This window comes from Bartonella sp. 220B (assembly GCF_026930205.1).
GTDB lineage: Bacteria > Pseudomonadota > Alphaproteobacteria > Rhizobiales > Rhizobiaceae > Bartonella.
On the sequence record NZ_JANHOI010000001.1, the window covers coordinates 57,672 to 115,342 of the forward strand.

General features: G+C 39.1%; 45 protein-coding genes, 1 tRNA gene and 1 pseudogene (2 of these 47 cut by a window edge). 22 read left to right on the top strand and 25 right to left on the bottom strand.

Going from position 1 to position 57,671, the window contains the following annotated elements; genetic code table 11:
• The 4 genes in view from ccmB to NPX99_RS00190 are tightly spaced (at most 46 nt apart) and all read left to right on the top strand, a layout consistent with a single transcriptional unit that may run on beyond the window.
• Window positions 1-130 carry the final stretch of a heme exporter protein CcmB gene (ccmB, locus tag NPX99_RS00175; protein WP_269029753.1) on the top strand. It extends 536 nt beyond the left edge of the window, so the window shows 130 of its 666 coding nt (coding positions 537-666); its start codon lies off the left edge, out of view; its stop codon occupies window positions 128-130.
• A 46-nt stretch (window positions 131-176) separates the two neighbouring features.
• Complete coding sequence (locus tag NPX99_RS00180; protein WP_269029754.1) at window positions 177-956, top strand: heme ABC transporter permease; 780 nt, start codon at window positions 177-179, stop codon at window positions 954-956.
• Complete coding sequence (locus NPX99_RS00185; protein ID WP_269029755.1) at window positions 944-1,195, top strand: hypothetical protein; 252 nt, start codon at window positions 944-946, stop codon at window positions 1,193-1,195. Before NPX99_RS00180 ends, NPX99_RS00185 begins: the two co-directional genes overlap by 13 nt.
• Entirely contained in the window at window positions 1,170-1,766 is a 597-nt protein-coding gene (locus NPX99_RS00190) for a DsbE family thiol:disulfide interchange protein (protein ID WP_269029756.1), read from the top strand. The genes NPX99_RS00185 and NPX99_RS00190 overlap by 26 nt, the downstream gene beginning before the upstream one ends.
• A gap of 354 nt (window positions 1,767-2,120) precedes the next feature.
• Here the strand turns inward: NPX99_RS00190 and NPX99_RS00195 are convergent, their stop codons facing one another.
• The gene (locus NPX99_RS00195) at window positions 2,121-2,654 is read right to left on the bottom strand and encodes a GcrA family cell cycle regulator (RefSeq protein ID WP_269029757.1); all 534 of its coding nucleotides are present in this window, start codon (window positions 2,652-2,654) and stop codon (window positions 2,121-2,123) included.
• 438 nt (window positions 2,655-3,092) lie between these two features.
• Here NPX99_RS00195 and NPX99_RS00200 point away from each other — a divergent pair, with 438 nt between their 5' ends.
• Genes NPX99_RS00200 through NPX99_RS00210 form a run of 3 tightly spaced genes read left to right on the top strand, consistent with a single transcriptional unit; the run spans window position 3,093 to window position 6,271 of the window.
• Window positions 3,093-4,274, top strand: coding sequence for an aspartate aminotransferase family protein (locus tag NPX99_RS00200; protein ID WP_269030018.1), 1,182 nt, complete (start codon window positions 3,093-3,095; stop codon window positions 4,272-4,274).
• A 29-nt stretch (window positions 4,275-4,303) separates the two neighbouring features.
• The gene (argF, locus tag NPX99_RS00205) at window positions 4,304-5,239 is read left to right on the top strand and encodes an ornithine carbamoyltransferase (RefSeq protein ID WP_442864041.1); all 936 of its coding nucleotides are present in this window, start codon (window positions 4,304-4,306) and stop codon (window positions 5,237-5,239) included.
• Window positions 5,240-5,275: 36 nt separating this feature from the next.
• Window positions 5,276-6,271, top strand: coding sequence for an Hsp33 family molecular chaperone (locus tag NPX99_RS00210; RefSeq protein ID WP_269029758.1), 996 nt, complete (start codon window positions 5,276-5,278; stop codon window positions 6,269-6,271).
• 1,562 nt (window positions 6,272-7,833) lie between these two features.
• On the opposite strand, the gene NPX99_RS00220 is transcribed toward NPX99_RS00210, so the two are convergent.
• Window positions 7,834-8,424, bottom strand: a complete 591-nt coding sequence (locus NPX99_RS00220; protein ID WP_269029759.1) for a Smr/MutS family protein — start codon at window positions 8,422-8,424, stop codon at window positions 7,834-7,836.
• Window positions 8,425-8,500: 76 nt separating this feature from the next.
• Complete coding sequence (locus NPX99_RS00225; RefSeq protein WP_269029760.1) at window positions 8,501-9,193, bottom strand: Tim44/TimA family putative adaptor protein; 693 nt, start codon at window positions 9,191-9,193, stop codon at window positions 8,501-8,503.
• Between the two features lie 182 nt (window positions 9,194-9,375).
• On the opposite strand from NPX99_RS00225, the gene NPX99_RS00230 reads away from it, so the two are divergent.
• Both NPX99_RS00230 and secB read left to right on the top strand, forming a co-directional pair.
• Complete coding sequence (locus NPX99_RS00230; protein ID WP_269029761.1) at window positions 9,376-9,882, top strand: FxsA family protein; 507 nt, start codon at window positions 9,376-9,378, stop codon at window positions 9,880-9,882.
• Window positions 9,883-10,023: 141 nt separating this feature from the next.
• Window positions 10,024-10,506, top strand: coding sequence for a protein-export chaperone SecB (secB, locus tag NPX99_RS00235; RefSeq protein ID WP_269029762.1), 483 nt, complete (start codon window positions 10,024-10,026; stop codon window positions 10,504-10,506).
• Between the two features lie 55 nt (window positions 10,507-10,561).
• Here the strand turns inward: secB and NPX99_RS00240 are convergent, their stop codons facing one another.
• Window positions 10,562-12,859 carry an NADP-dependent malic enzyme gene (locus tag NPX99_RS00240; protein ID WP_269029763.1) on the bottom strand — a complete coding sequence of 766 codons (2,298 nt, stop codon included), beginning with the start codon at window positions 12,857-12,859 and terminating at the stop codon, window positions 10,562-10,564.
• A gap of 209 nt (window positions 12,860-13,068) precedes the next feature.
• Between NPX99_RS00240 and mutS the strand changes: the two genes are divergently transcribed.
• Complete coding sequence (gene mutS / locus NPX99_RS00245) at window positions 13,069-15,813, top strand: DNA mismatch repair protein MutS (RefSeq protein ID WP_269029764.1); 2,745 nt, start codon at window positions 13,069-13,071, stop codon at window positions 15,811-15,813.
• 117 nt (window positions 15,814-15,930) lie between these two features.
• Here mutS and NPX99_RS00250 read toward each other — a convergent pair.
• The 4 genes and pseudogenes from NPX99_RS00250 to NPX99_RS00265 form a co-directional block, all read right to left on the bottom strand.
• A pseudogene (locus tag NPX99_RS00250) lies at window positions 15,931-16,014 on the bottom strand (DUF4102 domain-containing protein); the annotation flags it as partial.
• A gap of 344 nt (window positions 16,015-16,358) precedes the next feature.
• Complete coding sequence (gene ilvD, locus NPX99_RS00255) at window positions 16,359-18,197, bottom strand: dihydroxy-acid dehydratase (protein WP_269029765.1); 1,839 nt, start codon at window positions 18,195-18,197, stop codon at window positions 16,359-16,361.
• A gap of 461 nt (window positions 18,198-18,658) precedes the next feature.
• A tRNA-Ala gene (locus NPX99_RS00260) sits at window positions 18,659-18,734 on the bottom strand.
• Between the two features lie 135 nt (window positions 18,735-18,869).
• Window positions 18,870-19,250, bottom strand: coding sequence for a TIGR02300 family protein (locus tag NPX99_RS00265; protein WP_269029766.1), 381 nt, complete (start codon window positions 19,248-19,250; stop codon window positions 18,870-18,872).
• Window positions 19,251-19,436: 186 nt separating this feature from the next.
• Here NPX99_RS00265 and aroA point away from each other — a divergent pair, with 186 nt between their 5' ends.
• The 6 genes from aroA to NPX99_RS00295 all read left to right on the top strand — a co-directional run bounded on the left by aroA (window position 19,437) and on the right by NPX99_RS00295 (window position 34,161).
• Complete coding sequence (aroA, locus tag NPX99_RS00270; RefSeq protein WP_269029767.1) at window positions 19,437-20,765, top strand: 3-phosphoshikimate 1-carboxyvinyltransferase; 1,329 nt, start codon at window positions 19,437-19,439, stop codon at window positions 20,763-20,765.
• Window positions 20,762-21,409 (top strand): (d)CMP kinase, encoded by a 648-nt coding sequence (gene cmk / locus NPX99_RS00275; protein WP_269029768.1) that lies wholly within the window; start codon window positions 20,762-20,764, stop codon window positions 21,407-21,409. The genes aroA and cmk overlap by 4 nt, the downstream gene beginning before the upstream one ends.
• 133 nt (window positions 21,410-21,542) lie before the next feature.
• On the top strand, window positions 21,543-23,243 hold the full coding sequence (gene rpsA / locus NPX99_RS00280; RefSeq protein WP_269029769.1) for a 30S ribosomal protein S1: 1,701 nt from the start codon (window positions 21,543-21,545) through the stop codon (window positions 23,241-23,243).
• Between the two features lie 234 nt (window positions 23,244-23,477).
• Window positions 23,478-32,054 (top strand): GH36-type glycosyl hydrolase domain-containing protein, encoded by an 8,577-nt coding sequence (locus tag NPX99_RS00285; RefSeq protein ID WP_269029770.1) that lies wholly within the window; start codon window positions 23,478-23,480, stop codon window positions 32,052-32,054.
• A gap of 127 nt (window positions 32,055-32,181) precedes the next feature.
• Window positions 32,182-33,486: a nicotinate phosphoribosyltransferase gene (pncB, locus tag NPX99_RS00290; protein ID WP_269029771.1), complete on the top strand. Its 1,305-nt coding sequence runs from the start codon at window positions 32,182-32,184 to the stop codon at window positions 33,484-33,486.
• A 324-nt stretch (window positions 33,487-33,810) separates the two neighbouring features.
• Complete coding sequence (locus NPX99_RS00295; RefSeq protein ID WP_269029772.1) at window positions 33,811-34,161, top strand: hypothetical protein; 351 nt, start codon at window positions 33,811-33,813, stop codon at window positions 34,159-34,161.
• Window positions 34,162-34,523: 362 nt separating this feature from the next.
• Here the strand turns inward: NPX99_RS00295 and NPX99_RS00300 are convergent, their stop codons facing one another.
• The 10 genes from NPX99_RS00300 to nth all read right to left on the bottom strand — a co-directional run bounded on the left by NPX99_RS00300 (window position 34,524) and on the right by nth (window position 44,293).
• Window positions 34,524-34,910, bottom strand: coding sequence for a YbaN family protein (locus NPX99_RS00300; RefSeq protein WP_269029773.1), 387 nt, complete (start codon window positions 34,908-34,910; stop codon window positions 34,524-34,526).
• A 408-nt stretch (window positions 34,911-35,318) separates the two neighbouring features.
• Complete coding sequence (locus NPX99_RS00305) at window positions 35,319-36,224, bottom strand: metal ABC transporter permease (protein ID WP_269029774.1); 906 nt, start codon at window positions 36,222-36,224, stop codon at window positions 35,319-35,321.
• Window positions 36,221-37,087, bottom strand: coding sequence for a metal ABC transporter permease (locus NPX99_RS00310; protein ID WP_269029775.1), 867 nt, complete (start codon window positions 37,085-37,087; stop codon window positions 36,221-36,223). The genes NPX99_RS00305 and NPX99_RS00310 overlap by 4 nt, the downstream gene beginning before the upstream one ends.
• Entirely contained in the window at window positions 37,084-37,914 is an 831-nt protein-coding gene (locus NPX99_RS00315; RefSeq protein ID WP_269029776.1) for a manganese/iron ABC transporter ATP-binding protein, read from the bottom strand. The genes NPX99_RS00310 and NPX99_RS00315 overlap by 4 nt, the downstream gene beginning before the upstream one ends.
• Complete coding sequence (locus NPX99_RS00320; protein ID WP_269029777.1) at window positions 37,911-38,819, bottom strand: metal ABC transporter substrate-binding protein; 909 nt, start codon at window positions 38,817-38,819, stop codon at window positions 37,911-37,913. The genes NPX99_RS00315 and NPX99_RS00320 overlap by 4 nt, the downstream gene beginning before the upstream one ends.
• A gap of 282 nt (window positions 38,820-39,101) precedes the next feature.
• Window positions 39,102-41,516, bottom strand: coding sequence for a phenylalanine--tRNA ligase subunit beta (pheT, locus tag NPX99_RS00325; protein WP_269029778.1), 2,415 nt, complete (start codon window positions 41,514-41,516; stop codon window positions 39,102-39,104).
• 42 nt (window positions 41,517-41,558) lie between these two features.
• A complete protein-coding gene (gene pheS / locus NPX99_RS00330; protein ID WP_269029779.1) occupies window positions 41,559-42,632 on the bottom strand; it encodes a phenylalanine--tRNA ligase subunit alpha in 1,074 nt (357 codons plus the stop codon).
• A 96-nt stretch (window positions 42,633-42,728) separates the two neighbouring features.
• A complete protein-coding gene (gene rplT, locus NPX99_RS00335) occupies window positions 42,729-43,130 on the bottom strand; it encodes a 50S ribosomal protein L20 (protein WP_004862306.1) in 402 nt (133 codons plus the stop codon).
• Between the two features lie 33 nt (window positions 43,131-43,163).
• The gene (gene rpmI / locus NPX99_RS00340; protein WP_004862308.1) at window positions 43,164-43,367 is read right to left on the bottom strand and encodes a 50S ribosomal protein L35; all 204 of its coding nucleotides are present in this window, start codon (window positions 43,365-43,367) and stop codon (window positions 43,164-43,166) included.
• A 176-nt stretch (window positions 43,368-43,543) separates the two neighbouring features.
• Complete coding sequence (gene nth / locus NPX99_RS00345; protein WP_269029780.1) at window positions 43,544-44,293, bottom strand: endonuclease III; 750 nt, start codon at window positions 44,291-44,293, stop codon at window positions 43,544-43,546.
• A gap of 118 nt (window positions 44,294-44,411) precedes the next feature.
• Here nth and NPX99_RS00350 point away from each other — a divergent pair, with 118 nt between their 5' ends.
• Both NPX99_RS00350 and NPX99_RS00355 read left to right on the top strand, forming a co-directional pair.
• Complete coding sequence (locus tag NPX99_RS00350; protein ID WP_269029781.1) at window positions 44,412-44,843, top strand: Hsp20 family protein; 432 nt, start codon at window positions 44,412-44,414, stop codon at window positions 44,841-44,843.
• Between the two features lie 25 nt (window positions 44,844-44,868).
• Window positions 44,869-45,120: a DUF1150 family protein gene (locus NPX99_RS00355; protein WP_269029782.1), complete on the top strand. Its 252-nt coding sequence runs from the start codon at window positions 44,869-44,871 to the stop codon at window positions 45,118-45,120.
• 527 nt (window positions 45,121-45,647) lie between these two features.
• On the opposite strand, the gene NPX99_RS00360 is transcribed toward NPX99_RS00355, so the two are convergent.
• On the bottom strand, window positions 45,648-46,235 hold the full coding sequence (locus NPX99_RS00360) for a transglycosylase SLT domain-containing protein (RefSeq protein ID WP_269029783.1): 588 nt from the start codon (window positions 46,233-46,235) through the stop codon (window positions 45,648-45,650).
• 357 nt (window positions 46,236-46,592) lie between these two features.
• Window positions 46,593-47,777 (bottom strand): DNA recombination protein RmuC, encoded by a 1,185-nt coding sequence (locus NPX99_RS00365; protein WP_269029784.1) that lies wholly within the window; start codon window positions 47,775-47,777, stop codon window positions 46,593-46,595.
• Window positions 47,778-47,893: 116 nt separating this feature from the next.
• On the opposite strand from NPX99_RS00365, the gene def reads away from it, so the two are divergent.
• Genes def through truA form a run of 3 tightly spaced genes read left to right on the top strand, consistent with a single transcriptional unit; the run spans window position 47,894 to window position 50,098 of the window.
• Window positions 47,894-48,424 (top strand): peptide deformylase, encoded by a 531-nt coding sequence (gene def / locus NPX99_RS00370; protein ID WP_269029785.1) that lies wholly within the window; start codon window positions 47,894-47,896, stop codon window positions 48,422-48,424.
• The gene (gene fmt, locus NPX99_RS00375; RefSeq protein ID WP_269029786.1) at window positions 48,424-49,353 is read left to right on the top strand and encodes a methionyl-tRNA formyltransferase; all 930 of its coding nucleotides are present in this window, start codon (window positions 48,424-48,426) and stop codon (window positions 49,351-49,353) included. The genes def and fmt overlap by 1 nt, the downstream gene beginning before the upstream one ends.
• Window position 49,354: 1 nt before the next feature.
• Window positions 49,355-50,098: a tRNA pseudouridine(38-40) synthase TruA gene (truA, locus tag NPX99_RS00380; RefSeq protein ID WP_269029787.1), complete on the top strand. Its 744-nt coding sequence runs from the start codon at window positions 49,355-49,357 to the stop codon at window positions 50,096-50,098.
• A 31-nt stretch (window positions 50,099-50,129) separates the two neighbouring features.
• Here the strand turns inward: truA and NPX99_RS00385 are convergent, their stop codons facing one another.
• On the bottom strand, window positions 50,130-50,993 hold the full coding sequence (locus NPX99_RS00385) for an LOG family protein (RefSeq protein WP_269029788.1): 864 nt from the start codon (window positions 50,991-50,993) through the stop codon (window positions 50,130-50,132).
• Window positions 50,994-51,100: 107 nt separating this feature from the next.
• On the opposite strand from NPX99_RS00385, the gene dapD reads away from it, so the two are divergent.
• A complete protein-coding gene (gene dapD, locus NPX99_RS00390; RefSeq protein ID WP_269029789.1) occupies window positions 51,101-51,949 on the top strand; it encodes a 2,3,4,5-tetrahydropyridine-2,6-dicarboxylate N-succinyltransferase in 849 nt (282 codons plus the stop codon).
• Window positions 51,950-52,019: 70 nt separating this feature from the next.
• Here dapD and lepA read toward each other — a convergent pair whose 3' ends face one another.
• The 4 genes from lepA to dnaJ form a co-directional block, all read right to left on the bottom strand.
• Entirely contained in the window at window positions 52,020-53,825 is a 1,806-nt protein-coding gene (gene lepA / locus NPX99_RS00395) for a translation elongation factor 4 (RefSeq protein WP_269030020.1), read from the bottom strand.
• A gap of 550 nt (window positions 53,826-54,375) precedes the next feature.
• Complete coding sequence (locus tag NPX99_RS00400) at window positions 54,376-55,290, bottom strand: DMT family transporter (RefSeq protein WP_269029790.1); 915 nt, start codon at window positions 55,288-55,290, stop codon at window positions 54,376-54,378.
• 31 nt (window positions 55,291-55,321) lie between these two features.
• Complete coding sequence (gene argB, locus NPX99_RS00405) at window positions 55,322-56,227, bottom strand: acetylglutamate kinase (protein ID WP_269029791.1); 906 nt, start codon at window positions 56,225-56,227, stop codon at window positions 55,322-55,324.
• Window positions 56,228-56,946: 719 nt separating this feature from the next.
• Window positions 56,947-57,671, bottom strand: the 3' portion of a protein-coding gene (gene dnaJ / locus NPX99_RS00410) for a molecular chaperone DnaJ (protein ID WP_329957921.1). 421 nt of this gene lie beyond the right edge of the window; 725 of the gene's 1,146 nt are visible here — the last part of the coding sequence; its start codon lies off the right edge, out of view — the gene reads right to left on this strand; the stop codon is at window positions 56,947-56,949.

A 57,671-nucleotide genomic window follows, 5' to 3' on the forward strand; every position in this document is an offset into this window, starting at 1 on the left:
TGCTACAGCTCCAACAAACCACAATGTCTCTTTTCTCACTGCCTTGACTCTTCTTATTGCTTTTTCACTTCTGTTGAGTCTTTTTAGTTCTTTTGTTGCAGCGATAACACTCAAACTTTTATCAGAATAATAAAAGATGATTGCCGCATAGCAAAACTCTGCCTATTATAATTTTCATGAATGAAACAGTTCACACACATAAAATAAGAGGACTTCCTACAAGTTTAGTCCGTTTTATGAAAATAAGCAGTGCCGTTTTACCTTGGTTAACAGGTATGACATTGTGTCTCCTTATCTTAGGACTTATTCTGATTATGCATTCACCTGATGATTATCAGCAGGGGATTACAGTCAAGATTATGTATATTCATGTCCCATTCGCGTGGCTCTCTACATTTTGTTATCTCATAATAAGTGCTGCTGCTTTGGGAAGTCTGATTTGGAGACTTCATCTTGCTGATGTGGCACTCAAATGTGGGGCACCCATTGGAGCAATTTTTACAGCCCTATCCCTCATGACAGGTGCGCTTTGGGGGCGCCCCACATGGGGAACATGGTGGGTATGGGATGCACGGCTCACATCGGTTTTAATCCTGCTTTTTATTTACCTTGCCATCGTTATGCTTGCTCGCGCTTTTGATAATCAAGCAAAAGCTACACGTGCTACAGCAATTCTCACACTCGTTGGACTTGTGAATATTCCCATTATCAAATTTTCCGTTAATTGGTGGAATACACTCCATCAATCAGCATCGCTTTTGCGTTCAGGAGGACCAACAATCGAGCATGCTATGTTATGGCCCCTGATAACAATGATATTTTGTTTCGGCTTTATGTTTATTCTGCTCTATTTGATGGCTATGCGCAACGAAATCAATCGCCGTCATATCCAAATACTTCAGACCAAAAAAGCCCGTCGCGCACAATATCAGGACTCTTCATCATGCACGCCCTAAATAACACGCACAATGGATTTTTAGGAAATCTTTCTCAGAAAATTGATTTTTTCCTTGGTTCCCTTCACCACGAGCAAATTGTTATTCTCAGCTATATGTTCTCTGCAATCTCTCTTCTATGCCTTATTGCGCACATTCTTTACAAAGCTATAAACCAAAAAAAAATCCTACAGCAGCTGAGTAAAAAAGAGCTCTTTGAAAAGAAACAATATCATGAAAACCATTCCTCAAAAATCTAGAAAAAGCATATCATCATCCGTTTCATTTGGTCTTTTTGGACCATTCGTGTTTTTTTTTCTTCTTCTTATGCTTTTCTTCTACTTTATGAAATGCAACCGCCCCAATGGTGTTTTTCTTTTCCCAAATACACTAGCTGGAAAACCTGCACCCAAAATCAATCTTCCCCTCCTTGGAGACGAAAAATATCTTCTCAATTTAGAACAATTTAAAGGCCACGTAACATTGGTTCATTTTTGGGGATCATGGTGTTCATCCTGCCGCGGGGAGCATTCACTTCTTATGAAAATTGCACAAGATCAACGTTTTGATCTTATTGGCATTAGTTATAAGGATAATAAAGAGAACGCTCAACGTTTTTTGAGAAATTTGGGCAATCCTTTTAAAGTTATTGGCTTTGATGCCTCAGGACATACAGCTATTAATTGGGGGGTTTCTGGACCACCAGAGACCTTTCTTTTGAATAAAGAAAGCGTTATTATTGCTAAATATATTGGCCCTTTAACATGGCAAATTTATCAGAAAAAAATCCTGCCAAAAATCGAAAAGGCTATAATGATAGACAAATTATAAGACAGCAATGCGTTGATTCATAAAGATAATCTGTCTTTTTTATATTGAATGAGAACACTATTGGATTTTCTTATTTCAATTCCCTCTATGAGGAATCCTTAAAAAGGCTTATTTACATGTCACGACAAGGAGCAATGTGTAATAAAACTGTCTGAAAAAAAGATATCTCTTTAAAACAAGCACGTAAATAAACAAATGACACTGTCCTTTATAGAGGCAGAATTTCATTCAAGAACATAAAAAACAAAACACGAATATTTTTTGATGAAAAAATTCATTCATCAGAAGCCTCATCCTCTAAAATATCTTTCTTAGCAGATTATCTCTTAAAGATGAAACTTAATAGCGCAAATACTACACTCTTATCCGTCGTCTTTCAGAAACTGGCTGAAATGCTATCTTTGCATGAAAAGCACAATAAGGACCATTTTCACCAGAATCGGCCCCACAAAAATGAAAATCTGATGATAAAGGATCTCCAACTGGCCATCGACATGTATTTTCACTCAATTGTAAAAGATTAAGTTGACGTGATATCGGCACGACTACATTTGATTGTACAGACGGATCAATTTCTCTCACATCTTCTGCTACAAACTCCGCTTCTAAAGCGGTCTCTTCAATACTACAAGACGCAGCATTTGTTGGCAATACAGTCGATGGTGTGGGCGCGCGACGCATACGTGGAGATGGTGAGCTAGCAGGTGTCTTTTGGGCACGCGTTACACCTTGTGCTGTCTTACCACGCCCTGGTAACTTTAACCGGTGCACTTTACCGATCACTGCATTCCTGCTAACGCCCCCTAATTGGGCTGCAATCTGACTTGCACTTAATCCCTCACTCCAAAACTTCTTAAGAAGTTCAACGCGTTCATATGTCCAACCCATATCAGCACTCCATTCCGATCACCTCATTAAGATGCATTCCTTTGCATCTTTAAATGTTTGAATAACGTGTTCAATGGGCTGAATGAAAAAACTATACCTCACTTAAGCACAAATACCCATTCAACCTATGGAACTTAAAACTAAAACACCCGCTTATTTACGGATTCAAATTACAATATGCACTGACTCTCTGACAAGAGCTTTTGCCCTCTTGAAGAGCTTATTTCGCATGTTTTCCCCAACTTGCGAATCAAATATAGGACAAACTCTCATATTTTCTTAAGAATTTTTCCTAATAAATGTTTCTTGCAAAACCTTCATTGTTTTTTGCCAAAATGAAAAGCTGATTACACTCTATCCAAAACTGCGGTACTACTTTATTTGCTTATTTGTTTTGTTTACTGTATGGCACAAATTTAAAAGATAAAGGAAATCATGATGGGCACTACTGCTATACAACCGCTTTATACGTGCTTTGCTCGACGGAATTTGCATTTCAAAAAAGGTGAGGGTGTCTGGCTTATTTCCGATAAAGGTGAGCGTTATCTCGATTTGACGTCTGGCATTGCTGTCAATGTGTTAGGGTATACTCATCCAAAGTTGGTTGAGACCCTCAAAAGACAAGCTGAAAAACTTTGGCATATTTCCAATCTTTTTCAATCACCCGAACAAGAAGCCCTTGCTGCACGACTTTGTGCAAATAGCTTTGCTGATAAGGTTTTTTTCTGTAATTCTGGCGCCGAAGCACTTGAATGCGCATTCAAAACGGCTCGTCACATGCATTATGCCTCTGGTCATCCAACACGCGTTGAAATTATTACTTTTGAAGGAGCATTTCATGGGCGCACACTTGCAACGCTTGCTGCGACTGGACATGAAAAATATCTTGAAGGCTTTGGACCAAAAGCTGGGGGATTTATTCAAATTCCATTTTGTGATGAAAATGCTTTGCAGAATGCTATCAATAAAAATACCGCAGCTATCCTTATTGAACCTATCCAAGGTGAAGGAGGAATACGAGCTGTCTCTCGCGAAACTTTAAGATTTCTGCGCAAAATCTGCGATGATCATAATCTGTTACTCATTCTGGATGAAGTCCAAACAGGTATTGGACGAACAGGAAAGCTTTTTGCTTATGAATGGAGTGATATCACACCTGATATTCTTACTCTCGCAAAAGGACTGGGTGGTGGCTTTCCGTTGGGAGCTTGTCTTGCAACAAATGAAGCTGCAAAAAGTATGATACCAGGAACCCATGGTTCAACCTTTGGCGGAAATCTTCTTGGGATGGCTGTAGGCAACAGTGTTTTGAATATCATCTTAGAACCAGATTTTCTTCATCATGTTCAACAAATGGGCCATAAGCTAAAAAGTGGACTTTCAAAAATTCTCAACAACTATCCTGATATTATCTCTACGATTCAAGGTGTTGGCCTTATGCTAGGTATCCAGTGTGTCGTTCCTGCAAATGCCGTCGTCGACGCCTTGGAAAAGCAATATGTTCTAGGTGTTGTTGCTAATAATAACGTAGTGCGTTTATTACCCCCGCTTATCATAAAAGAAGAAGAAGTAGAGGAAAGTTTATTTCGTATTGAAAAAGCAATTGCTTCTCTTTCATAAACAAACAAAAAAAGGCAAGTATCATAAACATGACAAATACTCTCCGCCATTTCACCGATTTATCGGTGTTAACCCCGCAAACAGCACGTGCTTTGATCGATTATGCAAAAAGTCTTAAAACATCCTTTAAAGCAGGAAAAAGTTCAAAACCTTTTGTTGGGAAAACACTGGCAATGATTTTTGAAAAACCGTCCACACGAACCCGTATTTCATTCGATATCAGCATGCGCCAACTGGGTGGGGATACAATTATGCTAACAGGTTCAGAGATGCAGCTTGGACATAGTGAAACCATCGCTGATACAGCACGCGTTTTATCGCGTTTTGTGGATATCGTGACCTTACGAACAACACGCCATGACCGGATGCTCGAATTGGCACAATACGCACAAATTCCTGTTATTAATGCCCTTACCGATGATACACACCCTTGCCAAATTCTTGCAGATATCCTGACTTATGAAGAGCATCGTGGACCTATTACAAACAAAATATTTGCGTGGATGGGAGATGGCAACAATGTGCTGCATTCCTTGATTGAAGCTGCTGCTCTTTTTGGCTTCCATTTGCGAATCGCTACGCCCAAAGGCAATGAACCACAAGAAAAATTTGTCCATTGGGCTCGTGAACGAGGGGCACATATTACATTGACAAATGATCCACAAAAGGCAGCTAAAGATGCCGATTGTATTATGACTGATACATGGGTCTCCATGGGACAAGAGTTTCGTGCTCGCAGTCATTCTGTTTTTCAGCCTTATCAAGTAAATGAAGCTTTGATGAAATTAGCCAAACCCAACGCTCTTTTTATGCATTGCCTTCCTGCTCATCGTGGTGAAGAAGTTGTCGATGCTGTGATAGATGGAACGCATTCCGTTGTTTTTGACGAGGCAGAAAATCGTCTTCATGCCCAAAAAGCAATTCTTGCATGGTGTTTACAAGATGCACTTTTCCCTTCACAATAGCCTAGCAAAATAAATCATATAAAAGGCAAAGATACGATGCACGAACAATCCACAGAGGCATCTTCTCTCAGCAATATCCATTTGAGTGAAGATGATACTGTTCTTCCCTTTCAAGTCGAAGAACTAGATATTCGAGGGCGTGCTGTGCAACTTGGAGAAACTTTAAATTCTATTCTGACAAGGCATCAATATCCCGAACCGGTTTCTTATCTTCTTGCAGAAGCTTTAGTTTTAACCGTTCTGCTTGGAACCTCTCTAAAACTTAAGGAAAAATTTATTTTACAAACCCATTCCGATGGACCAGTTAATATGTTGGTGTGTGATTTCTCTCCTCCTTCCGGCCTCCGCGGTTATGCGCGTTTTGATAAAGAAAAATTTAAAAAAACAACCATCAATGAGCAAATATCTTCAGAAACACTGTTGGGAAAAGGTACCTTAGCTTTTACTATTGACCAAGGCACCCATACACAGCCTTATCAGGGAATAGTGGCATTAGATGGAGCAAATTTACAAGAAGCTTCCCGTACCTATTTTGATCAATCAGAACAAATTCCTACCGATATACGTTTGGCTGTTGCTATATTAATTAACCGAGATCAACAAGGAAAACCACAGAAAAACTGGAGAGCAGGAGGTCTCCTAACCCAACTCTTACCCAAAGCATCATCTCAGCATCAAATATATGAACAAGATAAAAAAACAGAAGAAACGAAAACGCAACTTGAAAACCAGTGGCAAGAGGCCAAGGCATTGACAGCAACCATTGAAAGCGCAGAATTAACAGATCCCCAAGTTGGCAGTAAGCGGTTATTATTCCGTCTCTTCCATGAACAAGGTGTTAGAGTTTTTACTCCTTCTTCTCTCATCGATCAATGCTCTTGTTCACGTGAAAAAATTAAAGAAATGTTGGAAGGTTTTCCCGTTGAAGAACGCAATAAAATGGTTGAAAGTGAATATATTTCAGTCACATGTGAATTCTGTTCAACAACTTATCGTTTCAAACCACAAGAATTTTCTGAAAATGAAATGTAACAAATATTCCTCATAAAGAGGAGAATATCGGCCGCAGCTAAAATCAATTTTAGTTACGCATCTAGAACATAAAAAGGGTTAAAATAAACCAAAGAGTTAGAATGAACCTTTAGCAGTGTATTATATATCTTGTTTCCTTAGAGCTAACCGTTCTTTATTGTCTATACAATCATGCTCTTTGTTCAAGCCAACACAAATTCCATATGCTTTTAAAAAGTAACCCATTCCTTAAAATACGGTCCTTCCTCCCTGAAAAGACCTCTCTTTTATTCTTGGCATATTAGCAAGAATTGATTTCTTATCACAACCAAGTTTTTTAACGTTCTTTATAGTCGTATCAAGTTATTGATTTTAAAGATAAAAAATCTTTTAAAATCAAATGAAATTCATGAATAGAATCCTATTTTTTATTCGAACTCTCTTCATTTAGGGAGGATATCAAGTGGTAAAGGTAAAAACCATTTTCCATCTTTACCATCATATTTTAACTCAGCTTTACGACCTTCAAAAACATCCACAGAAATGTCTTTGAGGGAATGAAGATTCCGTATTGCCTCACGCTTTTGTTGGCCACATTCGTTAATATGATCATGACTCTTATGCAGAACAAAACGTTATTGTGTTGCACATTCACGGGCTTAAAAAACTTTCTTAAGGCACTCACGCCCATTTCACGACAACACTCGTGAAGGCCATACCGGTAAATTCACTGAGTATCATTATCTTTCCGCTTATGAAGGAGCAAGCCGGCACCATCATTGTATTTACCAGCCTCCAATGTAGCAATAGCCTTTGCATTAAGATGATTTATAACAGGCATTTTGCCCTTCTTCTCATGTTTTTATTCATACAATCATTTCACTTGCGAAATTCAAGGGGATAGAATGGTTTGATTTGTTTCAACAAAAGCAGGAGTGAAGTGAAGGAACTTAGAATATTCAGCTCTCTCATTCAACATGCAAAACAATTAATTAACATTATAAATCAATATCTTACCTATTTTAAGAATCAAAAAAGTGTACTTGAATATTAAAAGAGCAATTGTAATCGAGCTAAAATGAGAGTTTTATAAATCACCCTAATGCAAAAAAGCATAGTACGGAGATAGTCAATATAATAACACTCTTAGTCTGTTGCTTTATAAACAGAAGAAGAATAGCGAAAAAACTCCTTTAGCGTATATACTCTTAAGTAAAAAAACATTATGTGCTTTTTGGTAATACATATGTGCTTTTTGGTAATACAATTGTCGATAGCGTACACAAATTCAAACATCTTTCTAGAATAATTCCAATAATCAAAAATAAAGCGAGCAAATAAACATCTCATTGTTAAAAAAAATCTAAACCTCTTAAAACGTCTGTAATGTTTTGAATATTCTTTATAAAGATCACTTATTTAACAAATGTTTTTTCAGCAGAATTCTTGTTTGTAACAATTGGACGCAATCACGTGAATGTCACGATAAAATTTTGTATCCTCATAGCTTTATCGCAAAATATAACTTGTAAAATACTATAGCTAACAAAACCAAAGATAAACCTAGAAAGATCTAAACGATATTATAGCCCGTTGCTCGGCATAAAACGGCGCAGCCAAACATAAAGCGCGCCTCTACCGCCATGTTGACGAGCTGCGCGTTCAAATGCATGAACATAATACCGAAAAGCTGATGTCGATAACCAATGAGGAACAAATTTATACAAAGCACCATCACTTCCAGCTGATCGGCCTTTTCCTGTAATCACAAGCACATAACGTAATCCACTTTGCTGAGATGATTGTAGAAATTCTTTTAAGAAAAAGTAAGCTTCTTCCTGCCCATAGCCATGAAGATCAAGACACGCTTCAAGTGGATAATGACCTTTAGCAATTTTACGATGGACGACATGATCAAAGAAACGGGCCTTCTGTGTTTTGGTAATCGCCGTCGTTTCTTTTTTAACCACTGTTGGTCTTTGCTGTTCCCTCTGAGATAATGAAAAGATTGGTGATACAGGCTGTTTTTTATGATCGATCTTTATTGCATTTTTTTCGATAGAAAAATGGAATGTATTATGAAGGGGAACTATTGTATGACAAACCCTCTCCCATAAAAGACGATCCTTTGCAGTCAATAAATCCTTCTTCTCTCTCCATTTGCCCGTGGACATTGCAATCTTCAATCTCTTATAAAATTTATTTATGCGACTAAAACTTATTCATGCGACCTTATAGGCCAAAGAGAGCTTAATTTTCATCTTCCGTTGCAAAAAGTTTCCAATTTGGATCAGACGATAGGCTATTGCGAACAAAAGTCCATATATCTCTAATTTCTACAATAGCATCAGAATCACCATCGATACGCTCTCCCTGCTCATTATAGGTTACAGAAATCATTTCACTCACAATCCGTACAGTTAAAAATTGTTCCTTTTCTTGCATTTTTGCTGTGATAAACTCGATCTTATTAATTCCAACAAAAGTAAACTCAACTTTTTCATTGTTTTTTTCGCGTTGTTCAATGGCCGCACTAAAACTTTCAAAAACATCCTGAGAAAGCAACTTTTTAAGTTGATCACGATCCCCTTTAGCAAAAGCTGTTACAATCATCTCATAAGCAACTTGAGCACCTTTTATAAAAAATTGAGGAGAAAAATGAGGATCGCTCTGGCGAAGTGCCCGTAAACCTTTATTCAGTGCACTGCCCTCTGGTGAAATCGCATCAATTTCATCAAAATCACTCTTTTGTGAATTGCCCTGATGAGGGAACGAAACAGCATTATCAGCCGTTTCTGCTTCAATCTGTTTTTTAGAATGTCGAGAATAAGGATCAAAGGGAGGCTTTTCAAAACCAATCCGTTTTCCTAACACATTACGGAGTTGCACAAAAACGACAACCATAATAACAAGAGCTACGACAAGTATAATGTCAAATTCCATGGGCGTTGTTAATCTCCAAATCTAAGATGATCTGTAATAAACATTGCAGTCAATATCATTTATAAATAAATAAGTAAAATAAGGAATTTACTATTCAAATATTTTTGTAACCCTCATTCATTCATATTTTAAAAAATGTCCCCATATTTTTCTATCCTAAACATCGAGAAGGAAATTTTTGTGTGATACAGTTTTATTCTATCAATCCTCGCTTTTTTATCCTCCTTCTCATCAGCGCTTTCTTGATCGAAATCGCCGGTTTTATCTTTGTGGGAAAAGAAATTGGAATTTTAGCAACGTTAAGTTTGGTTATTCTTACAACAATAATAGGAATTACTTTGTTGCGAATACAAGGGTTTAACCTTTTTAAAAATATACAACGTGAATTTACCCAAGGACATATACTAAAAAATCATATAATGGATGATGCCTTCATCACTCTTGGTGCAATTTTGCTTATCCTTCCAGGTTTTGTAAGCGATCTTTTGGGAATTTTACTTCTTATGAAACCAGTCCGTTCCGGCATATGGTATTTCTTTTCACTCTTGAGCAACAAGATGAATCCCCATACTCAGAACAAGTCTAACATGCAAAATAAGTCTGAAAAAATTATTGATCTTAACGCAGAAGACTATCAGGTCCATAATCCTACAGAATCTCCATGGCGTAAAAATGATAATAATCATTGAAATGCTAAAAATCTGTAAGTGACTTTACAAAAATAATCAAGACAACAAGAGGATTCCTTGCAACCTTTTGCGAAGCATGATAACCAGCTTGATCTTTAGATCTAAAATAGAAATACACACAATGATGATGAGAGGTTGGTTATGGCTGAAGGTGAAATGAACAATAACGGTGGAGAGCCAGTTTTTGCTGTATTAACGCAATATTTAAAAGATTTGTCATTCGAAAATCCAAGCGCTCCCCACTCACTGCGTTCACGTGAAAAGGCACCGCAAATCGATATCAACATTAATGTTAACGCCAACCCAATTGGTGATGATAATTACGATGTCATTTTGACCCTCTCTGTCAAAGCTGATGATGACACTGAAACATTATTTCATGTAGAACTCATTTATGGTGGCGTTTTTCATATTAAAAATATTCCACAAGAACATGTGATGCCTCTTGTTTTTATTGAATGCCCCCGTCTTCTCTTTCCATTTGCGCGGCAAATTATCTCTGATGCCACCCAAAATGGTGGTTTTCCGCCTTTGTGGATTGACCCAATTGATTTTGCTGCTCTCTTCCAAAAGAGACTTGCTGAAGAACAAAAAGACAGTCAAAGTCAGGGACAACCTTCTTAAAAAATTATTTTTTTGTTTTCAAAAAGGCCCTGAAATATCATGGGCCTTTATTTTTTTATAATTTCCTCGCATGGTAAGCAGCAAGCATTGCAATATTAACAACATCTGTATCACTTCCACTAAACGGTACAATCTGGACAGATTTTTCTAATCCAATCAAAATAGGACCAATGATTGTTGCTTCACCAAGCTCTTGTAGCATTTTGCTGGCAATAGAAGACGCGTGATATCCCGGCATCACTAAAATATTAGCAGGTTCTTTTAATCCTATAAAAGGATATTGCTGCATCAACTTCGAATTAAGCGCCACATCAGCACTCATTTCTCCATCAAATTCAAAGCTAACTTTGCGTTCATGTAAAATATGAACAGCATCTTGAATATGTTGTGCAACCTGTCCTTTCATATAGCCAAAAGTAGAAAATGCTACAAAAGCTACCCGCGGTTGATATCCCAATCCACAAACAAAAGAAGCTGTCTGTTCTGCTATATCAGCAAGTTCCTCAGCATTGGGGTGTTCGTAAATAGCTGTATCCGCAATAAATACAGTGCGCCCACGACAAATAGCCATTGAAATACCAATTAACCGTTCTTTTGGTTTCTCACCAATCACGCGGCGTATATCAATCAATGCTGTTTCGTAATTGCGTGTTACTCCAGTAACCATCGCATCAACGTCACCCAACGCCACCATGCAAGCAGCAAAATAATTGCGATCATTATTGATACGACGATGACAATCACGCAACAACCAGCCTTGGCGTTGCATTTTTTTATAAAGATAATTCGCATAAGCATCTGTGCTACAGGAGAGCTTGGCATTCGTAACAGAAATACCTTCACGTTCAAGATCAATGCCAGCAACAGAGGCTGTTTCCTTCACTTGCTCTTCACGACCAATTAAAATCGCTTTTCCTAGTTTTTGATGAACATAGGAAACAGCAGCCCGCATGACTTGTTCTTCTTCACCTTCTGCAAAGACAATCTGCTTTGGTGCTTGACGAACATGATTGTAAACACCACGCATCATAGAGGAAATGGGATCACGTCTTGCATTCAAATCACGTTCATAAGCCTCTAAGTCATCAATATGTTTTTGTGCAACACCGCTTTCCATTGCTGCTGTTGCCACCGCCATAGAAACAACAGTCAACAAACGCGGATCAAAAGGAACAGGAATGATATAATTTCGACCAAATTTTAACCGCTTTCCACGATAAGCTTCGGCAACACTGTCAGGCACTTCCTCATGAGCCAATCCCGCCAGAGCTCTCGCTGCAGCAATTTTCATATCCTCATTGATAACTGTCGCACGCACATCAAGCGCACCACGAAATATATAAGGAAAGCAAAGAACATTATTAATCTGATTTGGATAATCCGAACGACCTGTTGCTACAATGGCATCATCCCGCACTTGCATAACCTCTTCCGGTGTAATTTCTGGATCAGGATTGGCCATAGCAAAAATAATTGGTTGAGGTGCCATCGACTTTACCATTTCAGGAGTAAGTGCGCCTTTAGCAGAAACCCCGAAAAACATATCAGCACCTTCCATCGCTTCAGCAAGAGTGCGTTTATCCGTTCGCACAGCATGGGCAGATTTCCACTGATTCATCCCCTCCTCACGACCTTCATAGACAACGCCTTTCGTATCACATAATATGATATTCTCCGATCGAAAACCCATCGCTTTGATTAATTCAATACAAGCAATTCCTGCAGAACCAGCGCCATTACAGACCAGGCGCGTATTTTGCATATTGCGCCCTGTTAAAGTCAAAGCATTGAGAACACCCGCAGCGACAATGATCGCTGTACCGTGTTGATCATCATGAAAAACAGGAATATTCATGATCTCACGCAAGCGACTTTCAATTATAAAACACTCCGGTGCTTTAATGTCTTCAAGATTGATACCACCAAAAGAAGGCTCCAAATGACGCACCAGATTGATAAAACTTTCCGTGTCATTCGTATCAATTTCCAGATCGATTGAATCAATATCTGCAAAGCGCTTAAAAAGGACTGCTTTGCCTTCCATAACTGGCTTAGATGCAAGTGCACCTAAATTGCCCAAACCTAAAATAGCTGTTCCATTTGATATAACAGCAACAAGATTGCCCTTTGCTGTATAATCATAAGCTAACACTGGATTTTCAGCAATCGCTTTAACAGGAACAGCAACACCTGGTGAATACGCAAGTGCTAAATCATGCTGCGTTGCCATAGATTTCGTTGCAACAATCTCAAGCTTTCCAGGACGACCACGACTATGAAAATCAAGTGCTTCTCGTTCACTCGCACTATAAATTCTTTGAGGCGTTTTCTGATCCTGATTACTTTTTTTCATCTCATTTAGCTTTCTCAAAACAGTGAAAATTCTACTCTATAATGTGTGCATCATTACCCGATTTTAAAATTTGATCCATATGTTATAAACCGCTATGCTTGCTTTAACAGAGCTGATCATATGTTTCAATTTAGAGATAATGAAGATAAATATTGAAGTAAACAAAAAAGGGTATCAAAGCCTCATTTGAAAGAGACAGACGCACAAAAATGGATAAGAAAAGTGATCATAAAAATAATTTAATCCTACAGCCACCCTCCTCACCTGCTCTCCATCAACAACGCCCAACGCCCATGATGGAGCAATATATAGAGATCAAAGCAGTTAATAATGACTCCCTTCTCTTTTATCGAATGGGTGATTTTTATGAATTGTTTTTTAATGATGCAATTGAAGCCGCTCAAGCTTTAGGAATCACACTCACAACACGTGGAAAACATTTGGGTGAAGATATTCCTATGTGTGGTGTTCCCGTACATGCTGCGGATGATTATTTGCAAAAACTGATTGCCTGTGGTTATCGCGTTGCTGTTTGTGAACAAACAGAAGATCCTGCAGAAGCTAAAAAACGTGGAGCAAAATCGGTTGTTCGGCGCGATGTCGTTCGTCTTGTCACACCTGGAACCATAACAGAAGAAAAGCTCCTTGATCCAACGCGTGCAAATTATCTTATGACACTTGCCCGCATAAAAACCAGCGATGGAGAAGAATTTGCCCTTTCTTGGATTGATATCTCGACAGGCATCTTTCGTGTCATGGAAAGCCGCAATGAAAAGCTTTTAGCAGATATTATGCGTGTGGATCCTCAAGAAATCATTGTCGCTGATTCTTTTTTTCATGATAAATCTCACAAATCACTTTTTGATATTCTCGGCCGTATTATTTCACCTCAACCCATTAGCCTTTTTGAGGTAATCACTGCTGAACGCGATATTTGTAGTTATTTTAAACTCTCAACCCTTGAAGGTGTTGCTGATTATTCACGCCCCGAACTCTCCGCAATCGTTGCTGCCATTCGTTATATCGAAAAAACGCAAATCACACATCGCCCCCCTCTCATGCGTCCTGAACGTCAAAATGAAAGTGCTACCCTTTTCATTGATGCAGCAACCAGAATGAATCTTGAACTTATTCGAACAATATCCGGTCAACGCGATGGTAGTTTATTAAAAGCTATTGATCGTACCGTCACGGGAGGGGGATCACGCCTTCTCGTCGATCGCCTCATTGCTCCTCTCACCACACCTGCGGCTATTGACAGACGTCTAGATTCCATCGACTTTTTTCTACGCAACCCATCCCTTGCAGAAGCCATAAAGCTGACTTTAAAAGGGGGACCAGATATGCCGCGGGCAGTTTCTCGATTAGCTCTTGGTAGAGGAGGTCCCCGTGATATGGCAACAATCCAGCGCGGCTTTGAAATCGTTCGTGAACTTCATCAGCTTCTTAACAATGAATTGCTTCCTCAGGAAATAAGTGATGTACAACAGACTTTTTCACATTTACCTACGGCTTTGCATTTACATCTAGAACAAGCGTTAGCCGATGACCTTCCCCTCCTTAAACGTGATGGTGGTTTCATTCGTCCTCAATACCATAAAGAGCTCGATGAAATGCGCGCTTTACGCGATGAATCTCGCCGTGTTATTGCTGAACTTCAAGCACAATATGCTCAAGAAACAGATATTAAAACACTCAAAATCAAGCATAACAATATTCTAGGCTATTTTATTGAAGTAACCAATGGACAAGCGTCTGCTCTTACAAATAGCCCACAAGCTAAAGCTCGTTTTATCCATAGACAAACAATGGCAAATGCTATGCGCTTTACCACAACAGAGCTTGCCGATCTTGAAAGCCGTATTGCTCATGCCGCTAACCATGCACTCACACTCGAATTAGAAATTTTTGAAACTCTTGCTCATGAAATTACCGAACAGGTTGATTTTATCCGTAAAGCCTCTGAAGCACTCGCTGTTTTAGATGTCACTGTTGCTTTAGCACATCTTGCTGAAGAACAAGGATATTGTCGTCCTAAAGTTGATCAATCACTTACCTTTCATATCACAGCAGGGCGTCATCCTGTCGTAGAACAAGCACTACGAAAACAAGCAGCAGAACCATTTGTTGCCAATAACTGTGATCTCTCTGTACAAGAAAATCATCAATATGCAGCAATTTGGCTTTTGACAGGTCCCAATATGGGAGGAAAATCAACCTTTTTGCGGCAAAATGCTCTTATTGCTATTATGGCGCAAATGGGTTCTTTTGTTCCAGCTACTACAGCACATATTGGCGTTGTTGATCGTTTGTTTAGTCGTGTTGGTGCTTCTGATGATCTTGCACGTGGACGTTCAACTTTTATGATGGAAATGGTCGAAACAGCAACGATTCTTAATCATGCTAGCAGTCATTCCCTCGTTATTCTTGACGAAATTGGACGAGGCACATCGACCTTTGATGGACTTTCTATTGCTTGGGCTGCTGTTGAATATCTTCATGAAGTCAATCACTGTCGTGCTATTCTCGCTACACATTTTCATGAAATGACAGCACTCACGCAAAAACTTGATCGCCTCCATAATGTAACAATGAAAGTCAAAAATTGGGATGGCGATGTCGTGTTTCTTCATGAAGTTGCAAAAGGAGCTGCTGATCGATCCTACGGTGTACAAGTTGCTAAACTTGCTGGACTTCCTGAAGCCGTTATTACACGTGCTACGGATGTTCTCTACCAATTAGAACAAGGTGAAATGGCAGGAAAAGGGCATAAATTAATTGATGATCTCCCGCTCTTTTCCCTTCAAGCACCATCTTCTGTAAATGACAAAACAAATAAACATTCTATACTTCATGAAGCTTTAGAAAATATCCATCCTGATGAACTCTCTCCTAAACAAGCTTTAGAGGCACTCTATCACCTCAAACAACTTGAAAAAAATCATCCCTCATAGGAACACTATACAAAGTGCTATTTCATGACTATTATTAATGTATGATTATTTATTCATATTATTCTTGCTTTTTCTTGCAATGTATTGATCAGCATTAGAAGAAAAGCTAGCGTGTAAGAGTAACAAGCCAGCGCCATCATTGTATTTACTGCCCCCCAATATTCCGACACCCCTTGCATTAAGACGATTCATAACAGGCATTTTTACCCCTTTTTAAACGGATTTTTGCCCATACATCAACCACACTTATGATATGCAAGAAAGTAATTTTAATTGATTGAATATAAGAGGGTTTGAGACGAAAGAAATCTTATAATTTTCGGGGATATCATTCAACATGCAAAAAATAAATTATCATTATAAATCAATGTGTTGTTATAAGATTCAGCCTCTCATATAAAAAATCCACGGCAATTTGTAAATCATATTCACAATAGCTTGAAATACTCCGTCAAGTTCATTCAAACGAATCACTTGCAATATTGCGCAAGAGATGCTCGAATTTCTAAAAAACGCTCATTCATAAAATAATTTTTTTACTATAGTTAAATGTTACGAACCGCTCCTTTAGAAGCAGAAGTCGTCATTGCTGCATATGCTTTTAAAGCCTTTGATACCTTACGTTTACGCACCTCTGTGGGTTGCCAGGCCGTCTTTCCTTTTGCTTCCATTTTTGCACGACGACACACCATCTCAGCATCATCAACCAACATATGAATGGTACGATTAGGAATATCTATTTCTATAATATCACCCTCTTCCACCAAAGCAATTGCTCCTCCTTCAGCTGCTTCTGGTGAAATATGCCCAATAGAAAGCCCTGAACTTCCCCCTGAAAAACGGCCATCTGTTATAAGCGCACAGACTTTGCCTAATCCTTTGGATTTGAGATAGCTCGTTGGATAGAGCATTTCTTGCATCCCCGGTCCACCACGAGGACCTTCATAACGGATTAAAACAATATCACCTGATTGAATTTTGTCGTTCAAGATTGCCGCAACAGCCGAATCTTGGCTCTCAAAAATCCTTGCTGGACCTTTAAAAGTTAAAATCGACTGATCAACACCTGCTGTTTTTACAATACAGCCATCTTCTGCAAGATTTCCATAAAGAACTGCCAATCCTCCATCTTGCGAATAGGCATGTTCTCTGTCCCGAATCACACCATTTTTACGATCAAGATCAAGGGTATCATAGCGACGAACTTGACTAAAAGCTGTTTGTGTTGGAAACCCACCTGGTGCTGCACGATAAAATTCATGAATCGCTGTTTCATGTGCTTGTTTCACATCCCAGTGCTCAAGAGCTTCTTTCATCGTTTTCGCATGAACCGTATAGGCAGATGTGTCAATGAGACCTGCTGCATCCAGTTCTCCTAAAAGCCCCATAATACCACCAGCACGATGAACATCCTCCATATGCACATTAGCAACAGCAGGGGCAACCTTACATAAAACAGGCACACGACGTGAAAGGCGATCAATATCTGTCATGGTAAAATTGATCTCACCCTCTTGTGCTGCAGCCAAAAGATGCAAGACAGTATTGGTTGATCCCCCCATGGAAATATCTACGGTCATTGCATTTTCAAAAGCCTTGCGTGAAGCAATAGAACGCGGCAAAACTGTTTCATCATTCTTTTCATAGTAACGCTTGACCAGCGCAACAATCTGCCTTCCAGCTTCTTCAAAAAGCATTCGTCTATCTGAATGAGTCGCTAACACTGACCCGTTTCCAGGAAGAGAAAGCCCTAATGCTTCGGTCAAACAATTCATAGAATTTGCTGTAAACATCCCTGAACAAGAACCACATGTAGGACAAGCAGCCCGTTCTATCTCCGCAACTTCTTCTTCTGAATTATACTCTGAAGCCGCAGCAATCATTGCGTCAACTAAGTCAACAGTAAGATCTTGACCTTTCCATTTAATCTTACCGGCTTCCATAGGACCACCTGAAACAAAAATTGTTGGAATATTCAACCGCAAAGAAGCCATTAACATACCAGGTGTAATTTTGTCACAATTGGAAATACAGACAAGTGCATCAGCACAATGTGCATTGACCATATATTCAACAGAGTCCGCAATGATTTCACGCGAAGGCAAAGAATAAAGCATCCCATCGTGCCCCATAGCAATTCCATCATCTACAGCGATTGTGTTAAACTCTTTCGCAACACCACCAGCAACAGCTATTTGGTCTGCCACCAGCTGCCCAAGATCTTTTAAATGGACATGCCCTGGTACAAATTGTGTAAAAGAATTCGCAATAGCAATAATGGGTTTACCAAAATCACTATCTTTCATCCCTGTTGCACGCCAAAGACCACGGGCTCCTGCCATATTGCGTCCGTGGGTTGATATTCTTGAACGGTAAGAAGGCATTATTTTTTCCCCTCAAATAATTCCATTTTTTCTGTTGTGCTGTAAGCTAACCTTAAAAACAAGAGCGCATGCATAAAAAAGAAAAAAATACCTCTTTTGAGACATTTAAATCACAAAATGCGAAGTTAACCATAAACCTCGTGCGACAGTATTTTTCATACTCTCATAAAGCTTCTTTTTATCGTTTTTACCGCTGCTCTTTTTTACATATGATGTTTATCGACATAAAAACGCGCCTTTTCATATGCATCTGATGAATATCACGCACTTATTTTTTCGCTTTTATGACAGTAAAGCTCTATAAATAATAAAAAAGCATGGTCAAAAACCGCAAATAAATATTGTTTAAGAACCATTAAAAAATTACAAGGCAAGAGCAACACCAACCACACCTGCATCCCTTAAAATGCATAAATTTCTGTTATATGATGATGCCTTATTAGTAAAAATCTGTACCTTTTTGGTGGAGCTAAGCGGGATCGAACCGCTGACCTCTTGCATGCCATGCAAGCGCTCTCCCAGCTGAGCTATAGCCCCACATAAAGGTGGATTCTTTTCCCAAAGAACGGTAAACAATCTCAAGAGGGTTTCTAAAACGAGAGAAAGCGAAGATCAAGAAGAATTTGCATGCAATAAAAAGGAGACCTTCTTTCTTCTCTTAAAAATCGTCTCTTAAAGATCGTCATCGTTAGAAACACCACCTCCGATAATACCAGTAACGTCATCATCGTCATCGTCTTCATCGTGAGACAAAAACGTGTCATCGTCATCACCAAGATCCACATCACTATCTTCCAAATCAGGAAGATCATCATCTTTAGAATCGTCATCATCCTCTTCAAGAAGCATAAAAGCAGACTTTTCAAGTGCTGTATCAAGTTCTTCCGCATCGACTTCTTCTTCATTACTTGCTTCAGCTGCTGCAACTTCAAAATAAGAGCGCGGGTAAGAAATTCCCGTATAAGGTGATACAATAGGGTCGCGATTAAGATCATAAAACTTTTTTCCTGTTTCTGGATCAATACGCTTCGTTCCAAGTTCTTGTTTTGCCATGAACCATCCCTCTTTGATTAACTACAATTGCGTTAAAAGATAAATTTTACGGTCCTTAATCGAAAAATAATGCCTTTGTCAAAGATAAATCCCTCGTTCCACATAGATTTTCTCATGACGCTTGTCAAAGCATGTGCTAAAAAGTGCTTCTTTAATAAAATTCAGTTAAGAATAGATAGAACTTCTATGCAAAAAGCAATCCCTATAACCGCCTATAAATCTACCAGTCTTTCTGGAAAAATTAAAATACCAGGAGATAAATCGATCTCCCATAGATCTCTTATATTGGGAGGGATAGCAAGTGGTGAAACACATATCTACGGACTGCTTGAAAGCGAAGATGTTCTCAATACAGCCGCTGCTATGCAAGCTCTGGGTGCTTATATTCAAAAGAAAAATGATCTCTGGGTCATACGAGGAACTGGAAATGGCTGCCTTTTGACCGCAGAGAACCCTTTAGATTTCGGAAATTCTGGAACAGGTGTTCGCCTTGTTATGGGATTAGTTGGTCCTTATCATATGAAAACAACTTTTACCGGGGATGCCTCTCTTTCCAAACGCCCAATGGGCCGTATTCTCGATCCCCTCCGTTTAATGGGTGTGGAAATTGAAGCAACTCAAGGCAACCATCTGCCTTTAACGCTTTATGGCCCTAAAACAGCTAACCCGATTCGCTACCGTATGCCAATGGCTTCTGCCCAAGTTAAATCAGCCGTCCTTCTTGCTGGGCTTAATACTGCTGGTACCACAACTGTTATTGAACCCATTCCCACACGTGACCATACCGAAAAAATGTTAAAAGCATTTGGTGCTGAACTTGAGATAGAAACAGATGCTCAAGGCACGCGTTTTATTCATCTCAATGGACAAACACACCTTAGCGGACAAACTATTGATATCCCAGGAGACCCTTCTTCTGCTGCTTTTCCGCTTATCGCCGCCCTTCTTGTAGAAGATTCTGATATCACCATTGAAAATGTTCTTATCAATCCTTCTCGAATAGGACTTATCGAAACATTATGGGAAATGGGTGCGCAAATTGAGTTTTTAAACCAACGCCAAACAGGTGGAGAAGATGTTGCCGATCTGCGGGTTAAATCCTCAACGCTAAAAGGTGTAACGACCCCCAAAGAACGTGCTCCATCAATGATTGATGAATACCCCGCCTTAGCCGTAGCGGCAGCCTTTGCTGAAGGCAAAACCGTTATGCTCGGAATTGAAGAATTGCGTGTTAAAGAATCAGATCGACTCTCTGCACTTGCTCAAGGATTAAAAATGAATCATGTCGAGTGTGATGAAGGTCAAGATTTCCTCATCGTTCATGGAAAAGGTTCCCAAAAAGGATTAGGGGGGGGAAATGTTACCACATATCTTGATCATCGAATTGCCATGTGTTTTCTTATCTTCGGGCTTGCATCAGAAAAGCCTGTTACTATTGATGATAAAAGAATGATCGCTACGAGCTTCCCAGAATTTATCCCTTTCATAACACAACTTGGGGGAAAAATCTCTTGAAACCTTTTGTTATTGCAATTGATGGACCCGCAGCCTCAGGAAAAGGGACATTAGCACGAAAAATTGCTACTCATTATCATCTGCAACATCTCGACACTGGTCTTACTTATCGCGGTGTTGCTCATGCACTTCTACAACAAAACTTAGCTCTCGATGATGAAAAAAGTGCTCTTGCTTGTGCCATAGAGCTTGATTTTCATACTTTAAATCCAGCTCTTCTCTCTTCTCATGAACTTGGTGAAGCCGCTTCACAAATAGCACTCAACCCTGCTATACGCGAAATTCTTGTCGCCAAACAACGTGACTTTGCTAAAATTTTACCCGGTAGTGTGCTTGATGGACGTGATATTGGCACTGTTGTCTGCCCCGATGCTGATATTAAATTTTATGTTATAGCCAATGTTCAAACACGCGCAAAACGTCGCTATCAGGAGATTTTAAAAAAAGGCATACAAGCAGATTACCATGAAATCTTAGCTCAACTTGAACAACGTGACAGTCGCGATACAACACGTAAACAAAGTCCTTTAAAGCCAGCGAAAAACGCCCACTTGCTTGATACATCAGAATTGAGTATAGAAGCAACATTTGCAGTTGCATGCACTTTTATTGATCCAATCATAAAAGTGCATATAATTGAATGAAATCGTTAAGGTGATTTTCGGCCTAGCGCTAATTTTTCTTCCTATTTAAGAAAAAAGGCATGAAGTTACCCAGTGTTAACACCAACCTAGCGCTTATGCCTTATTACAATTAAGGTATGTATCAGGAGTTCTTATGTCACAATACAATCCCACAACAGCGGATTTTGAAGCTCTTTTAACAGAATCTTTTCAAACCAATGATCTTAATGAAGGATCCGTTGTTAAAGGTCATGTCATCGCAATCGAAAAAGATATAGCCATTATTGATGCTGGACTTAAAGTCGAAGGACGTATTCCACTCAAAGAATTTGGAGCTAAAGGAAAAGATGGTTCCTTAAAAGTTGGCGATGAAGTTGAAGTTTACATTGAGCGCATTGAAAATGCCATGGGTGAAGCTGTTCTATCGCGTGAAAAAGCACGGCGCGAAGAAAGCTGGATTCGTTTAGAAGAAAAATTCAATGCTGGAGCACGCGTTGATGGCGTTATCTTTAGCCAAGTTAAAGGAGGATTTACAGTCGATCTCGATGGTGCTGTTGCTTTCTTGCCTCGCAGCCAAGTCGATATTCGACCCATTCGCGATGTTTCACCTTTCATGCACAATTCGCAATCCTTTGAAATTTTAAAAATGGATCGTCGTCGTGGCAATATTGTTGTTTCACGTCGTACTGTCTTAGAGGAAAGTCGTGCCGAGCAGCGTTCAGAAATCGTACAAAATCTTGAAGAAAACCAAATCGTTGAAGGTGTTGTTAAAAATATCACTGATTATGGTGCCTTTGTCGATCTTGGTGGAATTGATGGCCTCTTGCATGTTACAGATATGGCTTGGCGCCGTGTTAACCACCCATCTGAGGTGCTCACAATTGGACAAACTATTAAAGTGCAAATCATTCGTATCAATCAAGATACACACCGTATCTCTCTTGGTATGAAACAGCTTGAAAGTGATCCTTGGGAAACCATCAGCGCTCGATATCCTGTTGGTAAAAAAATTACTGGTGCTGTTACCAACATCACTGATTACGGTGGTTTTGTTGAAATAGAGCCCGGAATCGAAGGATTGATCCACGTTTCCGAAATGAGTTGGACAAAGAAAAATGTTCATCCAGGAAAACTTCTTTCCACATCGCAAGAAGTGGAAGTGGTGGTTCTGGAAATTGATCCTTCTAAACGACGTATTTCTCTTGGCTTAAAACAAACATTTGAAAATCCATGGATTGCTTTTGCCAACAAATTTCCTGTTAATTCACAAATTGAAGGAGAGGTCAAAAACAAAACAGAGTTTGGTCTCTTCATTGGGCTTGAAGGTGATGTTGACGGCATGGTTCATCTTTCCGATCTTGATTGGAATCGCCCTGGTGAGCAAGTCATTGATAATTACAATAAAGGTGATATCGTTAAAGCTGTCGTCCTGGACGTTGACGTTGAAAAAGAACGTATTTCTCTTGGAATTAAACAACTTTCCAATGATAAAGTTGGAGAAGCTGCTGCTGCTGGAGAACTTCGCAAAGGTGTTGTCGTAACATGTGAAGTGACTGCGGTTAATGACAATGACATTGGTGTGAAATTGATTGACCACAATCTTGAAACAACCATTCGTCGCGCTGACTTAGCTCGTGATCGTGATGAACAGCGCCCTGAACGTTTTTCAATTGGTCAAAGAATTGATGCGCGCATCACTGCATTTGATAAAAAAACACGTAAACTTTCAGTGTCTATCAAAGCTTTAGAAATTGCTGAGGAAAAAGAAGCTGTTGCACAATATGGTTCTACAGACTCAGGCGCTTCTCTTGGCGATATTCTCGGCGCAGCTTTGAAAAAACAAGAACAAGATTAATGTTCAATTGTTAACACAATGATTAAAATTAAGGTCGCTTTTCTTTCTAGCGGCCTTTTTTATTTTTTAAAGAAGTTGTCTGCTGATTTCTGCAATAATCTCTTCAAAAATTGTAAAGACTCTTAAAGAAAAATAAAAAATTTGTTTTTTCTATGAACTGCTCATTATTAAGATAAAGTGCTTACAGCCTCTTAAACATAAAGAAACCATGTAATTGAATAGCAATAGAAAATTATGGCACTTACAATCTCTTTCATGAAGTGGTTTTGTTCTCAACAAACTGAAACCCATTTTCTCACTCAAACCAATTTTCCCCTTCGTTCAACTTATAAATCACAGGATGAATTGTATAAATTAGGCCATGATATTGCCTCTCAAAAAGAAATCTTACTTCCTGAATATAAAGGAGAAAATAATTTTCATAGAAGGTTAAATGAAAATGCCAAACTTATTCTCCATGCCTTTCAGACCAGCGATATTGCTGCTTGGAATGATGAAACCATTTCTCCAGCTGCGCAATGGCTCATTGATAATCATTATACTATTGACAAAACGATACAACAACTGCGTCGTAATTTATCCAAGTCCTTCATCAAGCAACTTCCCGTTTATAAACAAAATACAGGCATACCACGTATCTTTGCTTTAACTTGGCTTTATATTGCTCATACAGATAGTGGATTTTCACAAAAAACACTCACGGCCATGATCAAAGGATTTCAAGAAATTTGTACCCTTAAAATTGGTGAATTATGGGCACTTCCTTCTGTCATGCAAATGTTGTTAATTGAAAATGTGTGTCGTCTTTCACAGCATATTGAAAAAACACGGTCTATGCGCCATCTTGCGCATAAAGTCGCTGATAAAATTTCTCTTGCAGACAATGAAACAAAATTACACACTCTTTTTACGCGCTATGAATCGTTCACTGCTGATCCAACCTTTTCAACGCATTTATTCTACCGTCTCCGTAGTGCATCTGTAGATACAACAACCGCATTAACTTGGCTTGAAAAGCAATTACAAAGCCGAGGTAGTAATTTAGAAATTGTGACAGCGGATGAACATACCCGCCAAGCAGCAAATGGTGTAACTATGGGCAATATTATCCGTGCCCTTAAAGCCATTGATGATGTTGATTGGACAGTATGGTTTGAAACTATCAGTTCTGTGGACTCCATTTTGCGTGAAAATAGTGATTTTTCCGAAATTGATTCTCGTTCACGCAATCTCTATCGACAAGTCATCGAAAAAATTGCACATCTTTCACCTCTTAGTGAACTAGAAGTTGCACGTAAAGCTGTAGAAATGGCACACTCTTCCTCTAAAGAATCTTCTCATCGTAGTCATTCCTCTGTTGGCTGGTATCTCGTTGATGATGGGCGTTACGCTTTTGAAAAAGCTTGTAGATACACGCCTCCTCTTTTCATAAAATGGGCACGAGCTTTCTCTTCTTTACGAATAAAAACTATTGCAATTCCTGTTTCTTTTTTAACCTTTGCTTTTTTGCTTACAACTTATTTTCTATTATCGACATCTAGCATAGCTCCATGGATGACTATTTTCTTTACCGCATTAGCGCTTTTTCCTGCTATGGATGCGGCCTTTGCCTTCTTCAACACTGTTGTTTCATGGATTATTCCATCAAAACAACTCATTGGTTATGAATATAAAGAGGGGATTCCTAAAAATGCACGCACAATGGTTGTCGTGCCTACTCTTATTTCATCCCATGAGTATATTGATGAGCAAGTGCGTAATCTTGAAGTACACTATCTTTCTAATCCGAAAGGTGCCATTCATTTTGCGCTCGTAACGGATTGGAGTGATGCTCCTTTCGAACAAACGCAAGATGATCTTGATCTTCTGCATTATGCACAAAAAAAAATTGATCAACTCAATCGTTGTTATCATCGTGATGATATCCCCATTTTTTTTCTTTTACACCGTCGGCGTCTTTATAATACCAGTGAAAAATGCTGGATGGGATGGGAGCGAAAGCGAGGAAAACTTTATGAACTTAATCTGTTATTAAGAGGCGATAAAAATACAAGCTTTTACCCTCCCAATCCACTTCTTCCCATGAATTGCCGTTTTGTTATGACGCTCGATTCAGACACACGTCTTACCCATGAAAGTGTGACAAAACTTGTTGGAAAACTTAACCATCCGCTCAACCAACCGATCTTTAATACACAAAATAAAAAAATTGTAAAAGGTTATAGCATTTTACAACCTCGTATGACACCTTCCCTTACAACAGGAAAAGAAACATCAATTCTGCAACGTATTTTTTCTACGAACCGTGGCCTTGACCCTTATGTCTTTGCCGTTTCTGATACTTATCAAGATCTTTTGGGAGAAGGAACTTTCATTGGTAAAGGCCTTTATAATCTTGATGCATTTCAACAGTCCCTTGAAGGAAAGATTAAAGAAAATACCGTTCTTAGTCACGATCTCTTAGAAGGAGGATATGCACGCACTGCATTGGTCAGTAATGTAGAAATGATCGAGGATTATCCAACAACCTACAATATTGATGTTATGCGTCATCATCGTTGGACTCGCGGTGATTGGCAACTGTTGCCTTATCTGTTTTCCCCCAAGAAAATCAGTTCCACAACACGTTGGAAAATGCAAGATAATCTGCGTCGTTCTCTCACACCACTTATGTGGATAATCGCTGCCTTCGCAGGGTGGTCTTTTTTACCATTAAAGAGTGCAATCATCTGGCAAATATTCCTGCTGTTTAGTCTCTTCGTCTCACCAATTTTAGGCGTATTACAAACTCTTGTTCCATCCACTATTGATTATTCTCTGCAAGGGTATTTTCAATTAATTTTGAACAAGATTGTCCTTACGGGTGCAAATATCTTTCTTAAACTTATATTTCTTGCCCATTCAGCTTATTTTATGACTGATGCCATCATCCGCGCACTCTATCGCATGACAATTTCAAAAAAACATCTTCTTGAATGGAAAACTTCTGCTGCAACAAAGACAATGCCCAACAGTTTAGGCTTTTATATCCTTACAATGTGGACTGCATCGCTTATTGGTATTCTTGCCATAACATTACCTTTCTTTTTTAAGAGTTCCTCAAGCTTTATTGCTTTGCCTTTTGGACTTGCATGGTTCTTTTCACCCTTAATTGCGTGGTTTGTTAGCCAACCTTCAGAATTTCAAAACACCCTTGATATCTCTTCCGAAGACAAAAAAACACTACGATCTATTGCACGACGGACATGGCTTTATTATGCAACCTTCGTCAATGCACAAAGCAATTACTTACCACCTGATAATTTTCAAGAAGATCCTGAACCTCTTATTGCGCATCGTACATCTCCTACGAATATTGGAGTTTATCTTCTTTCCACTATTGCTGCACGTGATTTTGGCTGGATTAGCTTTGAAGAAACTCTTACCCGTGTTGAATATACATTAAACTCTCTTGCAAAAATGGAAAAATTCCGTGGACACCTCTACAATTGGTACGCAACGGATACACTCACCCCTCTCTTGCCAACTTATATATCAACAGTTGATTCAGGAAATCTCGCCGGTCATTTGGTGACACTCTCTTCAGCCTTAAGAGAATGGGCTGAAAAACCTTATGTCTTTTTCCAAAGTGATCGAATGGGCCTCTGGGATGTCTATGCTATTCTCGAAGAAACTGTAAAAGAAATTCCTAATAATCAATCCAACGCATATTCCTTACGCCAGCGAATCGAAGAGCATATCTCTAACTTTCATCGCTCCATGTGCGCTTTTATAGAAACATCAGAGACAGCCTCTTTCTCTATCACAAACCTTTTACTTAACGCCCGCAATATTGAACACTTAATAGAGGAATTTCATCAAAAAACGCAAACTGTAGAATCTGCCCGCGCACAATGTTGGGCTCAACGCCTCGTAGAAACATGCCAAGCACATCATCATGATAACAACCGGATTCATGATACCAAAAAAATACGTCAAAAATTAGATACTTTAGCTACAAAAGCACGACAAATAGCCTTTAATATGGAATTTGATTTTCTAGAACAGCCTGAACGGCAACTCTTGTCCATTGGTTATCGTGTTCAGGAAAACAAACTTGATGAAGGCTGTTATGACCTTTTGGCTTCAGAAGCACGCCTCTCGAGCTTTTTTGCTATCGCAAAAGGCGATATAAAATACAAACATTGGTTTCATCTTGGTCGATTGCTCATCCCAATTGGTGGGAAAGGTGCGTTATTATCGTGGTCTGGCTCCATGTTCGAATATCTAATGCCATCTCTTATTATGCATGAACCTAAAGGTTCAATCCTCAATCAAACAAATAGATTAATTGTTCGTCATCAAATACAATATGGTCATGCAAAAAAATTGCCATGGGGCATTTCAGAAGCCGCATTTAATGCACGCGATCATTTAATGAATTATCAATATGCTAGCTTTGGGGACCCAACCCTTGGACTCAAACGTGGTTTATCACGTAACGCAGTTATTGCTCCTTATGCAAGCCTTTTAGCAGCACAATATATGCCAACCCATGCCGTAAAAAATTTAAAACAACTTCGTAATCTTGGCGCTTTAGGAGCATATGGTTATTACGATTCTGTCGATTTTACGCCTTCACGTGTTCAAAAGGGAGAAAAATACGCCATTGTACGTAACTATTATGCACATCATCATGGTATGTCAATTCTTGCTATCAACAATGTCATTTTCGAAGGACGTATGCGTAATCGTTTTCATCATGACACAGTCATTGAAGCAACACAATTGTTATTACATGAAAGAGCGCCACATCAAATTCCCATTATTCACACAAAAGTTGCCAATCCCACTCGCAATAACGCCCAGGAATTTGATAATACCTCTACCCGTATCATTACGAACCCACTTCTTAAACCACGTGCAACTTTACTTTTATCTAATGGCGTTTATTCTACAATGTTGACAGCCAATGGTTCAGGCTACAGCCGTTGGCATGATTATACGATTACGCGCTTTATTCCTGATGCTACAGAAGATCAACAGGGACTTTTATTTTTTCTACGTGATATGCATAGTGGACGTTGGTGGTCTGTTACAGGTGAGCCAACACGCGTTGCTGAAGAAGAAGCAATTAGCATTTTCACCGATGAAAAAGCTGACTATATGAAAATGGTTGATGGCATAAAATCAACACTCGAATGTCTCGTTACATCTGAAAGCAATGGTGAAGGACGGCGTCTCCAACTTATAAATATGACCAACAAAGACCGCTTCATTGAAGTTACCTCCTATGGTGAATTAGCGCTCGCAACTATCGACACAGACTGCGCCCATCCTGTTTTTTCACATATGTTTATAGAAACAGAAATCGCTGAAGACAGAAGAACAATTTTTGCCAAAAGACGCAAACGCTCTCCTAGTGATCCTGAAATCCATATTGCCCATTTTGTGAGTGATATTATGAATAGTATCCAAGAAACAGAAGCTGAAACAGACCGTTCTCTGTTTATTGGTCGAGGTAGATCCATTCATCGACCTGCTGCATTTGATCAAAATGCTCGTTTTAGCAACAGTCAAGGCTGCGTACTTGATCCAATCATCTCACTTCGCTGCCGTGTAAAAATTCCGGCACATGAAAAAGTCGAACTCATTTTTTGGACTTTTGCTGCTCATGAAAAAGAAACTTTGCACAATCATATTAAACATTATCGACAGCCCAATATATTCCAACAAGAATTTTCAATGGCATGGACACGTTCACAGGTCTCGCTCTATCAACGTGATATAAACCTTAAAGAAGCTCTTACTTATCAAAAATATGCAACACCGCTTATTTATCCAGATCATACATGGCGCTTTCCCCCTGAAATACTAGCAAAAACTCTTGGAAAACAATCTGATCTTTGGCCAATGTCCATTTCAGGAGATATCCCTATCTGCCTTTTAAGATTAGATAATGAAATGGATATAACTGTCCTTCGCGAACTCCTTAAAGCACATGAATATTGGCGTATACGTGGTCTCATTGTTGACCTTGTTATTTTAAATGAGCAAGCCTTTTCCTATATACAAGATACGCAACGCGCTATTGAATGGGTATGCGAATCCTACCGCCATCACACGCATAACATGGATGAACGCCAACATATTTTTACTCTTCGGCGTGATCAAATGAATGAACAAAGTTTCAAAACACTTCTTGCATCAGCCCGTATCATCCTTCATGCGCAAAATGGATCTTTGTCTGAACAGCTTAAACGTATGGAAAATATTGACTCTGATCTAGCAACACGTAACAGTAATCAAGAATTTGATAGTAAATTCAATGACAGCAAATATGATAAAAAAAAGCAAATAGCGACACCAACTAAACCCAATCTCTTTACTTCGATTGGTCTTATTGGCCAACAAAAAGCCTCACCTCTTGCTATAAATGGCAAAGATCTAAAATATTGGAATGGTTACGGTGGCTTTAATCATGACAATCATTATGTTATCCGTCTTCATGGACACACAACGACACCACACCCGTGGATTAATGTCATTGCTAACCACGGCTTTGGATTTCATGTCTCTGCTGAAGGTGCACTCTTTACCTGGGCTAACAATAGTCGTGATTACCAATTAACGCCTTGGGCAAATGATCCTGTTTCTAACCGTCCAGGAGAAGCCCTTTATCTGGTAGATCGCCTAACTTTAAAACGTTTCTCACCCGTTTCTGCCGTTGAATGTGATAAAAATGTTGTTTATGAAGCCTGTCATGGTTTTGGATTCTCAACATTTAAATCTACACATTCAGAAATTGTATTAGAGCTTACTCATACTCTCGATCAAGAAAAACCTGTTCGCTTTTCACGTCTCATTCTGAAAAATGAAGGGAAAAAGTTGCGCAGTTTACGCCTCTATAATTATGTTGAATGGGTTTTAGGTAATATCCGCACAAAATATGCACCTTTTATCTTTCCTTCTTATGATGCCCAACGTGGTGCACATTTTATTCAAAATCCTTATCACATCGAAAAATCTCAACAAGTGACATTTTTATCAGCATCGCAAATGCCAACCAGCACCACCACCAATCGGAGTGAATTTATTGGTTCCACAGGAACTGTTATACATCCACATGCTATCCGAAAAGCTGGTGCCCTTTCAAATAGGGTTGAAGCAGGAAGTGATCCTTGCTCGGCATTCGCTTATGATATTGATCTTTTACCAGGAGAAACAAAAGAAATAATCTTTTATCTTGGCAGTGCAGAAAACAGGCAAGAAGCTGAAAAATTATTAGACCACGTGCGTACAAGTGATTTTGCAACCCTCTTAACACAGCAAAAACAACAATGGAGTGATTTTGTTTCTGCTTTCCAAGTGAAAACACCTGATCCTTCTTTTGATATTATGGTCAATCACTGGCTTCCTTATCAAATTTATGTATGCCGTATGATGGCGCGTACAGCTTTTTATCAAGCAAGTGGTGCTTTTGGCTTCCGTGATCAATTGCAAGACAGCTTGTCCTTGTTATTATTAAAACCACAACTCGCGCGTGAACAACTGTTAAATGCCGCAGCGCATCAATTTCTCGAAGGGGACGTACAACATTGGTGGTTGCCTGATACCAATGCTGGTGTTCGTACACGCATTTCTGATGATATCGTCTGGCTTGCATATGGAACAGCTCTTTATGTCAATACGACTGGTGAATATGAATTTCTTGATACCCTCATTGCTTTCATTGAAGGCGCCGCTTTGAATATCGAACAACATGATGCTTATTTTCAGCCTACACAATCTTCAAAGGTCGCAACGCTTTATGAACATTGTGCTTTCGCTTTAGATCTTGCCATCGAACGCTGTGGACAACATGGGCTCCCACTTATCCTAGGCGGTGATTGGAATGATGGTATGAATTTGGTAGGAATTAAAGGAAAAGGGGAAAGCACTTGGCTCGGTTGGTTTCTTGGCACCACATTACAAGCATTCATCACCATTGCCAAAAACCGTGGTGACAGCAGCCATATACAGGCATGGGGTGCATATCTTGAACGTTTAAAAAAATCTCTAGAAAAAAACGGTTGGGATGGTGCTTGGTATCGACGTGGTTACTTTGATGATGGAACTCCTCTTGGTTCCCAAATAAATGATGAATGCCAAATTGATACTATTGCTCAATCTTGGGCTGTTATTTCTCAAATGGCACCACTTAAGCGCCAAAAACAAGCAATGGCATCAATGCTTGAACATCTATGGGATGAAAAAAGTGGCCTCATACGTCTTTTCTGGCCACCTTTTGATAAAAGTACTCTCGAACCCGGTTATATAAAAGGTTATCCTCCAGGGATTCGAGAAAATGGCGGTCAATACACGCATGGTGCCATTTGGAGCATTTTGGCGCTTGCGCAAATGGGAGAAAGCGATAAAGCTTATAGTTTATTTTCTATGATAAACCCTATTACCCACGGGCAAAATCCTACTATTTATCGTGTTGAACCTTATGTTATGGCTGCAGATATTTACGCCGTTGAACCACGCCGAGGACAAGGCGGGTGGACATGGTATACAGGCTCAGCAGGCTGGTTTTATCATGCCGCAACACAAGCCATTCTTGGCATTAATCGTCAAGGCAATTTATTGTTCTTAAAACCAAATTTACCCTCCTCTTGGCCTGAATATGAAGTAAAAATGAAATTTTATGATGCTGTTTATAACATTAAAGTGAAATGGGGATCTGAAAATAAACTTAGTGTTGATGGTAAAAAATATACCAAAGTTCATGCAGGAATACAGTTACAAAAAACGGGAAAACACGAAATTATACGTACCATTAAATCTTAATAACAGAAAATAAAAGTTTTTTTATTCTTGCCCAAAATCTTAGAGTTGTTATAGTTTCTGCCGTCCCTATATTGATTACATTGGTGCATAGTAATTTTGCATTCACAAAACTGAAAGAAAAAGGGTTATGAATCACCCAGATATTGCGAGACGTGTTTATAACCATACTTGGAAACTTGATCCTATTATTCGTTCACTTCTGGATACGGATTTTTATAAACTTCTTATGGTGCAGATGATTTGGGGACTTTATCCCAATGTAAATGTTACTTTCTCCCTCATAAACCGTACCAAAACAATCCGTCTTGCTGATGATATTGATGAGGGCGAATTGCGTGCCCAACTTGATCATACCCTTAGTTTGCGCTTTACGAAAAAAGAAATGATCTGGCTTGCTGGTAATACATTTTATGGACGTAAACAAATTTTTGAGCCAGATTTTCTCCATTGGCTTGAAAATTTTCAACTCCCAGAATATGAACTAGCCCGTAAAGATGGCCAATATATTCTCCATTTTCATGGCCCTTGGGCCTATAGTTCTATGTGGGAAATTCCTGCCCTTGCTATCATTAGCGAATTGCGTTCACGTGCTGCTATGAAAAACTTAGATCGTTTTGCGCTTGATGTACTTTATGCACGTGCTAAAGCAAAAATGTGGAGTAAAGTTGAACGTCTCAAAAAATTGCCTGATATCAAAATATCCGACTTTGGCACAAGGCGTCGCCATTCTTTCTTATGGCAACGATGGTGTGTTGAAGCATTAAAGGAAGGAATTGGCGATTCTTTTACCGGAACTTCCAATGTTCTTCTTGCCATGGATACAGATTTAGAAGCTCTTGGTACCAATGCACATGAATTGCCCATGGTTATTGCTGCTCTTGCCAATAATGATAACGAATTGCGTCAAGCTCCTTATAAAGTTCTCCAAGATTGGAACCGTTATTATGGTGGAAATCTTCTCATTGTTTTACCTGATACCTTTGGTACAGAAGCATTTTTACGCAATGCACCAGATTGGGTAGCTGATTGGACAGGTTTCAGACCTGACAGTGCTCCCCCCATTGAAGGTGGCGAACGTATTATCCAATGGTGGAAAGAAAAAGGGAAAAATCCACATGAAAAATTATTAATTTTTTCTGATGCACTTGATGTCAATACAATTGAAAAAACCTACCATCATTTCCATGGAAAAGTTCGTATGAGTTTTGGATGGGGAACAGACCTTACGAATGATTTTGTAGGATGTGCACCCCAAGAAATTGCCAATTTTGATGCTCTTTCCCTTGTTTGTAAAGTCACACATGCCAATGGACAGCCAGCCGTAAAACTCTCCGATAATCCTGAAAAAACCATCGGTGATCCGCAAGAAACACAACGTTATCTCGATTTCTTCGGGAATGAAAAACGTGTTGCTAGACCCGTAAAGACTTAATCACAAACCCATTTGTATGAAATAAAAGATAAGCAACTACAAAATCAATTACCGATGGATTAAAAGGATGCAATTTCTCTCAGATTAACAAAAAAATATATCTTTCTAGAAATATCATCCACTCTTGCTTGTGAAAGCAATATTCTTCTTAAGCAGTACAGGTTAACATCTTAAGCTAATGGCTGAATCTGAGCAATAAAAACTATAATTTATTCATTGACAATTATAACCAAAACGTGCATTTGCTGTGACCATAATGTGTATTTGCCTTAATTTCATAGCAAACGCATTTGTAAATTTATTTTTTATTGGGAAATTTATTTCATGAAACATATTATTTTAGCTGCGGCTTTTTTTTCTATCTTTTCTTCAGTATTATCTCCAATAATGGCTAGTGCAGCGCCGATGGGGAAAGGCTGTGGGAGGCCGATAGTGGACAAACTTGTAGAGCGAGGTAAACTAAAAAGTAATATTCAAGAGTACGAGAAAACTCTTCTTTCAAACGTTATTGTTCCTGAGATGAAAAGCTTCTTTCGTAAAACATACGACAAATTTCAAGTTACGGTGTTCACTTATCCCATTCTTCGCTCTTTGGGGTTCAAGAGTAATTGTGCCCCGGTTAACGCGCATCTAAGGAATATTGATTACCTATATTTTTCATGCTCTGTTGATTGAAAGTAGTAAAGAAAAATAGAGGCTCTTGATAAAGAAAGCATCTCGTGTTGCACGAGATGCTTAGTTTCATGGGGTTACGCATAGGTGTAGTAATAGCAACATGCAAAACAGTAAACTATCATTATAAATCAATATGTTGTTGCTCATTAAAGTGGCTTTATGAACATTAGGATGACAGTTCAGCATTTTCTCTACTCATAAAATTGTCTTCACGAACATATTATTCTCTCTTATAAACTGTTCTAAAGAAGCTCATTGTCTTCTTCTTGATATAGAGATGTTACTTTTAAATTTTGAGGAAAATCTTGATCAAGGGCTCTCACAAACTCGTCAAAGATAGGCTTCTAAAGCCTTTTTCTCCATTATGAAGAGGGACGTGTCACAATATAAACAGCAATAAACAGTAATACAGCAGCAACAAACAAAGCAAGCCACAAAACAGGGCGTGCTATTACTAGAAAAGATAAAAAACCACCCGCCATACTTACCACTGCAATAACTTTAACAAATTTGGAAATAGCTCCCTTTTCTTCCCATTGCTTAATAGGTGGACCGAAAACACGGTGATTATGCAACCAACAATGAAAACGTGGAGATGAACGAGCAAAACACCATGAAGCAACTAATAAAAAAGGCACTGTTGGCATAATAGGTAATACTATACCGATAACACCTAATACAATCATAACCCATCCCACCATAGAAGTGAAAATACGCAAAGGGTGCGATATCTTAAAATTTTTTTTCATCTTTTAGCACTATTTCCCTCTATGAAAGACCCTTGTATCTCTTTTCTTGTTTTTCACGTGCTTTAGTGCATAACGGCTATAGCCTTTATTCGCCATACACCTTTATTCGTAAGCGTCTTTTCTGTGATACCCTCTTTGAAACACAAAACAGCCTACGCAATATGATGTTCATTTCAAATTTTTCAAGAAATCAAAAGAAATTTTTAGAAAAGCTAAAAATAAAAAGGCTGCAGAATAAATCAATGCAGCCTTTTAATTACAAATGCAGTACTTGGGGGGAGAATATATACTGCACTCATCTGCTAGACATTAGGAGGAAAATGACCTAGCACCTCGGCTTCTAGTGAAAACAAGCATGAGACACAACATACAAAAATGCATGACTGCTATGCACATATTTTATCGCCTTTAAATTTCCCGAATGGCACTTCTACGAAAGAAAAGTGACATAAAAATAGCGATAAAAATGAGTGTTAAAATCAACACAATTGTGGAAGCAGAATCAGAACCAATAAATAAGCTTAGATAAATTCCTAAAAAACCAGAAAAAGCTGCAACAAATATAGCAATCACCAACATAAAAGAAAACCGCTTCGTGATAAGATAAGCAATTGCTCCTGGTGCTATCAATAAAGAAATAACGAGAACAATACCAACAGCTTTCAAAGCTGCGACAATGGTGAGAGAAATCATCGTTAAAAGAGTATAATGGAGTACCGATATCCGTAACCCCGTTGCACGACCTTGAACTGAATCAAAAATATACAGCATAAAATCACGCCATTTTGCTCCTAAAATAAAGGTGACAATAGTAGAAATTATCGCTGTCTGTGTAATATCAAGCCAGTTAACTCCCAAAAGATTACCAAATAGAATATGATTCAAATCTAAGCTACTATAAATAGCCGTTGCTAAGACAAGCCCCAAACCAAACATCGATGAAAAAACAACACCCATCACCGTGTCCTGTTTGATACGGCTATTGCTCCCTAAAAAACCCGTCAGGATAGAGCAAACCATCCCCGCGACAAAAGCACCACACGTAATTAAAGTCATTGTAACATTTTCTGGACGCACATGCTGAAACCAAGCAAACGGTAAAGAAGACAAAAATGCTATCACCCACGGCGTTGTCATATAACCAATCACAACACCTGGAAAAACAGCATGCGAAATTGCATCTCCCAAAAGGGCCCACCCTTTTAAAATAAGAAAACACGAAAGCATCGCCATAGGAATAGAAAGGATCGTGACAATAATCATGCCCTTAAGCATAAAAGAAAACTGAAAAGGAAGTAGTAATTGATCAATCATGATAACATCACACCTTTTTTTGCCGCTTTTATACGTAAGCGCGCAGCAATATACCCATGTTTAGGAGCAAAAATAAAAGCCATCATAAACAGAAATGCTTGGAACAGAACAACAACACCACCTGTTTGTGCATTCAAAAAATAACTCACATAAACACCTAATATGCTTGTGAATGTTCCAATCATAACTGCAATAATCAAAACGTTCACAAAACGATCACTTAAAAGATAAGCTGTTGCCCCAGGCGTCACAACAAGACAAATGACCAAGAATGCTCCAACTGTTTGCATGGCAGCAACGGTACAAGCGGCAAGAAGTGTGAAAAAAAGAATCTTTAAAAATTTTACGTTTAATCCAATAGCACGTGCGTGCGTTTCATCGAATAAAGAAACCAGGAGATCTTTCCATTTCAAAAGCAATATAAACAAAGAAAAAAAACCAATAAAAGCCAATTGTACAATATCTGATGAACTGACTGCTAAAATATTTCCCAAAACAATTGTATCAATATTAACCGCCATTGGTTTTAATGATTTGAGAAATAACCCAAAAGCAAAAAAGGAAGAAAAAATAAGACCAATAATGGTATCTTCTTTCAGTTTTGTCCGGTGATTAAAAAAAAGCATCGCTGCAGCCGCAAGCCCCCCAGAAAAAAAAGCTCCAAGCGAAAAAGGTAACCCTAAAAGATAAGCTCCTGCTACACCAGGAACAATGGAATGGGAAAGTGCATCGCCAATCAATGACCAACCTTTTAACATCAGAAAAGCAGAAAGAAAGGCGCAAACACACCCAACTAACCCCGAAACCCACATCGCATTAACCATATATTGGTAGCTCAGTGGTTCAAGTAACCAAGAAATCATGCCACATGTCCCATATTTTTAGTATTCTCAGGAAAGAGAGGTTGTTTGCTCCTTGCAAAGACATCATTTTTTTTTGTGCTTTGAAGATCAAAAATATGATGATGTAAAGCACCTCCAAAAGTTTTCTCAAGATTTTCTTTTGTAAAGACGGTTTCCGTTAACCCTGAAGCCAAAACCGTTCCCTTTATTAAAACCGTATGATCACAAAACTCACGAACAGAACCCAAATTATGGGTAGAAACTAATATCACTGCTCCTTCTTTACGGAGGTCTTGTAACAAAGCAATAATTTTATCTTCTGTTGTGACATCAACCCCTGTAAATGGCTCATCCAATAAAATAGCTTTTGCCTGCTGTGCAAGAGCGCGTGCTAGAAAAACACGCTTTTTCTGTCCACCAGAAAGTTCGCCAATTTGACGCTTGGCAAATGCCAACATATCGACGCGTTCTAATGCAACACGAACAGCTTCATAATCTCGCGCCCGTGCATAACGAAAGAAATTCATGTGTCCATATCGTCCCATCAAAACAACATCTTCAACGAGAACAGGAAAATTCCAATCAACATCCTCACTCTGGGGAACATAAGCAATAAGATTTTTTTTCAAAGCCATATCAACAGGCAAACCAAACATGCGAATTTTCCCTTTTGATGGTCGCACAAAACCCATGATAGCTTTAAATAATGTTGACTTACCTGATCCATTAACACCAACCAATGCCGTAATGGAACCCGTTGGACTCGCAAAATTTACTTCACGCAAAGCTGTATGCCCATTACGGTAAGTTACTGTTACCCCTTGAGCAAATATTCCAGATCCTGTCATTGGCCTTGTACTCCATCTAATAAGGCTTTGCTAATCCGCCCGCTTGTGACACGCAATAAATCAATATAGGTTGGTACTTCACCGTTTTTCTCACTTAAAGAATCAACATAAAGAACACCGCCATATTTAGCCCCTGTTTCTCTCGCAACCTGTTTAGCTGGCGCAGGAGAAATAGTGCTTTCAGAAAAAACTGCATGAATATTGTATTTGCGAACCATATCAATAACATGCTTGACCTGCTGTGGTGTTCCTTGCTGGTCAGCGTTAATGGGCCACAAATAAAGTTCTTTCAGATTAAAATCACGCGCCAAATAGCTAAATGCCCCCTCACTGGTCACAAGCCAACGCTTGTCTTGTGGTACTGCTTCTAATTCCGCCTTAATTGGATCAATTGTTGCGCGTATCTTTTGTTTATAAATTTCAGCATTTTCTCGATAAATAGCAGCATGTTCAGGATCGTATTTTACAAAAGCATCACGAATATTATCAACGTAAATCAAAGCTGAGGTTGGTGACATCCATGCATGAGGATTGGGCTTACCACTGAAAGGCCCCTCACCAATTTTTATTGGTACCACCCCTTCAGAAACAACAACACTTGGAACATCCTTAATATTTTGAAAAAATTTCTCAAACCAAAGTTCCAACTCTAACCCATTCCACAATATAAGATTTGCTCCTTGTGCACGCATAAGATCGCGAGGTGTCGGTTGATATTCGTGAATTTCAGCACCTGGTTTGGTGATTGATTCAACGTCAGCGGCATCACCTGCTACATTTCGTGCCATGTCAGCAATAATTGTAAATGTTGTAACAGCTTTAAATTTACCAGCACACAAAGCAAAATGAGGTGTGAAAAAAATAACACTTCCCCAAATTATGGTAAAAAACACCTTTACGTTCATTGACCCTCTCTCTCGTTTACTGTTGTTTTCTTATTGCTAATGATTTGCATTATTATTTAGCAGTAACAGTTATTTTTTATATTTGCAATGAAAGATTCTGTAAAAATAACTTTTTAAGATATCTACAAACATGCTTTCTTGTCTTGAAGAAGGCTGATAATTAAAAAAACTTTTGATACAGACAACCTGTCTTTTAGAGACTCTAAAAATCTTGAATGCCAAAAAAATAAAGGAGCACCCAAAAGCGCTCCTTCTTTATAAAGTAATTCGATAAAAAGAGATTCAACAACGCAGGCTTGCGTTCGTCGCTTTAGTGACACTTTCCACCACTTTTAAAGTAAGTTCTTCTATATCTTCATCCGTGAGAGTTTGTTCAATAGGTTGAAGAGCAATTTCTATTGCTACGGATTTTTTACCTTCACCAAGACTTGAATCTTCAAAAACATCAAAAACTTGTACTGAATGAATAAGTTTTTTATCCGCTCCACTTGCAGCACGTATAATAAGAGAGGAAGCAACAGTTTTATCAACCACAAACGCAAAATCACGTCGTACCATTTGAAAAGGCGATAATTTTAAAGGAGAACGGCTTTTTGTGGACTTTTTCTTTGACGCCGGAATTCGATCAAGAAAAACTTCAAAACCACATAAAGGACCGCTAACATCTAACTTTTCCAATGTAGCAGGATGAAAAACACCAAAAAAGCCAAGAACAATCTTTGATCCAAGCTTCATAACCCCTGAACGACCAGGATGATACCAATCGGGTGCTCCAACCTCAATCTGCACCTTATCAATATCCATACCACATGCTTCCAAAACAGCCAATGCATCTGCTTTCGCATCAAAAACATCAACGGCTTTTGCATTCCCATTCCAAAAGCGCCCTGCTCCTTCAAATCGTTCTGTTCCACGGCGAATCCCACCAGCAACACGTTGTTGTTTATCAGCTGTATCATCTTCGTAGATGCTGGAAACTTCAAACAAAGCAAGATCAGGGAAACCACGATCAGCATTTCGTTGTGCCGCCATCAGCAAACCAGGTAAAAGAGAAGGACGCATTACGGACATATCAGCAGAAATAGGATTGACTAATTTAAGCTGTGCTTGACCGCCTCCAAAAGCAAGTGCTTGTTTTTCAGAAATAAACGACCAAGTTACAGCCTCTTTCATACCGCGATGTATCAAAGCCAACCGCGTAACACGGGAACGAAGCTGCGAATCCGTTAAAAGTTGATTTTTTTCCTCTGTAAAATTTTCCAATGGAATGGGCTTAATTTTATCTAGCCCATAAATCCTCATAACCTCTTCTACTAAATCCGCTTTACCAGCAATATCGGGGCGCCATGTTGGTACTTTAACTTTTACGACATCTCCTTCCCCTTCGATATCAAATCCAAGCTGTGTCAAAATAGTGATGGCTTGTGCACGGTCTATTTGCAAATGTGTCAAGCGTTTAATTTCAGAAAAAGGAAAGGCGATCTGTTTGATTTCTGGCTGCTGATAACCAACAATTTTTGCCTTTGAAACTTCACCACCACAAAGACGTAAGACCAGTTCTGTTGCAATCTCAAGTCCTTTTTCCATAAAAGCCGGATCAACACCACGCTCAAACCGATAGCGTGCATCACTGATAAGCCCTAATGCACGACCTGTCTGTGCAATACTCTTTGAATCCCAAAGTGCCGATTCAATAATAACGCGACGTGTTGTCTCATCACAGCTTGTTCTTTCACCCCCCATGATACCGGCAATAGAAACAACACCCTCTTCATCTGCAATGACACAATCATTAATACCCAAATTATAGATTTTTCCGTTAAGCGCCTGAAGTTGTTCACCTTCACGACCACGACGCACATTCAAATTGCCTTTAATCTTATCCGCATCAAAAACATGAAGCGGACGACCAAGATCAAAACTTATATAATTAGTCATATCAACCAGCGCATTAATTGGTCTCAAACCAATTGCACTCAAACGCCGCTGCATCCATTGCGGCGATGCGCCATTTTGAACATTGCGCACTTCACGCCAAGCAAAACCTAAACATAACAATGAATCTTGCAAAAAATCTAAAGAAACATCAAGTGGTGTTTCAAAAGACGCATCAAATTGTGGTAAGGATAATTCTTTTAACTGCCCAATTCCAGCTGCTGCAAGATCACGCGCAATGCCTCGAATACCTGTGCAATCAGAACGATTAGGTGTCAAACTAATATCAATGATCGGATCATCTAACCCTGCATAAGCTGCAAAAGACGTTCCAATAGGTGCATCTTCTGGAAGTTCAATAATGCCATCATGTTCACTTGATAATTCAAGCTCCGCTTGTGAACACATCATCCCAAAACTTTCAATCCCGCGAATTTTCCCCACAGATAACGTCATATCAAGCCCAGGCACATAAGTACCTGGCAATGCAAGAACCCCAATAAGCCCAGCGCGCGCATTTGGTGCACCGCAAATAACTTGCACAGGCGTAACAGTTCCCATATCTACAGTCAAAATTTGGAGTTTATCTGCATCAGGATGTTTTATTGCTGTTAAAACTTTTGCAATCACAAAACCTTTTAAAGAAGAACGGTCATCCACATGATCAACCTCAAGACCAATAGCCGTTAGTTTATCACAAATTTCGTCCAAAGACGCATCTGTTTCTAAATGATCTTTTACCCACGATAATGTAAATTTCATTTTAAAACCTCACGTGAAAACTGTGATAAGATCACACTTTGTCTAAGCTTGGAAAAAAGCAGGCATATCAAAACAGCGAAAACCATAATGGTCTAACCAACGCAGATCAGCATCAAAGAAAGCCCGTAAATCGGGCATACCATACTTCAACATAGCAATGCGATCAATGCCCATTCCCCACGCAAAGCCCTGATACTCATCGGGATCTAAACCTACATTTTTCAATACATGAGGATGCACCATTCCACATCCTAAGATTTCCAACCAATCCTCTCCTTCCCCAAAGCGTACTTCTGAACCAGAACGATCACACTGAATATCCACTTCCATAGAAGGCTCGGTAAAAGGAAAAAAAGAAGGACGAAAACGCATCTTCACCGAAGGAACTTCAAAAAAGGCTTTGCAAAAAGTCTCATGAAGCCACATCATATGCGCTATGGTAGAGGTTTTATCAATCACAAGACCTTCTACCTGATGAAACATTGGTGAATGCGTTGCATCCGAATCCATACGATAGGTTTTTCCCGGAATAATGATACGTATTGGTGCTTTTTGTTTTTCCATTGTACGAATTTGTACAGGGGATGTGTGGGTACGTAATAATTTCCGCTCTCCCGTTTTATCAGCATCAAAAAAGAAGGTATCATGCATTTCGCGCGCTGGATGACCTTCCGGAAAATTCAATGCCGTAAAATTATAATAATCTGTTTCAATATCTGGTCCTTCTGCAAGTGAAAAACCCATCTTCGTATAAATGGCTATAATTTCTTCAATCACCTGCGAAATAGGATGAATACGTCCCCGTTCTATAGGCGACGAACGTACCGGCAAAGTAATATCAACCGTTTCACTAGAAAGGCGCGCATCCATTGCTTGACGTTTCAAAAGATCACGCTTTTGCGCCCATAATTCTAAAACGCGATTTTTTAATCCATTAAGAACTGGCCCAACTTTATGGCGCTCGCTAGCATCCATCTTTCCTAATGCTTTTAATCTTTCAGAGATGCTGCCTTTTTTGCCTAACGCCGCAACACGCACTGTTTCAAGTGCCTGTTCATCATTAGCTGCTTCTAAAGCTAAACAAATTTCTTGTTCCAGACGCTCAATATCGCTCATATCTTTGCCTATTTTTGTGAATAGAAAAAAACCCGTACCAGTAACAACCAGTACGGGAACCCGAATAAATAAATGCTTTAAGAGAACACGACTGGCTTATTTGACAGCGCCCTCAAAAGCATTAGGTGTTGTGTCCTTTAAATATTCCAAAGCCTTCTTGGCGGAAGCAACTAAAGCAGAAAATGCTGCTGCTTCGTGAACTGCTATATCTGAAAGAACCTTACGATCAATTTCTATACCCGCTTTCGATAAACCATCAATAAAACGCCCATAAGTTAAGCCTTCTGCGCGAACAGCTGCGTTAATTCTCTGAATCCACAAAGCACGGAAAGTCCGTTTTCTATTTTTGCGATCACGATACGCGTACTGCTTAGAACGATCAACCGCTGCCTTAGCCGCACGAATGGTATTCTTACGACGCCCGTAAAAACCTTCAGCCTGTTTAAGAACTTTTTTGTGTTTCGCGTGCGCTGTCACACCTCTTTTTACACGTGCCATGTAATACTCTCCTAAAAATCAAAAGCGTAAGGTTTATAAACTATTTGGCAAATAACACTGAACAACTTTTTTAGCATCTTGTTCGCATAAAACCATCGTTCCGCGCGCATCGCGAATAAACTTATTCGAACGTTTAATCATGCCATGGCGTTTACCTGCTGCTGCTACTTTAACTTTACCTGACGCAGTGATTTTAAACCGCTTCTTAGCGGATGATTTGGTCTTCATCTTGGGCATTTCGCTACTCCATACATTTATTTATTCAATTGAATTTATTCTTAATTCATTCAAGTCGATTTATCTATTCAAGCGGACCAACACTTGAACGAGCCTTTAAGCAGCCACGGCATGCCCTGCCGGGCGGCTTCAACAGCGTTTTCATAAGCTAGTATAAATAAAATAGCAAGAGCATATCAAAAAAAAATCGGGGCACCGTTTCCTTGAACCTCAACCAAAGGTGCTGGAATGGCATTTGTTTTGATTGCAGCTTTACACAGATCTGCAATAATGCATTGCGTACAGTGTACTTTACGCGCTTGACAAATGTAACGCCCATGTAAAATAAGCCAATGATGTGCATGATGTAAATAACGCATCGGTATAATCTTTAACAATTTTTCTTCGACAATCTCTGGAGTTTTGCCGGGCGCTAAACCAAGACGGTTGCTAAGACGAAAAATATGTGTATCTACCGCTAGTGTAGGCTGACCAAAAGCAACATTCAAAACGACATTCGCCGTTTTTCGTCCCACTCCAGGAAGAGCAATAAGGGCTTCACGACTGTTAGGCACTTGACCACCATATTGGTCAATTAAAAAATTGCAAAGCGCATAAACATTGCGTGCTTTTGCGCGCCAAAGACCAATTGAACGGATATGATGTGCTATTTCTTCTTCTCCTAATGCAACCATTTTTTCCGGTTGATCGGCAAGCCGAAATAACTCTTTTGTCGCTTTATTAACACTCATATCTGTCGCTTGAGCAGAAAGAACAACTGCAACCAAAAGTGTAAAAGCATTGGTGTAGATAAGATCACTCTTAGGAAACGGGCGCTGAACAGAAAAACGGCGAAAAATCTCTTCAATTTCATCTTCCACATACAATATTCCAGAAATTTTGGAAGATTTTTGCATTTTTGACAATGTACTCGTTCTTTGAATCATTGAACTCTCTTATCTTCTCTCTTGAAGTTATCGTCTATGCTTGCCATATGAGAGGAATGCAGCAAACACTTTTTATAAAGTTTGGTCAAGTAAAGCCGCTTTGAAGAGGACCTTCACAATGACACATGTGACGCCTTTCTCCAATCCCTTTCTTTTAGGATTTGAAACGATAGAAAAAACATTGCAACATATTGGTAAAGCTGACGAAGCCTATCCAGCCTATAACATTGAACGTTTACACAAAAACGATGACGCAAATCATATACGTATAACTTTGGCTGTTGCTGGATTTAAAGTCGACAATCTCACTATTACGCTCGACGACAATCAACTGATCATTCATGGTAAGCGAACAGACAATCAAAACCATCAATATTTATATCACGGTATAGCGGCACGTCAATTCCAACGTACTTTTGTTCTTGCAGAGGGAATGCACGTTACAAATGCCGAGTTGAAAAATGGTCTCTTATCAATTAATCTACATCAACCAAAAGTAAAAAAACAAACACGGCAGATTCCAATTAAAGTCAGTAGTAATGAGTCGTAAAAACAAGGCGTAAAGGAATAATAAAATGGGAGAACACAAACAAAACTCATCGTTACAAAATATCGCCCATTTTGATGCGAAACAGATTGCTTATTTGAAAAAGGTTTGCACAGATGATCTGGCTAAAAATTTTCCAGATCTTCCACCGATGACACCTGGAATTACAATATGGGCTCTCTTTGGTGAAACAGGTTATCCCATCATTTTGTCTGACGAACGCTCTATCGCTCTTGCAGGGGCTAATGAGCATGAACTCCAAATTGTAACTCTACACTAATCTATTTTATGAAAAGCAACTGAGCATCTTTATAGACCCTTTCAGTATTACCCGATAAGATATGGTTATAAGTTTTTTGTAAATAAGATAAGTTTTTCTGTAAATAAATTGAAAGAAAATCTTTTTAATTTTACAGAGTGTCACTCTTTTCAATCAGAAAATATGGGGGTGCTTAGCTTTACGCTATTCCAAGACTACCATTTTTAAAAGCAGTGATCTGTATTTTTGTTCTTCACAAAAATACAGTTGTGTAGATCTCTTCTAATCAATACCCTTTGAGATATCCAGTTCTCTGGCTTTTATTGTAGACTTTTTACCTCTTGATCCCACATCTTTTTTTAACAAAAATCTTGATGAAAATATCCTATACATGATCTTCTCAGATGCATTACAAAAAACTCCGTGGAACTCTCGTGGGATTTTTTTTGTTGCCTCGGTACCTTAAAAAAAATCATACCCTCTTATAAAAATTCTGCATTCGCATCCATTTAAAACCAATCCAATCTTTTGAGTCAGAATACCCCTTTCTAACGCCAACCACATGTCCTTAATTGCTGTTCATACTTTCTGGACAAATTTTCCATACGCTGTGCTACCTGCGCAAGTGCCTCAGAGACATAACCTCCACTGCGTGCATAAGCACCATGCCCTATATGATAATTTAAATAAAGGCTATAGGCATCATTAACTCTTACACCATTGCGTTGAACAGTTTGGCGATGATACCAAGCAACAAAATCAGCAGCATCTGCAAAATTGGTACGCCGCGCATAAGGTCTTCCTGCGGAACGCAAATACATTGCCCATGTACTATCAAGTGCTTGGGAATAGCCATATGCTGTCGATCGGCGCTTCCATGGAATAAAACCAAGAAGTTTTGTACGCGCAGGGCGTGCATTGTGACGAAAATTTGATTCCATATTAATAGTTGCAAGAATGATAGGCATCGGAATCCCATAGCGCATTTCTGCGCGTTTAGAAGCCTTTCCCCAATTATCAAAAAAACCATTTTTTTGAGCTAAAACGGCGCAAGCATTGTTTGTGTACAGGGGATGACTTGTTGTGCATCCCTCCAGCAAGAACACCAATGCTCCTAACAACAAAAGGTGTCGCATCTTTTCTATTCCTCTCATTGGGAAATAAAACACGCTATAGGTAGCAAAAAAATATTACCAACAAATAAAGAACGCTTTATTATAATATAACATATTGATTTATAATGATAATTTATCGTTTTGTATGTTGAATTAGACCCCAGAATATTATAAAGATTCCCTCATCTTAAATCCTCTTATGTTGAATCAATCAAAACTATGTTTCTGCACGCCATACGCTGGACTGTCGTGTGGATAAAAGCTCTAAAGAAAGAAAGGAGTAAAATGCCTTTAATGAATCGTCTAAAGACCAAGAGCTGTCGCAACATTTGGGGCTGGTAAATAGTATGATGGTACTGGCTTTTACACAAGTTCACTTTATTCTTCATCAACCAAACGCAACGTTTGGGACTGAACAGGAGAAGGCATTTTCTTTGGTCCTGAATTTTGCTCTTTTAATTCAAAAGTTTCAATACGACTGGCCCGTTTCATAATTTTGGAGGATGATATTAAAATCCCTTCAATATCTTCACCTGCTTTGGAAAAATGTTTCTGTAAAGCACGCACACGTGCATCCATTCGTCCAAAATCTTCCATTAATTTTGCTACTTCTGATTGAATCAAATGGGCTTGTTCACGCATTCGCGCATCTTTCATAATAGTTTGTACAACCTGAACAGACAACATCAACAAAGACGGTGAGACAATAATCACATGCGATCGATTGGCTTTTTGTACCAATGGTTCAAAATCTTCATAGATTGTTGCAAAAATCGATTCTGATGGCACAAAAAGAAAAGCGGTATCATGTGTCTCACCAGGAATTAAATATTTCTGCGCAATATCGCGAATATGAACTTCCATGTCGGTGCGAAATTGGCGTTCTGCTTCCTGACGTTCTTGCGCCGATGCTGCTTTACGCATAGCATTCCAAGCTTCCAGAGGGAATTTAGCATCAACAACAAGAGAAGGTGCCTTATTCGGCATATGAATGAGACAATCTGGTCGTTTTCCATTTGAAAGAACTGCCTGAAAAACATAAGCATTCGCCGGCAAAGCATCGGCAATAATTGCTTCCATCCTTCCCTGACCAAAAGTGCCACGCGTTTGCTTATTGCTTAAAATAGCCTGCAACTGCACAACTTGTCCCGTAAGCGATTGAATATTATTTTGTGCCGCATCAATGACCGCTAAACGCTCCTGCAAACGATTCAAATTTTCATAAGTAGATTTGGTTTGTACCTGAAGCGTTTGACCCAAATTGGTTGTCATCCCATTGAGTTGCTCACTTATAGACTTATTTAACTCAGCTTGCCTTTGACCAAAAATTTCTGCCATAGTTTGCATGCGGCCTTGCATTTCAGCTTGTGTTTTTAATAATGTCTCCATCTGTATTTGTGCTTCACGAGCGCGTTCAGCAATTTCACTTTCCAAAAGTCCCTTTTTTCGATGAGAATGTATCAACATAAAAAAGGCTAAGCAAACCAGTATAAATAAAAACAAAATCACCAATTGAACTAAAGATCCATCAAAAAGCAGCAAAGAAGAAAAAGAATCAAACATGAGAAGTAATATAACGCTCTTAATTGTAAAAAAGCGCAAGAATCTGTTATTTAATCAGTGTAAGAATCTGTTATTTAAATATTGACCCATAACACACCATTGTTTAATCTACGCTTATGCCACTTAAATCTTTAGTTACCTTACCTGATCCGATTTTACGGGAAATATCCAAACCTGTCGAGCATGTTGATTCAGCTCTCCAGCAGCTTGCTGATGACATGCTGGAGACTATGTATCATGCTAAAGGTGTTGGTCTTGCTGCTATTCAGATCGGCATACCACTGCGTATGTTGGTCATTGATGTCTCTGGAAATGATGACGCGAAAAATCCACTTGTTATTATAAACCCTGAAATTTTATGGCTTTCAGAGGAACGTAGTCTTTACAAAGAAGGTTGCCTTTCCATTCCTGAATATTATGCAGAAGTTGAACGTCCAAAACGCCTTTGTGTTCGCTATCAAGATCGTGAAGGAAAACAAACAGAAATTGAAGCAGACAATCTCTTAGCTACTTGTTTACAACACGAAATTGATCATTTAAATGGCTGTCTTTTTATTGACCATATTTCAAAGCTCAAACGTGATATGGTGATACGGAAATTTAAAAAACGCGCAAAAGAGAAAAAGACAGAGGAAGCACTTTTGTAATGGCATTACGATTAAGTTTTATGGGAACGCCTGATTTTTCTGTTCCCATTTTACATGCTTTGTTGGATGCTGGTCATGATATTGTCGCTGTTTACAGTCAACCCCCTCGTCCAGCAGGACGTCGTGGTCTTAAGCTCATCCCCTCACCTGTGCAAAATGCAGCACAAGAAAAATCTATTCCTATCTTCACACCTCAAACACTTAAAACAGCCGAACAACAGGCCCAATTTGCGGCACTTTGTGTTGATGCTGCTGTTGTTGTTGCCTATGGACTTCTTTTACCGAAAGCCATTCTCGAAATCCCCCGTTTTGGTTGTTTTAATGCCCATGCTTCACTCTTACCACGCTGGCGCGGCGCTGCACCTATTCAACGTGCAATTATGGCTGGTGATAAAGAAACAGGGATGATGATTATGAAAATGGATGAAGGACTGGATACGGGGCCTATCGCACTCTCCCATTCTATCCCTATCACCGATAACATGACGACCTTTGAACTTTCAAACAAGCTTTCACAGATAGGGGCAGAACTTATGGTAGAAGCTCTATCGGCTCTTGAAAAAGGACAACTTAAACTAACCCCACAATCAGAAAAAGATATAACCTATGCCTCCAAAATCAAAAAAGAAGAGACCCGCATTGATTGGACAAAGCCTGCCGAACTTATTCATAGGCATATCCGCGCACTTTCCCCCTCTCCTGGTTGCTGGTGTAACATGCATATTGGTGATAGAGAAGAACGTGTGAAAATTCTTGGGAGCCGTTTAACGACAGGTCCTTCTCTTGAAATTGGTCGGAGAGAACCAGATTCTTTGATTATCCATTGCGGACAAGGACGTCTTGAAATAACCTCCCTGCAAAGATCTGGTGGTAAAACCCTTGATAGCGCAACATTCTTGCGAGGCGCTCATATTTCGGCTGTTTTTTAATATGCCCCGTTTTAAACTCACTCTTGAATATGATGGCTCAAACTACGCTGGCTGGCAACGCCAAGCAGAGCTGCACACTGTACAAGGGGCTCTCGAACAAGCCATTTTTTGCTTCTGTGGACAACAATTGACCACCACGACAGCAGGTCGAACTGATGCAGGTGTACACGCTACGGGGCAAGTTGCACATGTTGATTTTGAAAAAAATTGGCACACACATACTGTACGCGATGCACTCAATGCACATTTACAAAGACAAGGGGAAAGTATTTCAGTCTTGAATGTAGAAAACGTCCCTGATAGCTTTGATGCACGATTTTCCGCAATCAAACGCCATTATCTTTTTAAAATTCTCAATCGCCGTTCTCCCCCCGCTCTCAATGCTAAACGTGTATGGTGGTTGCCAAAACCTCTCAATGCTGAAGCCATGCATGAAGCTGCCCAAAAACTTGTAGGACAACACGATTTTACCACTTTTCGCTCTGCACATTGCCAAGCCAAAAGCCCTATTCGCACCCTTGAACGACTCGATGTTCAAAAAGAAGGAGAAGAGATCTTTCTCTATGCACAAGCCCGCTCTTTTCTTCATCATCAAATTCGTTCCTTTGCAGGAAGCCTCATGGAAGTAGGTGTTGGGCGCTGGACAGCAAATGATCTTGAAGCAGCTCTCCATGCTAAAGACCGCACACGTTGTGGTGTTGTTGCACCACCTTCAGGACTTTATTTGACCAAAGTGGAATATTAGCTCTCCTGCAAAGTGACTTTTTCAATAACAATTAAGAAAGCTTATAAAAGGCACGAATTTCTTCAAAAGCTTCCGCTGCTGTATTGACAAATGTGATCAGTTTGAGATCTGAAGGAGAGATCGTACCTTGCGCTGATAAATAATCAAAATTAATCGCATTGTCCCAAAATTCTTTTTCAAATAACAAAATCGGAATCCGTTTCATCCGTCCCGTTTGTATTAAAGTGAGCGTTTCAAACAACTCATCCAGAGTACCAAATCCTCCAGGGAAAACAGCTAATGCTTTTGCGCGCATTAAAAAATGCATTTTACGTATCCCTAAATAATGAAAATTAAAACATAAATGCGGAGATACATAAGAATTAGGCGATTGCTCATGGGGTAAAACAACATTTAAGCCAATCGTTGGTGCCCCCACATCAGAAGCACCACGATTTCCTGCTTCCATGACTCCTGGTCCTCCCCCTGTGACAACCACAAATTCACGATATTCAGTCGTAGCAGAATAGCATGAGCACAAACGTGCAAACTCCATTGCCTCATTGTAACAATGCGACAGAGCATGCAAATTCTTCTTTTGTGTTTCATTTTTTGCCGCCCACGCTTCTTGTCCAGGTTGAGGAATACGTGCACCGCCAAATAAAACAACTGTTGATTGAATATCACATTCTTGAAGCGTTATTTCTGGCTTTAAAAATTCAAGACCAAGACGTTGTGAGCGTAGTTCAGAGCGCATCATAAACTCTTGATCAATATAAGCCAAACGATAAGTAGGCGAACACATTTGTGCTGAATCAGAGACCTCACACCCCTGTTGTAAAGCATCCTTCACATGGAGAAGTGGTGCCCAATTTTTTTGTTCTTCTTCTCTTTTTTCTTTATAGCCTTTTTTCATATACCTACCCTATTTCTTTATTGTTTTATTTGACTGAAAACATTTCTTCGCGTAGGTCATAAAGAGTAAATCTTGAAGCTTTCAACTTATTTAACGGAACTGTGGTCATGACTCATCTCGTACAACTTGAAATGGTTATTGAAAAAGCATTTGACAACCGTAACTCTATCAATACCACCACAAAGGGTGAAATTCGCGAGAGTGTTGAGGATGCATTAAATCTTCTTGATAAAGGTGAAGTCCGTGTTGCAGAACGTCAAAAAAATGGACAGTGGTATGTTCATCAATGGTTGAAAAAAGCCGTTCTTCTCTCTTTTCGACTTAATCCTATGCAAATTATTTCTGGTGGGATAAATGGAACATCTTGGTGGGATAAAGTCCCTTCGAAATTTTCTGGTTGGCAAGAAGCGGACTTTAAAAAAGCTGATTTTCGTTCCGTCCCTGGAGCAATTGTACGCCATTCTGCTTACATTGCTCCCAATGTCATCTTGATGCCATCCTTTGTCAATCTTGGTGCCTTTATCGGTGAAGGAACAATGGTTGATACATGGACTACTGTTGGCTCTTGTGCACAAATTGGCAAACATGTTCATCTTTCTGGTGGTGTTGGAATTGGAGGTGTTTTAGAACCACTACAAGCAAATCCAACGATTATTGAAGATCATTGTTTTATCGGCGCACGATCTGAAATCGTTGAAGGCTGTATTATCCATGAAGGCGCTGTTTTAGGAATGGGAGTCTTTATTGGAAAATCTACAAAGATCATTGATCGTACAACAGGTGAAATTTTTATCGGTGAAGTGCCCGCCTACTCTGTTGTTGTTCCAGGTTCTCTTTCTGGCAAACCATTACCAAATGGTGAAGCAGGTCCAAATCTTTATTGCGCTGTTATAGTCAAACGCGTTGATCAAAAAACACGAGAAAAAACATCCATTAATGATCTTTTGCGTGATTAAAATTACGCCTCAAAATTTTTCACTTATCGATAAAAAGCGTAATTAATAAGGGAAAATTCTCCCTTTTTTATTATTTATTCATTTTAAGCGCTTGAATAAAAGCTGACTGCGGAATTTCTACTTTTCCGAATTGGCGCATCCGCTTTTTGCCTTCTTTTTGCTTTTCTAAAAGTTTGCGTTTACGCGTCACATCACCCCCGTAACATTTAGCCGTCACATCTTTACGCAACGCACGAATTGTCTCGCGTGCAATGATTTTACCACCAATCGCTGCTTGAACTGGAATCTGAAACATATGCTGAGGAATAAGGTCTTTTAGTTTTTCACACATTGAACGCCCGCGCTTTTCTGCAATCGTGCGGTGCACAAGCATCGACAATGCATCAATAGACTCTCCATTTACCAAAATAGACATTTTAACCAGATCGCCTTCCGCATAATCCGTCATTTGATAATCAAAGGAAGCATATCCCTTCGAAATTGATTTTAAACGATCATAAAAATCAAAAACAACTTCATTCAGTGGCAAATCGTATGTAACCATAGCACGTGTTCCTACATAGGACAAACTCACTTGGACTCCCCGCCGTTCTTGGCAAAGTTCTAAAATTGCACCAAGATAGTTATCAGGCGTCATAATTGTCGCCCGGATCCATGGTTCTTCAATGGAAGAAATTTTAACAATATCAGGCATATCTGCTGGATTATGCAATTCTTTGACAGAACCATCATTCATATTCATGCGATACACAACCGAAGGCGCTGTCGCAATGAGATCTAAATTAAACTCACGTTCTAATCGCTCTTGAATAATTTCGAGATGAAGAAGCCCTAAAAATCCACAACGAAAGCCAAACCCCAAAGCTGCTGATGTTTCCATTTCAAAGGAAAAACTCGCATCATTTAAACGCAACTTTCCCATGGCTGCACGCAAATCTTCAAAATCAGCAGCATCAATGGGAAAAAGTCCACAAAAAACAACCGGTTGTGCAGGTTTAAAACCAGACAGTGCCTCTTCACAAGGGCGCCGTTCTTCCGTAATGGTATCACCAACCCGTGTATCAGCAACTTCCTTAATAGAGGCTGTTATAAAACCAATTTCCCCTGGTCCTAATTCATCAACATGAACCATTTTAGGGGTAAAGACTCCAACGCGCTCAACAGGATATTTTGCTCCTGTCCCCATCATGCGAATGATTTGTCCCTTTTTCAACACACCATCTATCACCCGCACCAAAACAATGACACCAAGGTAACTATCGTACCAACTATCAACCAACATTGCCTTTAAAGGTTTGTTAACATCACCAGTACGCGGAGATGGCAACTGAGTAACAATTGCTTCCAAAACATCAGGAACTCCCAAACCCGTTTTTGCTGATATTTCAACGGCTTCAGAGGTATCAATACCAATCACATCTTCAATTTGCTCTTTAACACGTTCAGGTTCTGCTGCTGGAAGGTCAACCTTATTGAGCACAACAACCAATTCATGAGAATTATCGATAGCTTGATAAACATTCGCCAATGTCTGCGCCTCTACACCTTGGCTCGCATCTACAACCAAAAGTGAACCTTCACAAGCTGCCAATGAACGCGATACCTCATAAGCAAAATCAACGTGACCAGGCGTATCAATAAGATTTAAAATATAAGTCTCACCGTCCTTTGCCTTATAGTGCAAACGCACCGTTTGTGCTTTAATAGTAATTCCACGTTCACGTTCAATATCCATAGAATCGAGCACTTGCTCTTTCATTTCTCGTGTCTCAAGCCCTCCTGTCATTTGAATCAGACGATCAGCCAAAGTCGATTTTCCATGGTCAATATGCGCCACAATGGAAAAATTACGGATATAATTACGGTCTCTTGTCATATGAGGCGATTTAGCAAAGAATAAAACAAAACGCAAAGACCAATTATGCTCCTTTGAAAAGCTTTCGAAAAATACAAAGGAAAAGAGCCTCTAGAAACACAATTTTTCATAATCTAAAAATAAGACCTTTGTTTACTAAAACGAATACCAATGATTAATAAGGACGCAAATGCTCTCAACTTTTTCATATCTGTTGGCCTTATCTCTCCTATGCTCGAACAAGACTCGAAATATATAGAACGCTTAGGCTTGTGATAAAATGTGCAAAAATTATTGCTATTTGTACATAATAACTTACTTTTTTCATTTTACACAAAATAAAAAAAGCTTCATATCCGAGCAGTTCATCTTCTTATCTGTTAAAACCTCAAAAATATGCTCTCTTTTGCAAGCTCGTTTTAAAAAAGCATATTTCTTAAAAGATTCCTTTTCTTCTATCTAAAAGTGAAAAGCATAAAGAATCTGCTTCGTCTTGTTGAAAAAACAACAAAATAAAATCTCTTTAAGTAAAAATATCATGAAACAAACGCATGATAAAAGAGAGGCAAAGTTAATCAATTTTCTCAATCACTTTATCTTTTTTACGCCATTGTGAAGGTTGTAATTCAGCCACAACGATCCCAATCAAGATAAGCGCTCCCCCCAATAAAGCTAAAGGAGACAAACGTTCACCCGCTAAACGCCCAACAATACCAGCCCATACCGGTTCTCCTGCATAAATAAGTGTTGCACGCGTAGGTGAAATAGACTTTTGTGCCCAATTCATTGCCAATTGAATGATAGCACTCATCAGTGCCAATCCTGCACCGATACTCAGCCATATCCATGAAAACTCAGGAATTCTTTCCCCCACTAAAGGCATACAAGAAAATGAAAAAAGACCACCAAAAAATAACTGTATAATCGTTATGCGTCGACTATCAACTTTGTTGGCAAAAATTCCGATGAGTATAACTTCTCCAGCAATTGCCAAAGCACCCAACAAAGTTAAAATTTCACCTTTTGAAAAATCAACACTCCCTGGCTTTTGTCCGGAAACAAGTACAAGACCAATAAAAGAAAAAACAATACCAATCCAACAAGCTAAACGGGGAGGCTTTTTAAAAACAATCCATTGCAATATTGGAACTATCGGAACATAAAGTGCCGTAATAAAAGCAGACTGACTACTCAGAATTGTTTGAAGCCCCATAGCTTGCAAACCATAACCCAAAAACATTCCTAAACCAATCGCAATCCCAGCAAAAACTTCATAAACAGTTATACCTTTCATAGAGCGCCAAAAAATTGTCCCGCATATAAATGACGCAACCATAAGACGAAATCCCACAAAAAAGAGGGGGCCACTATAGCGTACCGCAATGTGTGTCACTAAAAAGGTAATGCCCCATAATATTGTCGCAGCAAATAGCGCCAATTCCTGTTTGCTCAATAACGGACATTTTAACTGTTCTCTATCAACCATGAAAGATTTTTTCCTCTAATTTTTCCACATCTTATGCAACAATAAGCGTTCCAACTCCTTGTTCAGTAAATAATTCTAGCAAGACAGAATGGGGGGTTTTACCATTTAAAATAACCACACCTTCTACACCATTTTGAAGAGCCTTTATACAGGTTTCTACTTTTGGAATCATTCCCCCTGAAATTGTCTCATCTCTGATGAAGCTTTCCGCTTCAGAAATGGTCAATTTTTTTAAAAGTTTACCCTGTTTATCCAAGACACCAGGAACATCGGTGAGAAATAAAAGGCGTTTGGCCTCTAATGCACCGGCAATAGCTCCAGCAAAAATATCAGCATTGATATTATAGGTTTTTCCATCGTGGCCTGGAGCCACAGGAGCAAGAACTGGAATCATTTCAGAACATGCTAAAAGATCTAATAATGTGCGATCAACTTCAACAGGTTCACCAACAAACCCCAAGTCTAAAACACGTTCAATATGCGAATCGGGGTCAATGACCGTTTTATATGCCTTTTCAGCAAAAACCATATTGCCGTCCTTGCCACACAATCCTATTGCCCATTCACCCTCAGCGTTAATAAGAGCAACAATTTCCTTGTTTATAGAACCTGCTAAAACCATTTCAACCACTTCAACGATACGCTCATCGGTGACGCGTAAACCGTTTTCAAAGCGTGATTCAATCCCCATTTTCATCAAAATTTTAGCAATTTGAGGTCCTCCACCATGAACAACAACGGGGTTAATACCTGATTGCTTTAATAAAGCAATATCACGTGCAAATGCGCGTCCCAAAGCACTATCCCCCATGGCATGACCACCATATTTTACAACCACTGTTTCATTTTCATATTTCTGCATATAGGGTAAAGCAGACGATAAAAATGCTGCCTGTTTTTCAAAAACATCTGCAGCATTGTTTTCAACATCATCCATAAAAGAGCCTCCTCATCGCTTTTTACCCTCTCTTAATAGAATTTAGAAAAAGTGAAAACAAATTTAAAACAAGTTTTACTCTATCCATCCCCCCCCCCCCCCTGAAAATCGTCCATCCCTCTTTGAATTGTGATAAATCTAAAACAGCCTCTCTAAAAAGAACTAGCATAAAAAAAATTGAACAAAATAAGTGTACAAAATGTCATTATCCTACAATTTTATTTATAAAATTCGGAAAAATCCTTAAGCCACACCGTACATTTAACGCAATGATTTTGTTCTATACTGGGATTTTTAACATGAATATATACAACCATTGATTTATAAAGATAATTAATCGTTTTGCAGTTTAAATAAATACATTGAATACAGCAATATTCTCTTCATTTCTTGTTCCCTTATGAGCTGTCTCAAATAAGAGAAAATGCAATATTGATAGCTTGCAAATAAATATTAAGTGCAAATTGTTGATAACACCACATCAGAAAACCTTTAGCATCAACTTCTATTGTATTCTTATCACTGTATAAACTCCCCTAAAGAAACGCACAAAGAGTAACAAAAGCATTACGAAAAAACCAAAATATCCCTTCACACAATGAAGGTGTTTTTTTTCATTAAGCAAGAATAAAATTGAATCTTCTTCTTCTCTCTATGAAAGATTATTCGTTTTTTATTTCTACAGGAATACACATAACTCATTCATGAATGCGTATTCATTAATTTTGTCCTGAAATATTTTCAAAAAATTCCTTCATACGTGAAAAGAAACCATGCGATTGTGGCGAATTCTCATGATTTGAAAGCTTCTCAAACTTTTGCAACAATTCGCGTTGCTCCTGCGTTAATTTCTGAGGTGTTTCAATAGTGATGTGAATATAAAGATCGCCCTTTACTTGCTGACGACGCAACATGGGCATTCCTTTTCCTTTAAGACGGAATTGACGCCCATTTTGTGTACCTTCTGGAACCTTAACACGTGTTTTAACACCATCAAGGTCGGCAACTTCAAATTCACCTCCTAAAGCCGCTGTCACCATTGAAATAGGTACACGACAGTGAAGATCAGCTCCTTCTCGCTGAAAAAACTCATGCGGTTTAATAGAAAGAAAAATATAAAGATCGCCGCTAGGACCACCACGAATTCCTGCATCTCCCTCACCAGAAAGACGAATACGCGTACCATCTTCAATACCAGCCGGAACATTCACACTCAATGAACGTTTTTTCTCCACCCGTCTCGTCCCCTGACATTTTGGACATGGATCCGTAATAGTTTCACCCCGTCCATGACATGCAGGACATGTTCGTTCAATAGAAAAAAAACCTTGTGCGGCACGTACACGACCAGCCCCATGACACGTTCCACAAACTTGCGGCTTAGAGCCTTTTTTCGCACCTGATCCTTCACAAACATCACACGTAACAGAACTAGGAATATTAA

What these genes read in the sequence shown, in the direction of transcription:
- NPX99_RS00180 (WP_269029754.1), top strand. Translation starts at nt 177, where the DNA reads ATGAATGAAACAGTTCACACACATAAAATAAGAGGACTTCCTACAAGT.
- NPX99_RS00185 (WP_269029755.1), top strand. Translation starts at nt 944, where the DNA reads ATGCACGCCCTAAATAACACGCACAATGGATTTTTAGGAAATCTTTCT.
- NPX99_RS00190 (WP_269029756.1), top strand. Translation starts at nt 1,170, where the DNA reads ATGAAAACCATTCCTCAAAAATCTAGAAAAAGCATATCATCATCCGTT.
- NPX99_RS00195 (WP_269029757.1), bottom strand. Translation starts at nt 2,654, where the DNA reads ATGGGTTGGACATATGAACGCGTTGAACTTCTTAAGAAGTTTTGGAGT.
- NPX99_RS00200 (WP_269030018.1), top strand. Translation starts at nt 3,093, where the DNA reads ATGGGCACTACTGCTATACAACCGCTTTATACGTGCTTTGCTCGACGG.
- argF (WP_442864041.1), top strand. Translation starts at nt 4,304, where the DNA reads ATGACAAATACTCTCCGCCATTTCACCGATTTATCGGTGTTAACCCCG.
- NPX99_RS00210 (WP_269029758.1), top strand. Translation starts at nt 5,276, where the DNA reads ATGCACGAACAATCCACAGAGGCATCTTCTCTCAGCAATATCCATTTG.
- NPX99_RS00220 (WP_269029759.1), bottom strand. Translation starts at nt 8,424, where the DNA reads ATGTCCACGGGCAAATGGAGAGAGAAGAAGGATTTATTGACTGCAAAG.
- NPX99_RS00225 (WP_269029760.1), bottom strand. Translation starts at nt 9,193, where the DNA reads ATGGAATTTGACATTATACTTGTCGTAGCTCTTGTTATTATGGTTGTC.
- secB (WP_269029762.1), top strand. Translation starts at nt 10,024, where the DNA reads ATGGCTGAAGGTGAAATGAACAATAACGGTGGAGAGCCAGTTTTTGCT.
- NPX99_RS00240 (WP_269029763.1), bottom strand. Translation starts at nt 12,859, where the DNA reads ATGAAAAAAAGTAATCAGGATCAGAAAACGCCTCAAAGAATTTATAGT.
- mutS (WP_269029764.1), top strand. Translation starts at nt 13,069, where the DNA reads ATGGATAAGAAAAGTGATCATAAAAATAATTTAATCCTACAGCCACCC.
- ilvD (WP_269029765.1), bottom strand. Translation starts at nt 18,197, where the DNA reads ATGCCTTCTTACCGTTCAAGAATATCAACCCACGGACGCAATATGGCA.
- NPX99_RS00265 (WP_269029766.1), bottom strand. Translation starts at nt 19,250, where the DNA reads ATGGCAAAACAAGAACTTGGAACGAAGCGTATTGATCCAGAAACAGGA.
- aroA (WP_269029767.1), top strand. Translation starts at nt 19,437, where the DNA reads ATGCAAAAAGCAATCCCTATAACCGCCTATAAATCTACCAGTCTTTCT.
- rpsA (WP_269029769.1), top strand. Translation starts at nt 21,543, where the DNA reads ATGTCACAATACAATCCCACAACAGCGGATTTTGAAGCTCTTTTAACA.
- NPX99_RS00285 (WP_269029770.1), top strand. Translation starts at nt 23,478, where the DNA reads ATGGCACTTACAATCTCTTTCATGAAGTGGTTTTGTTCTCAACAAACT.
- pncB (WP_269029771.1), top strand. Translation starts at nt 32,182, where the DNA reads ATGAATCACCCAGATATTGCGAGACGTGTTTATAACCATACTTGGAAA.
- NPX99_RS00295 (WP_269029772.1), top strand. Translation starts at nt 33,811, where the DNA reads ATGAAACATATTATTTTAGCTGCGGCTTTTTTTTCTATCTTTTCTTCA.
- NPX99_RS00300 (WP_269029773.1), bottom strand. Translation starts at nt 34,910, where the DNA reads ATGAAAAAAAATTTTAAGATATCGCACCCTTTGCGTATTTTCACTTCT.
- NPX99_RS00305 (WP_269029774.1), bottom strand. Translation starts at nt 36,224, where the DNA reads ATGATTGATCAATTACTACTTCCTTTTCAGTTTTCTTTTATGCTTAAG.
- NPX99_RS00310 (WP_269029775.1), bottom strand. Translation starts at nt 37,087, where the DNA reads ATGATTTCTTGGTTACTTGAACCACTGAGCTACCAATATATGGTTAAT.
- NPX99_RS00315 (WP_269029776.1), bottom strand. Translation starts at nt 37,914, where the DNA reads ATGACAGGATCTGGAATATTTGCTCAAGGGGTAACAGTAACTTACCGT.
- NPX99_RS00320 (WP_269029777.1), bottom strand. Translation starts at nt 38,819, where the DNA reads ATGAACGTAAAGGTGTTTTTTACCATAATTTGGGGAAGTGTTATTTTT.
- pheT (WP_269029778.1), bottom strand. Translation starts at nt 41,516, where the DNA reads ATGAAATTTACATTATCGTGGGTAAAAGATCATTTAGAAACAGATGCG.
- pheS (WP_269029779.1), bottom strand. Translation starts at nt 42,632, where the DNA reads ATGAGCGATATTGAGCGTCTGGAACAAGAAATTTGTTTAGCTTTAGAA.
- rplT (WP_004862306.1), bottom strand. Translation starts at nt 43,130, where the DNA reads ATGGCACGTGTAAAAAGAGGTGTGACAGCGCACGCGAAACACAAAAAA.
- rpmI (WP_004862308.1), bottom strand. Translation starts at nt 43,367, where the DNA reads ATGCCCAAGATGAAGACCAAATCATCCGCTAAGAAGCGGTTTAAAATC.
- nth (WP_269029780.1), bottom strand. Translation starts at nt 44,293, where the DNA reads ATGATTCAAAGAACGAGTACATTGTCAAAAATGCAAAAATCTTCCAAA.
- NPX99_RS00350 (WP_269029781.1), top strand. Translation starts at nt 44,412, where the DNA reads ATGACACATGTGACGCCTTTCTCCAATCCCTTTCTTTTAGGATTTGAA.
- NPX99_RS00355 (WP_269029782.1), top strand. Translation starts at nt 44,869, where the DNA reads ATGGGAGAACACAAACAAAACTCATCGTTACAAAATATCGCCCATTTT.
- NPX99_RS00360 (WP_269029783.1), bottom strand. Translation starts at nt 46,235, where the DNA reads ATGCGACACCTTTTGTTGTTAGGAGCATTGGTGTTCTTGCTGGAGGGA.
- NPX99_RS00365 (WP_269029784.1), bottom strand. Translation starts at nt 47,777, where the DNA reads ATGTTTGATTCTTTTTCTTCTTTGCTGCTTTTTGATGGATCTTTAGTT.
- def (WP_269029785.1), top strand. Translation starts at nt 47,894, where the DNA reads ATGCCACTTAAATCTTTAGTTACCTTACCTGATCCGATTTTACGGGAA.
- fmt (WP_269029786.1), top strand. Translation starts at nt 48,424, where the DNA reads ATGGCATTACGATTAAGTTTTATGGGAACGCCTGATTTTTCTGTTCCC.
- truA (WP_269029787.1), top strand. Translation starts at nt 49,355, where the DNA reads ATGCCCCGTTTTAAACTCACTCTTGAATATGATGGCTCAAACTACGCT.
- NPX99_RS00385 (WP_269029788.1), bottom strand. Translation starts at nt 50,993, where the DNA reads ATGAAAAAAGGCTATAAAGAAAAAAGAGAAGAAGAACAAAAAAATTGG.
- dapD (WP_269029789.1), top strand. Translation starts at nt 51,101, where the DNA reads ATGACTCATCTCGTACAACTTGAAATGGTTATTGAAAAAGCATTTGAC.
- lepA (WP_269030020.1), bottom strand. Translation starts at nt 53,825, where the DNA reads ATGACAAGAGACCGTAATTATATCCGTAATTTTTCCATTGTGGCGCAT.
- NPX99_RS00400 (WP_269029790.1), bottom strand. Translation starts at nt 55,290, where the DNA reads ATGGTTGATAGAGAACAGTTAAAATGTCCGTTATTGAGCAAACAGGAA.
- argB (WP_269029791.1), bottom strand. Translation starts at nt 56,227, where the DNA reads ATGGATGATGTTGAAAACAATGCTGCAGATGTTTTTGAAAAACAGGCA.